General features: G+C 70.0%; 55 protein-coding genes, 2 pseudogenes and 1 riboswitch (2 of these 58 only partly in view). Of the genes and pseudogenes, 44 read left to right on the top strand and 13 right to left on the bottom strand.

Features of this window, described 5'->3' with window-relative positions:
* The 3 genes from G7071_RS03175 to G7071_RS03165 all read left to right on the top strand — a co-directional run.
* Nucleotides 1-110 carry the end of a cobalamin B12-binding domain-containing protein gene (locus G7071_RS03175; protein ID WP_166314826.1) on the top strand. It extends 856 nt beyond the left edge of the window, so 110 of the gene's 966 nt are visible here — the last part of the coding sequence; the start codon falls outside the window, past its left edge; the stop codon is at nt 108-110.
* 48 nt (nt 111-158) lie between these two features.
* Nucleotides 159-1,025, top strand: a complete 867-nt coding sequence (locus G7071_RS03170) for a helix-turn-helix domain-containing protein (protein ID WP_166314824.1) — start codon at nt 159-161, stop codon at nt 1,023-1,025.
* A gap of 106 nt (nt 1,026-1,131) precedes the next feature.
* Nucleotides 1,132-2,337 carry a glycoside hydrolase family 16 protein gene (locus tag G7071_RS03165; protein ID WP_166314823.1) on the top strand — a complete coding sequence of 402 codons (1,206 nt, stop codon included), beginning with the start codon at nt 1,132-1,134 and terminating at the stop codon, nt 2,335-2,337.
* Between the two features lie 91 nt (nt 2,338-2,428).
* Here the strand turns inward: G7071_RS03165 and G7071_RS03160 are convergent, their stop codons facing one another.
* A complete protein-coding gene (locus G7071_RS03160) occupies nt 2,429-3,079 on the bottom strand; it encodes a PxKF domain-containing protein (RefSeq protein ID WP_166314821.1) in 651 nt (216 codons plus the stop codon).
* Nucleotides 3,076-5,442: an HYR domain-containing protein gene (locus G7071_RS03155; protein ID WP_166314818.1), complete on the bottom strand. Its 2,367-nt coding sequence runs from the start codon at nt 5,440-5,442 to the stop codon at nt 3,076-3,078. The genes G7071_RS03160 and G7071_RS03155 overlap by 4 nt, the downstream gene beginning before the upstream one ends.
* Before the next feature lie 185 nt (nt 5,443-5,627).
* On the opposite strand from G7071_RS03155, the gene G7071_RS03150 reads away from it, so the two are divergent.
* Nucleotides 5,628-7,067 carry a sensor histidine kinase gene (locus tag G7071_RS03150; protein WP_166314815.1) on the top strand — a complete coding sequence of 480 codons (1,440 nt, stop codon included), beginning with the start codon at nt 5,628-5,630 and terminating at the stop codon, nt 7,065-7,067.
* A 26-nt stretch (nt 7,068-7,093) separates the two neighbouring features.
* The gene (locus tag G7071_RS03145) at nt 7,094-7,717 is read left to right on the top strand and encodes a response regulator (RefSeq protein ID WP_206062891.1); all 624 of its coding nucleotides are present in this window, start codon (nt 7,094-7,096) and stop codon (nt 7,715-7,717) included.
* Here the strand turns inward: G7071_RS03145 and G7071_RS03140 are convergent.
* The 3 genes from G7071_RS03140 to G7071_RS03130 form a co-directional block, all read right to left on the bottom strand.
* Nucleotides 7,689-8,003 carry a DUF6907 domain-containing protein gene (locus G7071_RS03140; protein WP_166314809.1) on the bottom strand — a complete coding sequence of 105 codons (315 nt, stop codon included), beginning with the start codon at nt 8,001-8,003 and terminating at the stop codon, nt 7,689-7,691. The two genes, G7071_RS03145 and G7071_RS03140, sit on opposite strands and share 29 nt — an antisense overlap.
* 164 nt (nt 8,004-8,167) lie before the next feature.
* Nucleotides 8,168-9,565: an MFS transporter gene (locus G7071_RS03135; RefSeq protein ID WP_166314807.1), complete on the bottom strand. Its 1,398-nt coding sequence runs from the start codon at nt 9,563-9,565 to the stop codon at nt 8,168-8,170.
* Complete coding sequence (locus G7071_RS03130) at nt 9,562-10,887, bottom strand: MFS transporter (RefSeq protein ID WP_166314805.1); 1,326 nt, start codon at nt 10,885-10,887, stop codon at nt 9,562-9,564. Before G7071_RS03130 ends, G7071_RS03135 begins: the two co-directional genes overlap by 4 nt.
* Nucleotides 10,888-11,114: 227 nt before the next feature.
* Between G7071_RS03130 and G7071_RS19920 the strand changes: the two are divergent.
* The 9 genes and pseudogenes from G7071_RS19920 (at nt 11,115) to G7071_RS19560 (ending at nt 21,781) form a co-directional block, all read left to right on the top strand.
* Nucleotides 11,115-14,815, top strand: a pseudogene (locus tag G7071_RS19920) (nitrate reductase subunit alpha).
* A 1-nt stretch (nt 14,816) separates the two neighbouring features.
* Nucleotides 14,817-16,463, top strand: a complete 1,647-nt coding sequence (narH, locus tag G7071_RS03120; protein ID WP_166314803.1) for a nitrate reductase subunit beta — start codon at nt 14,817-14,819, stop codon at nt 16,461-16,463.
* Nucleotide 16,464: 1 nt separating this feature from the next.
* On the top strand, nt 16,465-17,196 hold the full coding sequence (narJ, locus tag G7071_RS03115; RefSeq protein WP_166314801.1) for a nitrate reductase molybdenum cofactor assembly chaperone: 732 nt from the start codon (nt 16,465-16,467) through the stop codon (nt 17,194-17,196).
* Complete coding sequence (narI, locus tag G7071_RS03110; RefSeq protein WP_166314798.1) at nt 17,193-17,918, top strand: respiratory nitrate reductase subunit gamma; 726 nt, start codon at nt 17,193-17,195, stop codon at nt 17,916-17,918. The genes narJ and narI overlap by 4 nt, the downstream gene beginning before the upstream one ends.
* A 129-nt stretch (nt 17,919-18,047) precedes the next feature.
* On the top strand, nt 18,048-19,334 hold the full coding sequence (locus G7071_RS03105) for a PAS domain S-box protein (RefSeq protein ID WP_166314796.1): 1,287 nt from the start codon (nt 18,048-18,050) through the stop codon (nt 19,332-19,334).
* 116 nt (nt 19,335-19,450) lie between these two features.
* Entirely contained in the window at nt 19,451-19,801 is a 351-nt protein-coding gene (locus G7071_RS03100; RefSeq protein ID WP_166314793.1) for an STAS domain-containing protein, read from the top strand.
* Nucleotides 19,802-19,806: 5 nt separating this feature from the next.
* On the top strand, nt 19,807-20,607 hold the full coding sequence (locus G7071_RS03095; RefSeq protein ID WP_166314790.1) for an alpha/beta fold hydrolase: 801 nt from the start codon (nt 19,807-19,809) through the stop codon (nt 20,605-20,607).
* The gene (locus G7071_RS03090; RefSeq protein ID WP_166314787.1) at nt 20,607-21,569 is read left to right on the top strand and encodes a SpoIIE family protein phosphatase; all 963 of its coding nucleotides are present in this window, start codon (nt 20,607-20,609) and stop codon (nt 21,567-21,569) included. Before G7071_RS03095 ends, G7071_RS03090 begins: the two co-directional genes overlap by 1 nt.
* Nucleotides 21,563-21,781 (top strand): SpoIIE family protein phosphatase, encoded by a 219-nt coding sequence (locus G7071_RS19560; RefSeq protein ID WP_281351776.1) that lies wholly within the window; start codon nt 21,563-21,565, stop codon nt 21,779-21,781. Before G7071_RS03090 ends, G7071_RS19560 begins: the two co-directional genes overlap by 7 nt.
* 46 nt (nt 21,782-21,827) lie before the next feature.
* Here the strand turns inward: G7071_RS19560 and G7071_RS03080 are convergent, their stop codons facing one another.
* Together G7071_RS03080 and G7071_RS03075 are read right to left on the bottom strand one after the other, a co-directional pair.
* A complete protein-coding gene (locus G7071_RS03080) occupies nt 21,828-22,172 on the bottom strand; it encodes a TraR/DksA family transcriptional regulator (protein ID WP_166314784.1) in 345 nt (114 codons plus the stop codon).
* Nucleotides 22,173-22,262: 90 nt separating this feature from the next.
* Entirely contained in the window at nt 22,263-22,739 is a 477-nt protein-coding gene (locus G7071_RS03075; protein ID WP_166314781.1) for a DUF4383 domain-containing protein, read from the bottom strand.
* An 86-nt stretch (nt 22,740-22,825) separates the two neighbouring features.
* On the opposite strand from G7071_RS03075, the gene G7071_RS03070 reads away from it, so the two are divergent.
* From G7071_RS03070 to G7071_RS03060, 3 genes are all read left to right on the top strand, one after another.
* Nucleotides 22,826-23,242, top strand: coding sequence for a rhodanese-like domain-containing protein (locus G7071_RS03070; protein WP_166314778.1), 417 nt, complete (start codon nt 22,826-22,828; stop codon nt 23,240-23,242).
* A gap of 81 nt (nt 23,243-23,323) precedes the next feature.
* Entirely contained in the window at nt 23,324-24,025 is a 702-nt protein-coding gene (locus G7071_RS03065; protein WP_166314775.1) for a hypothetical protein, read from the top strand.
* Between the two features lie 47 nt (nt 24,026-24,072).
* Nucleotides 24,073-24,846, top strand: coding sequence for a glycerophosphodiester phosphodiesterase (locus tag G7071_RS03060; RefSeq protein WP_166314772.1), 774 nt, complete (start codon nt 24,073-24,075; stop codon nt 24,844-24,846).
* Here the strand turns inward: G7071_RS03060 and G7071_RS03055 are convergent.
* Nucleotides 24,828-25,559: a DUF6801 domain-containing protein gene (locus tag G7071_RS03055; RefSeq protein ID WP_166314769.1), complete on the bottom strand. Its 732-nt coding sequence runs from the start codon at nt 25,557-25,559 to the stop codon at nt 24,828-24,830. The two genes, G7071_RS03060 and G7071_RS03055, sit on opposite strands and share 19 nt — an antisense overlap.
* A gap of 212 nt (nt 25,560-25,771) precedes the next feature.
* Between G7071_RS03055 and G7071_RS03050 the strand changes: the two genes are divergently transcribed.
* Genes G7071_RS03050 through G7071_RS03040 form a run of 3 tightly spaced genes read left to right on the top strand, consistent with a single transcriptional unit; the run spans nt 25,772 to nt 28,703 of the window.
* Nucleotides 25,772-26,857, top strand: coding sequence for an NAD(P)H-dependent amine dehydrogenase family protein (locus G7071_RS03050; protein ID WP_166314766.1), 1,086 nt, complete (start codon nt 25,772-25,774; stop codon nt 26,855-26,857).
* Entirely contained in the window at nt 26,854-27,660 is an 807-nt protein-coding gene (locus G7071_RS03045; RefSeq protein ID WP_166314763.1) for an SDR family oxidoreductase, read from the top strand. Before G7071_RS03050 ends, G7071_RS03045 begins: the two co-directional genes overlap by 4 nt.
* The gene (locus tag G7071_RS03040; protein WP_206062889.1) at nt 27,657-28,703 is read left to right on the top strand and encodes an MBL fold metallo-hydrolase; all 1,047 of its coding nucleotides are present in this window, start codon (nt 27,657-27,659) and stop codon (nt 28,701-28,703) included. Before G7071_RS03045 ends, G7071_RS03040 begins: the two co-directional genes overlap by 4 nt.
* Here G7071_RS03040 and G7071_RS03035 read toward each other — a convergent pair.
* A complete protein-coding gene (locus G7071_RS03035; protein ID WP_166314759.1) occupies nt 28,700-29,602 on the bottom strand; it encodes an alpha/beta hydrolase in 903 nt (300 codons plus the stop codon). The two genes, G7071_RS03040 and G7071_RS03035, sit on opposite strands and share 4 nt — an antisense overlap.
* A 52-nt stretch (nt 29,603-29,654) precedes the next feature.
* Nucleotides 29,655-29,760: riboswitch (TPP riboswitch) on the top strand.
* Between G7071_RS03035 and G7071_RS03030 the strand changes: the two genes are divergently transcribed.
* From G7071_RS03030 to G7071_RS03010, 5 genes are all read left to right on the top strand, one after another.
* Entirely contained in the window at nt 29,753-30,862 is a 1,110-nt protein-coding gene (locus G7071_RS03030; protein WP_166314756.1) for a thiamine ABC transporter substrate-binding protein, read from the top strand. It overlaps the preceding riboswitch by 8 nt.
* Nucleotides 30,863-30,884: 22 nt before the next feature.
* Nucleotides 30,885-32,516 (top strand): ABC transporter permease, encoded by a 1,632-nt coding sequence (locus G7071_RS03025; protein WP_246210336.1) that lies wholly within the window; start codon nt 30,885-30,887, stop codon nt 32,514-32,516.
* 4 nt (nt 32,517-32,520) lie between these two features.
* A complete protein-coding gene (locus G7071_RS03020; protein ID WP_166314753.1) occupies nt 32,521-33,519 on the top strand; it encodes an ABC transporter ATP-binding protein in 999 nt (332 codons plus the stop codon).
* Nucleotides 33,520-33,551: 32 nt separating this feature from the next.
* Entirely contained in the window at nt 33,552-34,598 is a 1,047-nt protein-coding gene (locus tag G7071_RS03015; protein WP_246210335.1) for a phosphatase PAP2 family protein, read from the top strand.
* Nucleotides 34,599-34,778: 180 nt separating this feature from the next.
* Nucleotides 34,779-36,290: a C40 family peptidase gene (locus tag G7071_RS03010; RefSeq protein WP_166314750.1), complete on the top strand. Its 1,512-nt coding sequence runs from the start codon at nt 34,779-34,781 to the stop codon at nt 36,288-36,290.
* 150 nt (nt 36,291-36,440) lie between these two features.
* On the opposite strand, the gene G7071_RS03005 is transcribed toward G7071_RS03010, so the two are convergent.
* Nucleotides 36,441-37,313, bottom strand: a complete 873-nt coding sequence (locus G7071_RS03005; RefSeq protein ID WP_166314747.1) for a sulfotransferase domain-containing protein — start codon at nt 37,311-37,313, stop codon at nt 36,441-36,443.
* Nucleotides 37,314-37,337: 24 nt separating this feature from the next.
* On the opposite strand from G7071_RS03005, the gene G7071_RS03000 reads away from it, so the two are divergent.
* Both G7071_RS03000 and G7071_RS02995 read left to right on the top strand, forming a co-directional pair.
* Entirely contained in the window at nt 37,338-39,374 is a 2,037-nt protein-coding gene (locus G7071_RS03000; protein WP_166314744.1) for an acyl-CoA dehydrogenase family protein, read from the top strand.
* Nucleotides 39,371-40,042, top strand: a complete 672-nt coding sequence (locus G7071_RS02995) for a class I SAM-dependent methyltransferase (RefSeq protein ID WP_166314741.1) — start codon at nt 39,371-39,373, stop codon at nt 40,040-40,042. The genes G7071_RS03000 and G7071_RS02995 overlap by 4 nt, the downstream gene beginning before the upstream one ends.
* Nucleotides 40,043-40,062: 20 nt before the next feature.
* Here G7071_RS02995 and G7071_RS02990 read toward each other — a convergent pair whose 3' ends face one another.
* Nucleotides 40,063-40,551, bottom strand: coding sequence for an inorganic diphosphatase (locus tag G7071_RS02990; RefSeq protein WP_166320902.1), 489 nt, complete (start codon nt 40,549-40,551; stop codon nt 40,063-40,065).
* Nucleotides 40,552-40,710: 159 nt separating this feature from the next.
* Between G7071_RS02990 and dacB the strand changes: the two genes are divergently transcribed.
* The 13 genes and pseudogenes from dacB (at nt 40,711) to G7071_RS02925 (ending at nt 52,789) form a co-directional block, all read left to right on the top strand.
* Entirely contained in the window at nt 40,711-42,168 is a 1,458-nt protein-coding gene (dacB, locus tag G7071_RS02985; RefSeq protein WP_166314738.1) for a D-alanyl-D-alanine carboxypeptidase/D-alanyl-D-alanine endopeptidase, read from the top strand.
* 18 nt (nt 42,169-42,186) lie between these two features.
* A pseudogene (locus G7071_RS02980) lies at nt 42,187-43,199 on the top strand (zinc-dependent metalloprotease).
* Nucleotides 43,200-43,209: 10 nt separating this feature from the next.
* Nucleotides 43,210-44,190, top strand: coding sequence for a tRNA lysidine(34) synthetase TilS (tilS, locus tag G7071_RS02975; protein WP_166314735.1), 981 nt, complete (start codon nt 43,210-43,212; stop codon nt 44,188-44,190).
* 145 nt (nt 44,191-44,335) lie between these two features.
* Entirely contained in the window at nt 44,336-45,262 is a 927-nt protein-coding gene (locus G7071_RS02970) for a DUF559 domain-containing protein (protein ID WP_166314732.1), read from the top strand.
* Between the two features lie 140 nt (nt 45,263-45,402).
* Entirely contained in the window at nt 45,403-45,954 is a 552-nt protein-coding gene (gene hpt / locus G7071_RS02965) for a hypoxanthine phosphoribosyltransferase (RefSeq protein WP_166314729.1), read from the top strand.
* 151 nt (nt 45,955-46,105) lie between these two features.
* Nucleotides 46,106-48,103, top strand: coding sequence for an ATP-dependent zinc metalloprotease FtsH (ftsH, locus tag G7071_RS02960; protein WP_246210332.1), 1,998 nt, complete (start codon nt 46,106-46,108; stop codon nt 48,101-48,103).
* A 7-nt stretch (nt 48,104-48,110) separates the two neighbouring features.
* Nucleotides 48,111-48,719: a GTP cyclohydrolase I FolE gene (gene folE, locus G7071_RS02955; protein WP_166314723.1), complete on the top strand. Its 609-nt coding sequence runs from the start codon at nt 48,111-48,113 to the stop codon at nt 48,717-48,719.
* Entirely contained in the window at nt 48,716-49,597 is an 882-nt protein-coding gene (gene folP / locus G7071_RS02950; RefSeq protein WP_343043534.1) for a dihydropteroate synthase, read from the top strand. Before folE ends, folP begins: the two co-directional genes overlap by 4 nt.
* 16 nt (nt 49,598-49,613) lie before the next feature.
* The gene (gene folB / locus G7071_RS02945; protein WP_215727632.1) at nt 49,614-49,997 is read left to right on the top strand and encodes a dihydroneopterin aldolase; all 384 of its coding nucleotides are present in this window, start codon (nt 49,614-49,616) and stop codon (nt 49,995-49,997) included.
* Nucleotides 49,994-50,566: a 2-amino-4-hydroxy-6-hydroxymethyldihydropteridine diphosphokinase gene (gene folK, locus G7071_RS02940; RefSeq protein WP_166314720.1), complete on the top strand. Its 573-nt coding sequence runs from the start codon at nt 49,994-49,996 to the stop codon at nt 50,564-50,566. Before folB ends, folK begins: the two co-directional genes overlap by 4 nt.
* Nucleotides 50,563-51,042 carry a DUF3180 domain-containing protein gene (locus G7071_RS02935; protein WP_166314717.1) on the top strand — a complete coding sequence of 160 codons (480 nt, stop codon included), beginning with the start codon at nt 50,563-50,565 and terminating at the stop codon, nt 51,040-51,042. Before folK ends, G7071_RS02935 begins: the two co-directional genes overlap by 4 nt.
* Nucleotides 51,043-51,051: 9 nt before the next feature.
* Complete coding sequence (locus G7071_RS02930) at nt 51,052-51,684, top strand: hypothetical protein (protein WP_166314714.1); 633 nt, start codon at nt 51,052-51,054, stop codon at nt 51,682-51,684.
* Between the two features lie 37 nt (nt 51,685-51,721).
* Nucleotides 51,722-52,789 (top strand): GNAT family N-acetyltransferase, encoded by a 1,068-nt coding sequence (locus G7071_RS02925; RefSeq protein WP_206062887.1) that lies wholly within the window; start codon nt 51,722-51,724, stop codon nt 52,787-52,789.
* A 30-nt stretch (nt 52,790-52,819) separates the two neighbouring features.
* On the opposite strand, the gene G7071_RS02920 is transcribed toward G7071_RS02925, so the two are convergent.
* Nucleotides 52,820-53,842, bottom strand: coding sequence for an ABC transporter ATP-binding protein (locus G7071_RS02920; RefSeq protein ID WP_281351722.1), 1,023 nt, complete (start codon nt 53,840-53,842; stop codon nt 52,820-52,822).
* Between the two features lie 3 nt (nt 53,843-53,845).
* On the opposite strand from G7071_RS02920, the gene G7071_RS02915 reads away from it, so the two are divergent.
* Genes G7071_RS02915 through G7071_RS02905 form a run of 3 tightly spaced genes read left to right on the top strand, consistent with a single transcriptional unit; the run spans nt 53,846 to nt 56,293 of the window.
* A complete protein-coding gene (locus G7071_RS02915; protein ID WP_166314711.1) occupies nt 53,846-54,556 on the top strand; it encodes an ABC transporter permease in 711 nt (236 codons plus the stop codon).
* Nucleotides 54,553-55,281, top strand: a complete 729-nt coding sequence (locus G7071_RS02910; RefSeq protein WP_166314708.1) for an ABC transporter permease — start codon at nt 54,553-54,555, stop codon at nt 55,279-55,281. Before G7071_RS02915 ends, G7071_RS02910 begins: the two co-directional genes overlap by 4 nt.
* Before the next feature lie 55 nt (nt 55,282-55,336).
* Nucleotides 55,337-56,293, top strand: coding sequence for an ABC transporter substrate-binding protein (locus G7071_RS02905; protein WP_166314705.1), 957 nt, complete (start codon nt 55,337-55,339; stop codon nt 56,291-56,293).
* Nucleotides 56,294-56,307: 14 nt separating this feature from the next.
* On the opposite strand, the gene G7071_RS02900 is transcribed toward G7071_RS02905, so the two are convergent.
* Entirely contained in the window at nt 56,308-57,582 is a 1,275-nt protein-coding gene (locus G7071_RS02900; protein WP_246210331.1) for a glycosyltransferase family 2 protein, read from the bottom strand.
* Between G7071_RS02900 and G7071_RS02895 the strand changes: the two genes are divergently transcribed.
* Nucleotides 57,481-57,671, top strand: the beginning of a protein-coding gene (locus tag G7071_RS02895; protein WP_166320898.1) for a sulfotransferase family protein. The gene runs 892 nt beyond the window's last position; 191 of the gene's 1,083 nt are visible here — the first part of the coding sequence; its start codon is at nt 57,481-57,483; the stop codon falls past the right edge of the window. The genes G7071_RS02900 and G7071_RS02895 overlap by 102 nt on opposite strands.

Here is a 57,671-nt window from a genome sequence, read left to right as displayed (position 1 = left end):
CACCGTTCAGGGAGGACCCGCTGCTGTGGCGAGCGGTCGGTGCCGATGGATTCGCCGCTGACGCGCGAAGTGTCGCGGACGTCGCCGTGGCTGGCACGGCGCAGGGCTGAGCACCGGCGTCCGGCGGCAATCCCACCGAACCGCGGACAGGCCGAGCCGTGGCCACCGATGCTTGGCGGGTGCCTCCGGAAACTTCACTGCCTGACCCTGCGGACATCCAGGCCCAGGACCTGGGTCCACGGGTCTGGTGGATGTATGTCGCGCTCGACAGTCCCCGCACCGTCACCGAGCTGGCGGCGGAGTCCGGTCTCGCCGAGTCCTCGGTCAGGGCGCATCTGCGCACCCTCGGCAGGTTCCCTCTCGTCCGGCAGTCGCCGGATGCCGGCCAGCAGGGCACCTACCTGCAGGCGGTCACCCTCTCCGAGGCGCTGCGAGAGCAGGTGGAGGCCAAGGTGGCGAAGGCTGGGATGGCGCTTCCCGCCGCGTCCGCGACCACCCAGTCCTCTCCACGAGTCATGCCGCCGCCGGCGCCGACCTCCGGGTCGGGTGCCAGCCGGTCGGACGCGTCGGCGTCGTCACGACGCACGTGGCTGTGGGTGGCCGCGGTCGCGAGCTGCGTCCTGGGGCTCGTCGTGTTCCTCCAGCTCAGCCAACCTGACGACGACACCGGGACCGAGCGCCCGACCACCGCCGAGACTGCGACCCCGACCCCCTCGGCCAGCACGCCCACCCGACCGCGGAGGCGTCCGTCGCGGACGCCGACGGCCGAGGCGCCTCCGCCGGCGCCCGCCAGCAACACCTCGCTCGACGAGAAGGCAGACAGGCTGGCTGCCATCTACGGCTACACCCTGGCCTCCGACCCACCCGGGACGGGAGCGGGTCTGGCCCAGACCACCTGCAGTCGTGCCGCGGACGGGTGGGACTACGAGGAAGCAGTCGCCGACGACATCTCGGTCGGTGCGCCGGAGTCGGTCGCTGTCGACTGGAACTCGTTCGTCTACGAGGAGTACTGCCCCGCGTACTAGTCAGGGGCGCCCTCGGTGCGGAGAGCCGGCAACCAGGCGGGCGGTGGCGGCGTCGTACTAGGACACGGCGACAGCCGAACACCCCACGTTCGAAACGAGCCCGGACATGCCCCTGCGACGCAGTCTCCTCGGCGGCACCTCGGCGCTGGTGCTGTCCGCGGCGCTGCTGGGCGGGGCGAACCCCGGAGCAGCCGGCGACGACGCAGCCCCAGAGCTCCCCGCCAGCACCTCGCTGGTCACCGACGGCGGCCAGCAGGTCAGGTTGCAGGTGCTGCCCCAGGTCGTGCAGCAGGGTCCGCGGGTCGCCGACCCCGACACGGCCAGGGCGGCCCTCACCGCCACGGTCGAGCCGGTCCGTGTCGGGCGCCGGATCAGGCTCCAGGTGCAGGTCGGCACCGCGTGGACGTCCGTGGCGATCGAACGGCAGGACGCCCGGGGCCGGGTCGAGTTCGCTGCCCCCGCGGCACGCCGGGGACAGCCCCTGACCTACCGGGTCAAGGCCGCGAAGATCGGCGGCCTCGCGGCGGTCGAGAGCGGCACGGTCAGCACGTCGCGGTGGACGACGCCGACCTGGACCGACGAGTTCTCCGGCACAGCCCTTTCTCCCGACTGGAGCTTCCGCGGCCTCGACTACGAGGAGGACAGCCTCCGCCGGTGCTCGAAGGCCGGCGTCGAGGCCGTCCGGGTCGCACGAGGCGCCGTACGCCTCAGCGTCGTCAAGGACCCCGCCCGGACCACGAAGTGCAAGGCGCGCAAGGACGGCAAGGTCGTCGGGAAGTACGCCTACCGCCTCAACGGCCACATCGGCACCCAGGGCGGCTTCGACTTCACGTATGGCGTCGCTGCCGCCCGCATCAAGTTCCACCGCTCGCGTGGTCAGCACGGCGCGTTCTGGATGCAGCCGGTCAGTGGCAACTACCCCGGCAGCCCCGGCCACGAGATCGACATCATCGAGTACTTCGGCGACCACCACCCCCGTGGCGGCCTGACCAGCTTCATCCACCGCTACGAGGACGGCGTCGAGGTACGGCGCGGAGCTCGCGTTGCCAACTTCGGCTCGTTCCTGGCCGGCAGGCGTGACGGCTGGTCGAAGAACTTCCACGTCTTCTCGGTGGAGTGGACGCCCCGGCTGCTGGTCTTCCGCATCGACGGCCGGGAGACCGGCCGGATCCGGGGCGGCATCTCCAGCGTCGCCCAATATCCGATCCTCAGCCTGCTGGCGTCCGACTACGAGATCCCGCACATGCGCGACAGGCAGCTGCCGCAACACATGTATGTCGACTGGATCCGGGTCTGGGAGACCGGCTCCTAGCCACGGCGACACCAGAGAGCCGGGGAGGCAGAGAAGTGGCCCCCGACCTGCGTCGGGGGCCACTCTCACGCAACAGCCGTCGTGACTGCGGCTATTTCAGCGAGATGTTCACCGTGCGGTTCGCGCCGTCGCCCAGGTCGACCCGGAGCTGGTAGGTCCCGCCGCTCAGTGTCTTCGTGCTGAGGTTGAAGACGTACTGCCCGCTCGTGGCGTCGTAGCGGAACAGGTTGCCGGTGGTGGCGCTCGAGGTCGAGATGGCCTCGAGGACGGTCCCGGTGGCGCCCGATCCGATCCGCTGCAGGTAGAGATGGGCGGAGAGGTGGCTGATCCCTGCACTCGCGCCGGTCAGCTGGAACTTCGTCGGGACGGTGCTGCCGAGCTTGAACAGCGAGCTGCCGTCGGCGTTGACCGGCTGGAGGACGTTCGACCAGGCTGCCGTGACCGTGACGGTGAAGCTCTCGGTGCCGATGTTGCCGGCCTCGTCCTCGGCCGTGCAGGTGACCGTGGTCGGGCCGAGCGGGAACGTGCTCCCCGAGGCCCTGTCACAGCCGGCCGCAACGGTGCCGCTCACCGTGTCGGTGGCCGTGGGTGGGGTGTAGGTCACCGCTGCGCCGTTGGCCGACGTGGCGGTCGCCGTCCTGGAGCTCGACACGGTCAGGCTCGGCGCCGTGGTGTCCTCCACCGTGACGGCGAAGGTGTTGTCCCCCAGGTTGCCGGCGCTGTCCCTGACCGAGCACGTCACCTCGGTGGTCCCGAGGGGAAGAGTGCCTCGGAGGGCCGGTCGCAGGTCGCGGTCAACGGCCCGTCCACGTCATCGGACGCCGTGACGCCGATGTAGCTGACGCGCGCGCCCCCCGGACCGGTCGCCTCGGCTGTGATGTCGGCCGGGACGACGACGGTCGGCTTGGTCTGGTCCTGCACCTCGATCGTGAAGGTTGCTGCGCCTTGGTTGCCGGCTCCGTCCGTTGCAGTGCAGGTGACGTTCGTGCTGCCGAGGCGGAAGGTGCTGCCCGAGGCGGGCGTGCAGGTCACGGGGAGACTCCCGCTGACGCTGTCGCTGGCGCTCCCTCCGGTGTAGACGACGTTGCTCGCCCCGGTGGACGACGTGTTCCCGACGACCAGGTTGGCAGGAGCCTGCACCTCAGGAGGTGTGGTGTCGACGACCCTGACCGTGAACGAGTTGGTTCCCCTGTTGCCGGCGGCATCGGTCGCCGTGCAGGTCACCGTCGTGGAGCCCAGGCCGAAGACCGTGTCCGAGGCCTGGGAGCAGGTCGGGTTCAGCGGGCCGTCGACGATGTCCTCGGCGCTGACGTCGCCATACGCGACACGCGCGCCGGTGGGACCGGTCGCCTCGGCGCCCGTGTCGTCGGGGACCCGGACGGTCGGAGCCGTGGTGTCGCGCACCGTCACGGTGAAGCTGTTGGTGCGGGTGTTGTCGGCCGCGTCGGTCGCTGAACAGATCACCGTCGTGGTGCCGAGGGCGAAGGTGGACCCGGAGACCGGCTCGCAGGTGGTGCTCACCGGACCGTCGACGGCATCCTCGGCGGAGGCGCTGAACGAGACGCGTGCTCCCGCTGCTGAGGTGGCTTCCTCGGTGATGGGCTCGGGCACCGTGATCGTCGGGGCCGTCGTGTCCTCGACGGTGACGGTGAAGGAGCTGTCGCCGACGTTGCCGGCCGCATCCTCGGCCGAGCAGGTCACCTCGGTCTCGCCGAGGGGGAACGCCGTCCCGGACGCCTTGTCGCAGGTCGCGTCGACAGGTCCGTCGACGTCGTCGTGCCCAGTCGCGGCGTCATAGGTCACGAGGGCGCCATCGGGCCCGGTCGCCTCGACCGTCACGTTGGCGGGAACCGTGACGATCGGCTTCGTGACGTCCTGGACCTCGACGCTGAAGGTGGCTGTGCCGGTGTTGCCGGCCCGGTCGGTCGCCGTGCAGGTCACGGGCGTGCTGCCCAGGGAGAACCTGGTTCCGGACGCCGGCGTGCAGGTCGCCGGGACGGTGCCGTCGACCAGGTCGATCGCCGTCGCCTCTTCATAGCTGACGGTCGCAGCGTCGTTGCCGACCGTGATGTTGGCGGGTGGCGTGACCACGGGGCCGAGGGTGTCGGTGACCACCACGTCGATCGGGGCGCTCACGCCGGTGTTGCCCGCCTTGTCGGTCGCCGAGCAGGTCAGCGTGGTGGTGCCGACCGGGAAGCCGTCGCCTGGGGCGTGGACGGTGCCGTCCGCGCTGCGACAGGTGACGGGGCGGGTTCCGTCCACCGCGTCGTAGGCGCTGGTGGCGAAGGTGACGTTCGTCAGCCTGCCGCTGGCCTCCGTGGGGGAGGGAGCGTCCGCAGTGACCAGCGGCCGGGTGGTGTCCACGATGCTGTAGGTGGCCGACGCGGTGGCGGTGAGACCCTGGGCGTCGCTGTAGGTGCAGCTCGCAGTCTGGCTCCCGAGCCCCTCAGCGGCCCGTGGGCCGGTGATGGCGCCCAGGCTTGCGTCGAAGGCGCTGTTGCCGTCCTCCTTGTCGGTCACCGAGCACCCGGCGACCGGGACGTTGCCGAACTCGTAGGGCGAGCCGCCCGTGACTCGCGTGACGGACACCGCCGGAGCAGTGTTGACCACCGCAGGCTTGGTCACCGTCAGCGTGAAGGTCGCGCCGCTCGTGGTGTACGTGCCGCCACCGGCGTCGGTCACCGACACCGAGATCGTGTAGGAGCCGGGCGTGCTGGAGGAGAAGGCGAAGGACTGGGTCGTCCCGCATCCCGTGAACTGCCGGGTAGCGGGAGATACCGTCACTACTGCTGGCTTGATCACCGTCAGGGTCGCGGGTGTGTCGTCACCGGGGTTGCAGCTGTTCTGCGTGTCCCCGTCCTTGTTGCTGTTCTCGTTCTGGATGCTGTAGCCGATCGTCGTCGTGGTCTCCCCGGCGATGACCGTCGGGCTACCGCCCGCAACCACCGTGTTGGACACGATGTCGGCGTGCGCGGCGGTCGGCATCGCCAGGACCGCGAGTGCGCCTGCCGTGCCGAGCGCAAGCGCCCGCCGTGACTGCCTCCAGGTCCGGGACACTGCGACCGGACCGATCGTCGTGCTCGAACAGTTCCTCAACAACCCCATGACGTGCCCCTCAGCCCCAATGTCGGCCGACCCCCGTGGGCCGGCCCTACCAACAGGGTTGGTCCCGTCGTCGCGCAGCGGTAGTGGTGTGGGCGTTCAGCCACCTAAACGCTGCGTTCAAACCCCTAAACGCCGTTACGACCTCGACCCGTGCAGTTTCAACTATCCGTACCTAGACTGCGGCAATGACGCCCGAGTCGGGCCTGAGACGTTCCGAGGTGACTCCGCGCCCGGGGGAGCCCCCGGTATGGCGCGTGACGCTGGCTGGGTGGGCCGTGGGGCTGGCCGTCACCCTCGCCATCGTGGCGATTCCCTCCTTCGTGTTCGGGTTCCGCAGCCCCTCGCTGCACCTGGTCCTGGACACGGTCGACGCCTGCGTGGCGCTGCTGGTGGCCTACCTCCTTCACGGCCGATACGTGCGGAGGGGCCGGTTGCAGGACCTCCTTCTCTCCCAGGCCCTGGTGCTGCTGGCGATCGCCGGGCTGGGGCTCAGCTATGTCGCGGACCTCGTCGGCGACTCGTCGCCCGGCACCTTGGACGTGTGGTTGCCGCTGGCCGTCCGCGTCGTCGGCGCCGTGCTGGTGGTCGCGAGTGCGTTCACGGGCGGACGGATCCACCGAGTGCCCCTGCTGCAGAGATGGCCGGCGATCCCTGCCGTCGTGGCGGTCGGGCTGGTGACGGTCGTCGTGACGGGGCTGGGGGATCGGCTTCCGGTCGCCCTCGACATCACCCAGCTGCCGTCCTCCGCGCATCGCCCGCTCCTCGAGGGTCACGTCCTGCTGCTCACCGCTCAGGCCTGCACGGCGCTCTGCTTCCTGGCCGCATCCATCGCCTTCACCGCCCAGGCGGCGCGCCACCACGACGAGCTGCTCATGTGGCTCGGGCCCGCGTGTGCCCTGGCGGGCTTCGCGAGGGTCAACTACGTCTTGTTCCCCTCGATCTACACCGATTGGCTCTACACCGGCGACGTGCTCCGCACCAGCTCCTACCTCCTCCTGCTGGTCGGAGCACTCCGGGAGATGCGGCAGTACTGGTCGAGCCACGCCCAGGTGGCGGTGCTCGCCGACCGCCACCGGCTCGCCCGTGAGCTCCATGACGGGGTCATCCAGGAGCTCACCTTCATCCGCGGGGAGGGCCGGGCGATCCCCGCGGACATCCCTCAGGGGACCTTGATCGTCGACGCGTGCGACCGCGCCCTCGACGAGGCGAGGTCTGCCGTCCAGGCACTCGCTCATGCGGGCGACGACCCGTTGAGCCTGACGCTGCACCGCGGGGCCCGGCAGGTGGCGGACCGCTATCAGGTGAGGATGGAGGTCGAGCTCGACGACTCGGTGACGGCCGACTTCGAGCAGAGGCACGCCTTGCTGCGCATCGCACGGGAGGCGGTGTCCAACGCGGCGCGTCATGGCAGGGCCGCGTGCATCACGCTGCAGCTCGCACAACGAGACGGGCGACGACGCCTGGTCATCACCGACGACGGGCAGGGCTTCGACGTCGAGGCCGCTGTGGGAGGCGCCACGGGCTACGGCCTGATCAGCATGCGTGACCGCGCCCGGGGTCTCCCCGGCGAGGTCAGGGTCGAGTCGTCACCCGGTGCCGGAAGCATCGTTGAAGTCACATGGTAGGCCTCGAGAACTGCGTCCGGGTCGTCATGGCTGACGACCACGCACGCATGCGGGCGCGCATCCGGGCGGCCCTCGAGGCCGACGGCTGCGAGGTCTGTGGTGAGGGTGCGACAGCGGACGAGGCGATCGAGCTGGCGACGCAGCACCGCCCGGACGTGGCCCTGCTCGACATCCACATGCCGGGCAGTGGGATCCACGCGGCGAAGGTGATCAGTCGTGACCTGCCACAGACAGCGGTCGTGATGCTGACCCAGTCAGGCGACGACGAGGACCTGTTCGACTCGCTGCGAGCCGGGGCGTCCGGATATCTGCTGAAGGACGCCGACCCCGCGTCCCTTCCCGGTGCCCTGCGCGGTGTGCTGGCCGGGGAGGCCGCGATGTCGCCGAGCCTCGTCACCAGGGTCCTTCGCGAGTTCCAGGGGCCGAGGAGCCGGTTCGTCCTGAGACGGTCGTCGGCTGCGACCAAGCTCAGCGAGCGGGAGTTCGAGGTGATGGAGCTCCTGGGCCAGGGCAAGTCGACCGAGGAGGTCGCCCGTCACCTGTTCGTCTCGCCGACGACCGTGCGGGTCCACGTCTCTGCAGTCCTGCGAAAGCTGCGGGTCCGTGATCGTGAGAGCGCGTTCAAGTTGCTGCGGGGCGACGGCGACTGAGGCCACCATCGCTGCCAGCCATCGCGAGCAACGAGGTCGCAAGAGCCCCGGTCTCGGCCAGGGTGAGCTCACAGCCACCGATGAGGACATAGGGGCCGTCCTCGATGCCGGTGTCGGGCTGCACGGACATGCACAACCGGGCCATCATCCCGTCGGCGACCACGACGGGTTCGCCGGTGTGGAGCCAGTCCTCCTCGCCCAGGCGCACGCCGTGCTCGACGACGCACCAGGCCGGGCATGCGGGCGAGACGTCGTGCGAGTCCTCCCAGGACGCGAACCGGGTCACGTGACGACCTCCGCATCTCCGCCGGTGCTGCAGCGACCCCCGGCCCCGACGCCGGGGAGGCCCGGACCCGAGTGTCCGAAGCTGATGGAACGACTCTAGGCGCCGCCGGACGGAGAGGGCTGGAATCTTGCGTTCAATTCCCTAAACGCCCGGCGGGCCCCACGTCAGCTGGGCTTCGGCGCCCCCTTGCGCGCATAGCGCATCCACGTGATGACCACGCACATCACGGCCCAGACGATGCCGATGGAGAAGAACAGTGTCGGCCCCAGGGTGGTCACGCCGACGCCGAAGAAGAACGGCCCGAAGGCGGCGATCGCCGCGGTCCAGCCGATCACCCCGCCGGCCTGTCGCCGCTCGAAGATCATCGGCATCTGCTTGAACGTCGACGCGTTGCCGATCCCGGCGAAGAGGAAGATCGCGAGCATCCCCCACAGGAACTGGTCGAACCCGCGGTCGAGGGAGGCCGCCGAGCTGGTGTCCGGGGTGAGGGCCGGGATCGTGACGGCGATGGAGACGATCAGGCCGAGACCGGAGACGAGCGTCCAGATCGCGCCACCGGTGCGGTCGGTGATCGGAGCGAACAGCACGCGAGCCCCCGCTCCCACCAGCGGACCGAGGAAGACGAACTTGACCACGTCAGGCACCGCATAGTCGTCCACGAGGACCTGCGCCTCCGCGCCGGTGCCGGAGACGATGTCGGCGTTGCCGACGCCGTACAAGTTGGCCATCAGCAGGCCGAACTGCGCGGCCAGCCCTGCGAAGGTGCCGAAGGTCATGATGTAGAGCAGCGTCATCAGCCAGGTGTCCCTGTTGGCGAAGATGTCGAACTGCTGGCGGATGTTCGCCGTGACCGGCACCGACTTGAGCATCGTCCAGGCGAGCACCGACGCGAGCACCATCAGCGGGATCCAGATGAACGCGGCGTTCTGGTACCAGACGTCCTGCGCCGGCTTGCCCGGCATCGAGATCGTCTGGGTGCTGCCGAAGAACGCGAGCGCCGAGAAGCCGATGAAGTATGGCGTCAGCAGCTGCACCGCGGAGACACCGAAGTTGCCCAGGCCAGCCTGCAGTCCGAGCGCCGTGCCCTGCTTGGACTTGGGGAAGAAGTAGGACGTGCTCGGCATGAATCCCGAGAACGCGCCACCACCGATGCCGGCCAGGAACGCCAGCACCATCAGCTCCCAGTAGGGCGCGGTGGGCTCCTGGACCCGCACACCCCAGCCGAGCGTCGAGAAGATCAGCAGCAGCGAGGTGACGGTGACCATCTTGCGGGTGCCCATGATGGGTGGCAGGACCATCCAGACGAGCCGGAACAGACCCGCGGACAGGCCCGGCATCGCGGCCATCCAGTAGAGCTGGTTGTTGCTGAAGGAATAGCCGAGCGGGTTGAGCTTGGGGATCAGTGCGCTCGGGAGGAACCAGGCCACGAAGGCCAGGAACAGCGCGAACGTCGTGACCCACAAGGTCCTCCACGCCAGCGGCTTGTCCCAGGTCTCGGCGTTCTCGGGATCCCAGGACTCCAGCCATTCGCCACCGGTGCGTGGCTTGCTCTCGGTCTTCATGCAAGGGCCTCCTCAGGCTCGGGTCGGGTCGGGCTCTCCATGTGCCTGGCCAGGTCGGGGGACTCGTCGTGCAGCATCTGCACGACCGTCCAGTGCATCCATGCTGCGCAGGTCGCGGTCAGGATGAACAGCACGAAGAAGGTGCTGGACGGGAAGCCCGACCAAGCCTTGGTGTAGGCGAACAACGGCGGCAGGAAGAATCCGCCGAGGCCACCGAGCATCCCGACGAGGCCACCGACGGCGCCGACGTTCTTCGGGAAGTACTCCGGGATGTGCTTGAAGACCGCGGCCTTGCCGACGCCCATCGCACACCCGAGGGCGAAGACGACGACGGCGAACGGGACCAGGCCCAGGTTGTAGGCCAGGTGCTGGGTCTCGCTGCCGTCGGCGTGGCTGATGACGATGTGGCCGTTGGGCATCATCAGCAGGCCGGTCGTGAGCAGCATCGCCGCGAACGTCCAATACATCACCCGGCGCGCCCCGAAGCGGTCGGAGAGGTGACCACCGAAGGGCCGCAGCAGCGACGCGGGGAAGATGTAGGTCGCCGTGAGCAGCGCCGCGGTCTGCAGCGACACCTGGAAGTTGTCGATGTAGTAGGTCGGCAACCACGCCGCGAGTGCGACGTAGGCACCGAAGACGGCGACGTAGTAGAGGCTGAAGCGCCATACGCGGACCTGGCGCAGCGGCTTGACCTGTTCCCGGAGCGGCTGCCCCGTGCCGGGGGCCTGGTCCTGGCTGGGAGTGCCGAACCACACCAGGGCGGCCATCACGAGCAGCAGGACCGCGTAGACGACCGGGACGAGACGCCAGCCGCCCTCGACGAAGCCGAAGTAGGTGACACCGGCGGTGCCGGCGATCAGCGGCGGGCCGATGAACTTGGTGACCGAGGCGCCGACGTTGCCCGCACCGAAGAGGCCCAGCGCGAACCCCTGGCGCTCACGCGGCTGCCACGTCGAGTTCCACGCGATGCCGGAGGAGAAGGAGTTGCCGGCGAAGCCGACGAGGAAGGCCAGCACGATGAGCATCGCGTAGGAGTCGACGCGGGAGACAAGGTAGGCCGGGATGGCCGTCGCCACCAGCAGGAAGGTCATCACCTTCCGGCCACCGATCCGGTCGGTGATCATGCCGGTGGGCAGGCGCCACAACGACCCGTTGAGCGCGGCCGCTGCGATCACCCACGACAGCTGGACCTCGGTGAGACCGAACTCCTCCTGGATCGGCTTGCCCAGGATGCCGAACATCAGCCACACCGCGAACAACAGTGTGAAGGCGATCGTGGAGAGCCACAGCACGCGGTTGCGGCCGTCGGTCGACTGGTTCATCTGGTTCTCGCTCCTGGGTCGTGGGACGCCTGCGGTCCTTGCCGGATCCTCGCGAAAATTACGACCCGCCGACACCCTTCACAGCATCGGAGGGACCAAAGTCCCGAAGGGTCGGGACCTTGTCCTGCAAGAGTGGAGGCACAGTGGATCGTGGCGCGATGCTCCCCTACTGTCGGCGTTGGGGACTCAAGTCCACGTCGTCCCCACCCGCGACCCGGAGGCCACGTATGAGTCTGGAAAACCCGCTGTCGACCGCACTGATCGGCACGCGCAGGTTCTTCACCAAGGCCGAGGTCAGCGATGACCTCCGCACCCTCCACAAGGAGGGCGGCCGCGAGGGCGACGTCTTCTATCGCGACCGCTGGGCCCACGACAAGGTCGTCCGCAGCACCCACGGTGTCAACTGCACCGGCTCGTGCTCGTGGAAGGTCTACGTCAAGGACGGGATCATCACCTGGGAGGCGCAACAGACCGACTATCCCAGCGCCGGTGCCGACCGTCCCGAGTACGAGCCGCGCGGCTGCCCGCGCGGGGCCGCCTTCTCCTGGTACACCTACAGCCCCACCCGCGTCCGCTACCCCTACGTCCGCGGCGTGCTGCTGGAGATGTTCCGCGCCGCCAAGCAGAAGTACGGCGACCCGGTCGTCGCGTGGGGCTCCATCGTCCAGGACGAGGAGCAGGCGCTCGCCTACAAGAAGGCCCGCGGCAAGGGCGGCCTCGTCCGCGCGTCGTGGGACGAGGTCTCCGAGATCGTCGCCGCCGCCCACGTCTACACCGTCAAGCGCTGGGGGCCGGACCGGATCGCCGGCTTCTCGCCGATCCCGGCCATGTCGCCGGTCTCGTATGCCTCGGGTGCGCGCTTCCTCGAGCTCATCGGCGCACCCATGCTGTCGTTCTACGACTGGTATGCCGACCTGCCCAACGCGTCGCCGCAGATGTTCGGCGACCAGACCGACGTCCCCGAGTCGGGCGACTGGTGGGACGCCGGCTACCTCATCATGTGGGGCTCCAACGTCCCGATGACGCGCACCCCGGACGCGCACTGGATGACCGAGGCCCGCTACCGCGGCCAGAAGGTGATCGCCGTGGCACCGGACTATGCGGAGAGCGTGAAGTTCGCCGACGAGTGGGTCACGACCGCACCGGGCACCGACGGCGCTCTCGCGATGGCGATGGGGCACGTGATCCTCAAGGAGCACTTCGCCGACCAGCAGACACCGTTCTTCGCCGACTACAACAAGCAGTACACCGACCTGCCCTACCTCATCTGCCTCGACGAGGCCCAGGACGCTGACGGCGCGACGGTCTTCCGGCCGGGCAAGTTCCTCGTGGCCGGCGACATCGACCACACCGAGGGTGGCAGCGAGAACGCCATGTGGAAGCCGGCCGTCATCGACGCCGGCACCGGTGAGGTCCGCATCCCCAAGGGCGCCATCGGCCACCGCTTCGGCGACGAGGGCCTGGGCCAGTGGAACCTCGAGATGGGTGACATCGACCCGGCCCTGACGATGTATGACGGCGTCCGCGAGTCGGTGGAGGTCGAGCTTCCGCGCTTCGACGAGCCCGACGGCAAGGTGCGGTTCCAGCGTCGGGGCGTGCCGGTGGCTCGCGTCGGCGACCGCCTGGTCACCACCGTCCTCGACCTGCTCCTCGCGCAGTACGGCGTCGCCCGCGACGGCCTGCCCGGCGAGTGGCCGAAGGACTACGACGACCCGTCGCTGCCCGCGACCCCGGCGTGGCAGGAGCAGCACACCGGCGTCCCGGCCGCCCAGGTGACGCGCCTGGCGCGGGAGTGGGCGCAGAACGCCATCGACACCGAAGGTCGCGGGATGATCCTGATGGGGGCAGGGATCAACCACTGGTTCCACTCCGACCAGATCTATCGCGCGATCCTCCTGCTGACCACGATCTGCGGGACGCAGGGCCGCAACGGCGGGGGCTGGGCCCACTACGTCGGGCAGGAGAAGATCCGTCCGATCATGGGCTTCCAGCACATGGCCTTCGCCCTGGACTGGCAGCGTCCACCGCGGCACATGAACCAGACGGCCTACTGGTACGTCAACACCTCCCAGTACCGCTACGACACCTTCAGTGCCGACGACCTCGACGCCGGCACCGGCATCTTCAAGGGCAAGAGCGTCATGGACCTGCTCTCCCAGTCGGTGCGCCTGGGGTGGTCGCCGTCCTACCCGACCTTCGACCGCAGCAGCCTGGTCCTGGCCGACGAGGCCGACGCAGCAGGCATGGAGGCCCCGGCCTACGTCGCCCAGCAGCTCAAGGAGGGCTCGCTCAAGTTCGCGGTCGAGAACCCCGAGGCGGAGGAGAACCATCCGCGGGTGCTGTCGTTGTGGCGCTCCAACCTGCTGGGCTCCAGCGCGAAGGGCAACGAATACTTCCTTCGCCACCTGCTCGGCACCGACAGCGCCGCCACGGCCAAGGAGGCCCCGAGGACCAGCGGCCGCAGTCGGTCGTGTGGGCCGACAAGGCCGCCGAGGGTCGCCTCGACCTGTTGATGACGATCGACTTCCGGATGACGAGCAGCACGATCTTCAGCGACGTCGTGCTCCCGGCCGCGACGTGGTACGAGAAGCACGACCTCTCGACCACCGACATGCACCCCTTCATCCACTCTTTCAACCCCGCCATCGCCCCGCCGTGGCAGACCAAGTCGGACTGGGACGCGTGGAAGGTGATCGCGAAGCGGTTCAGCGAGCTCGCCGCCGAGCACCTCGGGACCCGCAAGGACGTCATCGCCAAGCCCCTGTGGCACGACACCCCCGAGGCGATGGCCACCGAGCACGGCGTGGTCAAGGACTGGCGGCTCGGTGCCGACCACCCGGACGGCTGCGACCCGATCCCCGGCAAGACGATGCCGGTGATCGCGGTCGCGGAGCGGGACTACGCCGCGATCTACGAGAAGATGACGACGATCGGCCCGCTGCTGGAGAAGGTCGGCATGCTCACCAAGGGCGTCTCCTACGACGTCAAGCGTGAGGTCGAGATCCTGCGCCAGCGCAACGGCGTCCAGCACGGCGGGGCGGGCGACGGCCAGCCCAAGATCGAGACCGACGTGCAGATGGCCGACGCGATGCTGCACCTCGCCGGCGTCTCCAACGGCCACCTGGCCACGCAGGGCTTCCGGTTCCTGGAGAAGCGCACCGGCACCAAGCTGGCCGACCTGGCCGCCGAGCACGAGGGCAAGCAGATCACCTTCGCCGACACCCAGGTCGCGCCGGTGCCGGTGATCACTTCGCCGGAGTGGTCGGGCTCGGAGTCGGGTGGCCGGCGCTACTCCCCGTTCACCATCAACATCGAACGCCACAAGCCCTTCCACACCCTCACCGGGCGCCAGCACTTCTATGTCGACCACGACTGGTTCCTCGGGATGGGCGAGATGCTGCCTGTCTACCGACCACCGCTGAACATGACCGAGCTCTTCGGTGAGGCGCCGATCGGTGAGGAGAACGAGCTGGGCGTGTCCGTGCGCTACCTCACCCCGCACAACAAGTGGTCCATCCACTCCGAATACCAGGACAACCTGTTCATGCTCTCGCTCTCGCGCGGCGGGCAGTCGGTGTGGGTCTCGGACCGCGACGCGGCCAAGGTCGGCATCAAGGACAACGACTGGATCGAGATGGTCAACCGCAACGGCGTGGTCGCTGCCAGGGCGATCGTCAGCCACCGGATGCCGGAGGGCACGGTCTACATGCACCACGCACAGGACCGGCTCATCGACGTACCCCTGACCGAGCGTGACCGCAAGCGTGGCGGGATCCACAACAGCCTGACGCGGATCCTGATGAAGCCCAACCACATCGTCGGCGGCTATGCCCAGCTGGCCTACTTCTTCAACTACATCGGGCCGATCGGCAACAACCGTGACGAAGTGACGATGATCCGCAAGCGGACTGCGAAGGTGGAGTACTGACATGCGAGTGATGGCACAGATGGCCATGGTCATGAACCTGGACAAGTGCATCGGGTGTCACACCTGCTCGGTCACCTGCAAGCAGGCGTGGACCAATCGGGCCGGCACCGAGTACGTCTGGTTCAACAACGTCGAGACCCGCCCCGGGCTGGGCTATCCGCGGACCTACGAGGACCAGGACAAGTGGGAGGGGGGCTGGGTCCGCAAGGCCAACGGCCGGCTCGAGCTCAAGGCCGGTGGGCGGATCAAGAAGCTGCTGAGCATCTTCTCCAACCCCAAGCTGCCCTCGATCAACGACTACTACGAGCCGTGGACCTACGACTACGAGACGTTGACCAACTCGCCCCAGACCGACACCTTCCCGGTGGCGCGTCCCAAGAGCCTGATCTCGGGCAAGGACATGAACGTCGAGTGGTCGGCCAACTGGGACGACGACCTCGGTGGCTCGATGGAGCACGCGTCGCGCGACGTGATGCTCAAGGGCATCGAGGACAAGGTCAAGTTCGAGTTCGAGCAGACCTTCATGTTCTACCTCCCGCGGATCTGCGAGCACTGCCTCAACCCGTCGTGCGCCGCCTCGTGCCCCTCGGGCGCGATCTACAAGCGCGAGGAGGACGGCATCGTCCTGGTCGACCAGGACCGCTGCCGCGGCTGGCGCATGTGCGTCTCGGGCTGCCCCTACAAGAAGGTCTACTTCAACCACAAGACCGGCAAGGCCGAGAAGTGCACGTTCTGCTATCCGCGCATCGAGGTCGGCATCCCGACCGTATGCGCGGAGACCTGCGTCGGACGGCTGCGCTACATCGGCCTGATGCTCTATGACGCGGACAAGGTGCTCGAGGCGGCGTCGGTCGAGAACGACCACGACCTCTACGAGGCCCAGCGTTCGGTCTTCCTCGACCCTCGCGACCCGGAGATCGAGCGGGCCGCTCTCGACGCCGGTATCGCGCCCGACTGGATCGAGGCGGCCAAGAAGTCGCCGGTGCTGAAGCTCATCACCGACTACAAGGTCGCGCTGCCGCTCCACCCGGAATACCGCACCATGCCGATGGTCTGGTACATCCCGCCGCTGTCGCCCGTGGTCGACGTCGTCAAGGAGACCGGAGAGGACGCCGAGGACCAGCGCAACCTCTTCGCCGCCATCGACACCCTCCGGATCCCGGTGGAGTACCTGGCCAACCTCTTCACCGCCGGCGACCCCGTCCCGGTCGACATGGTGCTCAAGAAGCTCGCCGCCATGCGCTCCTACATGCGCGACATCAACCTCGGCCGCGACCCCGACGAGTCCATCGCCGAGGCGGTGGGGATGACGGGGGAGGAGATCTACGAGATGTTCCGGCTCCTCGCCATCGCCAAGTACGAGGACCGCTACGTCATCCCTTCTGCCCACGCCGAGCAGGCACACTCGTTGGAGGAGCTGGCCACCGAATGCGCGGTCGGCGACTACGGCGGGGGGCAGCAGGACCTCTTCGGCGAGGGCTCCGGCTATCCCACCCCGGTGGCGGTGGAGAACTTCCGGATGCTGCAGGACCGCCAGACGTCGGACACCCTCGCCACTCCCGAGGACAAGACGTCGCGCGTCAACCTCCTCAACTGGGACGGCAAGGGCACGCCCGAGGGCCTGTTCCCGTCGCGGAAGGACGACTGAGGTGGCGCGCTGGCGGCGCAGCGAGCGGGAGAGGGCCTCTGCGGGCCACCGCATCGACGTCTCGCAGCGACAGCGGATCTGGGCTGTGTGCTCGGCGCTCCTCGACTACCCGACCCCCGAGCTGGTCGACTCCCTCGACGACCTCGAGGCGCTGGTGGCCGACAACAAGCACCTCGCCTCGGTGTTCGCGCACTTCCGCAGCCACGACGTGCAGACCCTCCAGCAGGAATACGTCGCGACGTTCGACCACACCCGCAAGTGCGCCCTCTACCTCACCTACTTCGCCTTCGGTGACACGCGCCGGCGAGGCGTCGCGCTGGTCCAGTTCAAGCAGGCCTACCGCGAGGGCGGGGTGGAGTGGGACGAGACCGAGGGCGAGCTGCCCGACCACCTGTGCGCCGTCCTGCAGTTCGGTGCGACCGTCGATGCCGACATCGCCTGGAAGCTGCTGACCGACCACCGGGCGGGAGTCGAGATGCTGCGCCTGGCCCTGTCGGGATGGCGCAACGACGACGGGACCACGGGATCGCCGTGGGCAGGCGCGATGCTGGCCCTCTGCGAGACCCTGCCCGAGCTCAAGGGCGAGGAGGTTGACGCCGTACGCCGTCTCGTCGAACAGGGACCGGCGGCCGAAGAGGTCGGGCTCGACGGCTATGGCACCGACCCCGCCCTCGCGCCAGGACAACCGGCCATCATCGCGCCCGCAACCATCCCCGTAGGAGCCCCAAGATGAATGTCTTTCTGTGGGTCATCGTCCCCTATCTGTGCCTGGCGACCTTCGTCGTCGGACACGTGTGGCGCTACCGCTACGACAAGTTCGGCTGGACGACGCGCTCCTCGCAGCTCTACGAGGACCGGATGCTGCGCCTGGGCTCCCCGCTCTTCCACTTCGGCATGCTGGGAGTGGTGGGTGGCCACGTCATCGGCCTCCTCGTGCCGGAGTCGTGGACCGAGGCGGTGGGCATCACCGACGAGATGTATCACCTCGTCGCGATGGTCGGCGGCCTGATCGCTGGGCTGATGGCTCTGGTGGGCATGGTGATCCTGATCTATCGGCGACGCACCGTCGGCCCGGTGTTCTCCGCGACCACCCCGATGGACAAGGTGATGTATGTCTTCCTGGGCCTGGCGATCGTGCTGGGCATGTGGAACACGGTGCTCGGCGCGACCGGGCTCGAGCACTACAACTACCGCGAGGGCGTCTCGGTCTGGTATCGATCCTTCCTCGCCTTCCAGCCCCAGCCCGAGATGATGGCGGAGTCGCCGATCGGCTTCCAGCTGCACGCGCTGGTCGCCTTCGGACTCTTCGCGCTCTGGCCGTTCACCCGGCTGGTCCACGTCTTCTCGGCGCCCGTCGGCTATCTCACCCGGCCCTACATCGTCTATCGCTCACGAGACGACCAGGCGCTCGGCAGTGCCCGTGCGCGACGCGGTTGGGACCGGGTGGGTTCCTAGATCCGGTCGGGCGTCGGGCCCGCCGCGTGGCAGATGTGTGGACCTGAGGGTGCTTCGCTCCGGGCGGTGATCGAGATAGCGTGACGGCCATCGCGTTCCGCAGGCCAGCGGAAGCCAGACGGACGGCAGGTGAGCGTGACCGGAATCGCGAGCGCCGAGTGTTCCCTGCCTCCCGCTCCTGTCGCCGTGGGTCGCGCTCGTCGTGCGGTGCGTGAGGCGTTGCAGGAGGCGGGCGGCATGCAGCTGCTCGATGCCGCAGAGCTCGTCGTGTCCGAGCTGGTCACCAACGCGCTCGTCCACGCCGGGACACCGGTGAGCCTGCGGATCGTCGCAGAGCCGACGGCCCTCCGCGTCGAGGTGCACGACGGCAGCTCGCACCTGCCGGTGCGTCGCAGGTGGGCGGACACGGCAGGCACCGGACGTGGGCTGCTGATCGTCGAGGACTACTGCGACCGCTGGGGCTCGACGCCGACCCTGGCGGGCAAGGTGGTGTGGTTCGAGATCGGCCACCTCCCCGACCGGGCCGACCCGACCCTGCCCTCGCCGACCGATGACGAGGTCGTCGTCCCCGTCAGGCTCCTCGCGGTGCCGCTGCTGATGCAGTGGGCCTGGCAGGAGCACGCGTCGTCGCTCCTGCGCGAGTTCCTCCTCTACGCCCTCGAGGACGACGCCAGCGCTCTCGCCCAGCACGCAGCTGCCAGCGCCGCCCTCAGCCTGCTGCACGAGCAGCTCCCGGTGCCATACCTCCCGACCGCGCCCGACGTCCTGATGGCCAGCCTGATCGAGCCCGACGTCACGGCCCCGGAGGTGTGCCTGCAGATCCCGGCCTCCTCCGTCGGGCACTTCGAGGTCCTCGACGATCTCTTGAGCCGCGCCGTCGCCGCCGCTCGCGAAGGACGACTGCTGGGTGCGCCGACCCAGCCAGAGATCGTCGAGATGCGCGGATGGCTGTGCGGGGAAGTCGCCAGGCAGGCGCGCCGACTCGAGCCGGTCTCGTGGGTCGCCGGCACCGACCTGCACGTCCCCGGCAAGGTGCCTGCCGGTTGGCAGGGGCTCCAGCGCGAGCTGCGCGACTCACCGCTTGCCGTCGTGGCGACCGACGACTCCGGCATCATCGTCGCTGTCAGCGGCCCGGCCCTCGAGCTGATGGGATATGGCGAGCCCACCGACCTCGTCGGCCGCCGGGTCCTCGTCCTGATTCCCGAGCGCTACCACCAGGCCCACATCGCCGGCACCACGCTGCACGCCACCAACGGTCGTGACGCGCTGCTCGGCCAGGAGGTCAGGGTGCCGATGGTCCGCTCGGACGGCGTCGAGATCTCGGTGGACATGCGGGTGGAGTCCGGTCGTCACGGGACGGGCCCGGCCTTCTTCGCCGCACACCTGCGGGTGGTGGGCTCCACCCCGAAGGGGTAGAGCCATGAGCCGAGATCGCCCCACGCGGGGCTTGTGCCCGTACGCTTCCGACGTGCCCTCCCGCTTGACCCGCCCGATCGGCGGCGCCCCGAGTCCCGAGCGAAGGCTGGCATGCCGTGGAGCTTGACATCGAGACCCGGGTCGAGCACGGCTACACGCTCGTCAAGCCGCACGGCGAGATCGACCTCAGCACCGTCGAGGAGTTCCGCGAGGTCCTCAACGAGCTCATCATCCAGGGGCGGGTGCACGTGCTGGTCGACCTCGACGCCACGACGTTCATCGACTCCCTCGGTTTCGGTGCCCTGGTGGGCGCGCGGCGCAAGGCGCACGCCCTGCGCGGTTCGTTCGGCATCGTCTGCTCCAACGACCGGATCCTCCGGTTGTTCAAGGTGACCGGCCTGGAGAGGGTCTTCTCGATCACCGACTCCGCGAGCTCCCAGCCCGCCCTGCCAGCTGTCGGCCGGTGACCTGCGTGGACGTCATCAGTGCGCACAACGTGGTGACCACGGGCGTGGCAGACGGGCCGGTCCTGCTGTTCGCCCACGGGTTCGGCTGCGACCAGAACATGTGGCGCCACGTCGCTCCCCACTTCGAGGACACGCACCGCGTGATCCGGTTCGACCACGTCGGTGCCGGGGGTGCGCAGGCGCCGTACGACCCCGACCGCCATGCCTCGTTGTCAGGCTATGCCGACGACGTCGTCCGCATCTGCACCGAGCTCGACCTGCGCGACGCGGTCTTCGTGGGGCACTCCGTGTCGGCGATGATCGGCGTCCTGGCACAGGTCCGCGTGCCGGAGCGCCTCTCGGCCCTGGCCCTGGTGGGGCCCTCCCCGCGCTACATCGACGACGACGGCTACACCGGTGGCTTCACCCGCGAGGACATCGACGACATGCTGTCCGCGCTGGCGAGCAACTACCTCGGCTGGTCCAGCGCGATGGCGCCCGTCATCGTGGGCAACCCCGACCGGCCCGAGCTGGGCGACGAGCTGACCGAGAGCTTCTGCCGCGCCGACCCCGACATCGCCGAGCGTTTCGCCCGGACCACCTTCTTGTCCGACAACCGTGCCGACCTGCCCCGGGTGACCGCTCCCACCTTGGTGATGCAGTCGCGCGACGACGTGATCGCGCCGATGGTGGTCGGCGAGTTCGTCGCCGACCAGATCCCCGACAGCACGCTGGTCGTGCTCGAGACCAGCGGTCACTGTCCCAACCTGAGTGATCCCGACCAGGTCATCAAGGCGCTCGAGGCCTTCCTGCCGCAGGTGCGATAGTGGCGACGCTCGCGGCGGCGGAGGCGTTCCAGGCCGCGCTGCTGGACGACGACCCCGCTGCGCTCTATGACAAGGCACCGTGCGGCTATCTGTCCACCGCTCCGGACGGGACCATCTCCAAGGTCAACACCACGTTCCTGACCTGGACCGGCTACACCATTGCCGACCTGGTCGGGAAGCGGCGACTCGTCGACCTGTTGACGCCGGGCGGCCGGATCTATCACGAGACGCACCTCTCGCCGATCCTGCACGGCACGTCCCAGGCCAAGGAGATCGCGCTGGAGATGGTGCGGGCCGACGGCGGCCGGATGCCGGTGCTGGTCAACGCCGTCCTCGACCGCACTGCCGCCGGAGACCCCAGGATCGTTCGATATGCACTCTTCGACGCCACCGAGCGGCGCCGCTACGAGCAGGAGCTGCTGAAGGCCAAGCAACGCGCGGAGGAGTCCGAGCGCCACGCGGTGCGGCTCGCCAAGACCCTTCAGCAGACCTTGATCCCGCCCACGTCGCCATACATCCCCGACCTCGAGGTCGCGAGCGCCTATCGGCCCGCCGGCGTGGGGGACGAGGTCGGCGGCGACTTCTATGACGTCTTCCAGGTCGGCGAGGGCGACTGGGTGGTCGCCCTGGGCGACGTGGCCGGCAAGGGCGTCGAGGCAGCAGTCGTCACGGCGTTGGTCCGGCACTCGATCCGCGCTCTCGCCGTGGCCGAGCCGTCCCCGCAGGCGCTCCTCTTCCGGCTCAACGCCATCCTGCTCGCGAGTGAGCCCGACAGGTTCTGCACCGCCGTGGTGATCCGGCTGCGCCAGCGCGGCTCGTCGTGGGAGGTGACCGTCAGTGCCGGTGGACACCCGCTGCCGCTGCTCCTGCGTCCCGGTCGCCCCCTGAGTCGGTCGGTCGGTCGGGCACGTTCGTCGGTGCCTTCGAGGAGGCGTGGTTCGCCGACACCACGGTCCTGCTGACGCCGGGAGACTCGTTGTTCCTGCACACGGACGGGGTGACCGAGGCCCGCCGTGACGGTGAGTTCTTCGGCGACGAGCGACTCCTCCAGGCACTCGCCGCGCCCGGCACGCCCGCCAGCCTGATCGTCGGCCTGCTCGAGCAGGTCCTGGACTTCCAGCGCCAGGTGCCCCGCGACGACATCGCGCTGCTGGTGGTCCGCGTCCCCGAGTGAGGCTGGTCGCCCCTGCGAACAGCGCCCGAGCCGCTCGACGTGCTGCTCACGAACCGCTGACGGGGCACCGCACGCACGACGTGGCGATGGGCCGGGCCAGCAGGCGCTCCTCCGGGATCTGTCCTCCGCAGCGCTCGCACACGCCATACGTCCCGGCATCGACGCGCGCCTGTGCCTGGTCGATCTCGGCGAGGTGGAGACGCGCCTGCCGCACCAGCGCCCCGATCTGGGAGCGCTCGAAGGCGATGGTGGCCCCCTCCGGGTCGTGCTCGTCGTCGGCGTTGGTGTCGAGCGAGGCCGCGACGACCGCGTCGTAGTCACCGGTCAGCGAGGCCAGCTGCACCAGCACTCGCCGCCGCTCGGCCGCGAGGCGCTCTCGTGCGCTGTTCATCGGGCCATGCTGCCAGTGCGGGCCCGGCGCAGACGAACGAGAGCCCCTCACCGCTGCAGGTGAGGGGCCCTCGTCGAGGTGCGGGAGTCGTCACACGGTGTGGCGGTGACCCGTCGTGTGCGCGTCGTCGTGGTTGCGGTCGCGGTCGAGGGTCAGGCCGAGCGCGAGCATGGCCACGCCGAGCACGAGGTGCAGCCAGTTGTCCGCCTGGTCGAGGGGGACGAAGTTGGCCTGGTCGTGGCGGTCGACCAGCAGGCCGTAGACGAAGAGGAGGAGATAGATGACGCCGCCACCGATGAGGTAGTTGCGAGCGCCGCCCCACGTCTTGGCCATCACGAAGCCGGCGACGGCGAACAGGAGGTGCACGATGTTGTGCAGGATGGAGACGGCGAAGAGGCCGAGGAGCTGTGCGCCCGACTCGTGTCCGGCGAACTCCATCTGGTCGTAGTTGGTCGTGATCCCGGGGATGAAGCCGAGGACGCCGACCAGCGCGAAGGCGGCCGCAACAGCGAGCGCGGCCTTCTGCATGGTGGAGGTCGTCTTGCCGGAGGTTGCTGATGTGTTCATGCGGAGCCCGTACCCACCCCTGCGATCCGGCATGCGCCGGCTTCCAACCGCCGCGTAGAGCCGGCGAGGGTGGGTACGTTCGAACCATGACGACGCAGGACGGGTCCGCGATCAGCCGTCTCCTGGCGGAGGTCCGTTGCGACCTCGTCCGGGTCGACCCGCATGAACTGGCTTCCGCACGAGCTGCGGGTGCCCTGGTCGTCGACATCCGACCGACCGAGCAGCGAGACCGTGACGGCGAGCTGCCTGGCGCGGTGGTGATCGACCGCAACGTCCTCGAGTGGCGCCTCGATTCGTCGTCTCCTGATCGCCTGCGAGCGGCCGACGACCCCCAGCGGCGCATCGTGGTCGTGTGTCACGAGGGCTACAGCTCCAGCCTCGCTGCGCACCTGTTGCAGCGTCTCGGTCGCTCCAACGCGACCGACCTGCGTGGAGGTTTCCAGGCGTGGGCGGCCTTCCACAGGGCTGCTACGGCTAGCCAACAAAGCGTCCGCGTGCGCTGACTTCAGGCAGACTGGAGTCCTGACTGCGCCCACGGCCGACTCGGACGTCGTGGTGCAGCGGACCAGTGGGAGGGGAGTCACGTGACCGAGGCAAGCACCGGGTCGCCCGCAGAGGCCGCGCGACGACGGTTCGCCATCGCTGCCGACGGAACGGTCAGCGGTTGCGAGGAGTCCTGGGGGAAGCTCGGCGCGTCCCTTCGCTATGCGTGCCGGATGGCCGCCCAGCTGGACGAGGTCATCGGGGTCGGGCGGTTGGAGTGGCTGACGACGCTCAGCAGCACCTCGGTCCGGGCCCGCGTCGGCCAGAGCCTCGAGGGGTTGGTCACGGTGACCGCCGAGGTCGAGCGCCGCAGCTCACCCATCCACCCCGTCCCGCAGGCGAAGCAGGACATGAGCGCGCAGCGGGCGCTCAACAGCAGCCTCCGGCTGGTGCACGGTGGGCTGGTCGCCGACTGGTGCGCCGCTATCACCGAGGACCAGCGGGTGATCGGTGCCCACCTCCCCGAGCACGGCAAGACCTTCGATGACGCGACCACGGTCCTGACCCAGGTCGGGGTGCGCGCCCTGGCCATCGTCGGCGCCCTGCACGAGTCCTATCGCGAGACCGCTGTCATGCTCGACTTCCGGCAGGGCTCGCTGCTCATCTTCGACTGCGACGGGCTCGTCATCTTCGCCTTCGCCGACAAGTTCGACAGCCTGGCCGCAACCCAGGTGATCGGGCGCGTGCGCTCCCGACTCGCGGGCCAGGACCTCTCACTCGTCTGGACCTACGGCACCTGGTGACGGTGGGCCTTCGCCCCTGAGCTCTCCCAGCAGGCATGATGGCGCCCGTGTTCGTACGCCGAGTGCTGGCCCTGACGTTGCTGCTGACCCTGACCCTGGCGGCGGCGCCGGCCGTCGCCTCCCCCGACTTCACCCTCACCGCCCACCGGGGCGCGCCGAGCAAGCAGCTCGGTGAGAACACGCTGCCCGCCTTCGGGCGCGCTCTCGCCGACGGTGCCACGGCGATCGAGACCGACCTTCGTCGCACCAAGGACGACAAGCTCGTCGTCCTGCACGACAGCGGCGTCGGGCGCACCACCAACTGCAGCGGGCCCATCGGTTCGTGGACCCTGCGCGAGCTGTCGCGCAAGTGTCGTGAGCACACCACCCGCCAGCCTGTCCTGACTGCCAAGGAGCTGCTGGGCTGGGCGGAGAGGTCGGGGGCCTCCTTGATGCTGGAGCTCAAGGGCAGCAACTGGTCGATCGGTCAGATCAGGGCCGCGGTGGACCTGGTCAAGGAGTCGGACGTCTTCGACCAGGTCGCCATCTCGTCCCTGCGCCTCGGTGTGCTCGAGCGGGTCAACCGTCTCGCACCCAGGCTCGACACGCAGCTGATCGTCAGCGGCTGGCACAAGGTGCGCGCCAGCCTCGGGAAGGTGGAGGGCTACAACGTGCCTGCTTCCAGCCTGACCAGGAACAGGGTGCGGCGCCTGCAGCGCAAGGGGATCGTGGTCGTCGGCGGGCAGGCCGACTCGGCCGGGCAGTGGCAGACCCTTGCCCGTCTGGAGGTCGACGGTGTCGTGACGCCGTCCATACGCCGCTATCAGGACTGGGCGCGCTGACGGACCCCGAACGCAGCCGAGCCCCGGCGTTGGCCGGGGCTCGACTGGTGGTGCCGCAGGGGCTGGGTCGTCCGATCAGGCGACGACGTTGAAGTTCGCGAGCGTGTAGTCGACGCCCGCCTTCTTGGCGAGCGTGGAGGTGTAGGTGGAGCCGTTGGGGCTCCCGTCCGCGTTGTGCCCGAGCAGGGTGGAGCTGGGTGCGCCCATCGTGATGACCACGGGTCCCAGTGCGTTGTTGGCCGGGACCGAGAGCGCGCCGCCGGCGCCGCTGGCCGAGGTGACCAGGGGCAGGCCAGCCGCGGGAACGGGGTGAGCGGGATCGTGAGGTTGGACGGCGACGAGATGGTGATCGCACCCGTGAGCTCGGAGACCGACGTCGACGTTCCACTGACCTGGTCGGCGTTGCCGAGGAACAGCGACCGCAGGGTCGGCGCGAGGTTGGCGGGGATGGTGACCTTGGAGTTGGTCTGGATCGGCTTGAGGGTGGCACCGACGGGTGCCGTCAGGGGCACGTCGATGGCCGTCACCTCGACGAGGATGTCGATCGTCCCGAGGGCCGTGTAGATGAAGGACTTGGTGATGTCCTGGTAGGTGGGCTGGCTTCCGCCCGGCGAGCTGGCGAAGGCAGGGGCCGCCGAGATGACCGAGATGGCCGGCACGGACCAGGCCGCCGTACGAACCACTGTGCGTCGTGTGGGGACGTGCTGAACCATGGAATCTCCCTCAAGATCATGTGAAGTGAGCCCGGTCGTCACTGCTAGTGCAGTGCCGTTTCCCTCCCGGCTCGGATGGCGAACGCCAGTCGTAAACTAGAGTTACTACACCCGTTTGGGTAACCCCAGGCCCTCATCTGTTCCCGCTCGTTGGGGCACTAGGTGACCTCCTGTTACTTTCTCAAAACTGAAACGTGTTCTAGTCTGCGGGGATGAACTCAGCTGCTCGCGTCGTCGTCTGGTCCACCGGAACCGTGGGTCGCCACGCCATCGCCGGGATCGATCGCCACCCCGGCCTCGAGCTCGTCGGCGTGTGGGTCTCCAGCGCCGACAAGGACGGGCAGGACGTGGGTCGGCTGGCGGGGCTCGATCGCGACCTGGGCGTGCTGGCCACCACCGATCGCGACGCCCTGCTGGCCCTCGAGCCCGACTGCATCGTGCACTGCGCGATGACCGACGACCGGGTCTTCGAGGCCATCGAGGACCTGATCGCCTTCCTCGAGGCGGGGGTCAACGTCGTCAGCAGCGGGCCGGTCATCCTGCTGCACCCCAGCCCCGCCCTGCCGACCGAGTTCTGGGAGCGCATCGAGGCGGCCGGCGCCAAGGGTGGAGCGAGCCTCCACGTCAACGGCATCGACCCGGGCTGGGCCAACGACGTGCTCGCGCTGCAGCTGACCAGCCTGAGCCAGCGCATCGACGAGGTGCGGGTGATGGAGATCGCCGACTACTCCACCTACTACCAGCCCGTCGTCATGCGCGACATCTTCGGCTTCGGCCAGCCGCTCGACGCGGAGGTCATGCTGTGGCAGCCGGGCGTGCTCTCGATGGCCTGGGGGCCGGTGGTGCACCAGCTCGCCGCCGGTCTCGGTGTGACCCTCGACGAGCCGCTCGTCGAGAAGGTCGATCGCCGCCCGGCCGAGTCCGACATCGAGACGGTGAGTGTCGACATCGCGGCCGGCACCACGGCGGCGGTGCGGTTCGAGGTCATCGGGACCGTCGACGGGGTGCCGAGGATCGTGCTCGAGCACGTCACCCGCACCCATCCAGACCAGGTCCCCGAGTGGCCCAGGCCGACCCAGGGTGACGGCTGCTACCGGGTGGTGGTGAGCGGCGAGCCGATGATGCAGGTCGACTTCACCCACCACGGAGAGCACGGCGACCACAACGTGAGCGGCATGATCGTGACCGCGCAGCGGCTGGTCAACGCCGTCACCGCGGTCGTCGACGCCGAGCCCGGCCTCGTGACGGCGCTGGACCTGCCGCTGGTGACCGGCCGCGGGCTGGTGAGCCTCGCGTGAGCATCCTGGACCGCTTCACCCTCACCGACCACGTCGCCATCGTCACCGGCGCCGGTCGCGGCCTCGGGGCGGCGACCGCAGTGGCCCTCGCACAGGCCGGCGCCGACGTGGTGATCTCGGCCCGCAGCGCCGACCAGCTGGAGGAGGTCGCCGGGCGGGTGCGCGACGCCGGGCGGCGGGCGCTAGCCATACCTGCTGACCTGTCCGACACCGACGCCGCAGCGGCCCTGGCCCAGGCGGCCGTGGACGAGTTCGGCCGTCTCGACACGGTGGTCAACAACGTCGGCGGCGCGATGCCCAAGGAGTTCCTCAAGACCAACGTGGCGGCGCTCGAGGATGCCTTCCGGTTCAACGTCAGCACCGCCCACGCGCTGACCCGGGCCGCGCTGCCGCACCTGCTGACCGGCGACGGCCAGAAGTCGGTCGTGACGATCTCCTCGATGCTCGGAAGATCCGCAGGTCGCGGATATGTCGCCTACGGCACCGCCAAGGCAGCGCTGGCCCACTGGACGCGGCTGACCGCCGCCGACCTCGCGCCGCGCATCCGGGTCAACGGGATCTTCGTCGGCTCGATCATGACCAGCGCGCTCGACGTGGTCGCCGAGCTGCCAGAGCTGCGCGAGCAGCTGGAGAGCCAGACCCCGCTGGGACGCATCGGCGAGCCCGACGACATCGCCGCGGCCGTCCTCTATCTCGCCTCGCCCGCCGGGGCCTATCTCACCGGCAAGATGCTCGAGGTCGACGGCGGGATCCAGCAGCCAAACCTCGACCTCGGCTTCCCCGACCTAGGCTCCACGGTGTGACCTCGACCGCAACGGCCATCTCGCCCGACTCCGGGACCCACTGGACCGACCCCGGCGCCTGGCCGGTCGCCCCGGGCGTGCACCGGATCCCGCTGCCACTGCCGATGGACGGGCTGCGGGCCGTCAACGTCTATGCCATCGAGGCCGACGACGGGCTCACGCTGATCGACGGGGGCTGGGCGATCGAGGCCAGCCGCACCCTGCTCGAGAAGTCGTTGTGCGACATCGGCTTCGACGTCCGCGACATCCGTCGCTTCCTGGTCACCCACGTGCACCGCGACCACTACACGCAGGCGGTGACCGTGCGTCGCGAGTTCGGCTCCCACGTGTCGCTCGGTCTCGGCGACAAGCCCACCCTCGACCTCATCCACGCCGCCGACCGGATCGGCGAGGACCCCCACGTCGCGGTGTTCGTCGCCGCCGGTGCGCCCGACATCGCCCGGGAGTGGGGGGAGTTCACGAGGAACTCGACGCCCGACCTCACGCTGTGGGACTACCCGGACACCTGGCTGGAGTCCGACCTGGCCCTGACCGTCGGCAGCCGCACGATCGACGCCGTCCACACTCCCGGCCACACGCAGGGCCACTACGTCTTCGCCGACCGCCCGGGCGGGCTGCTCTTCGCAGGCGACCACGTCCTGCCGACGATCACTCCGTCGATCGGGTTCGAGCCGGCGCTCGCCGACCAACCCCTCGGTGACTTCATGGCCTCGCTCACCAAGGTGCGGGGCCTGCCCGACCTGACGCTGCTGCCCGCGCACGGTCCGGTCGCGCCGTCCTCGCACGCCCGGGTGGACGAGCTCCTGGCGCACCACGAGGTGCGGCTCGGGCTCTGCGCCGCAGCCCTCGGAGGCGGGTCCCGATCGGCGCACGAGGTCGCGAGCGAGCTGCCGTGGACCCGGCACGAACACGCCTTGAAGGACCTTGACGTGTTCAACGCCGCGCTCGCCACCCTCGAGACGCGCGCTCACCTCGAGCTGCTCGTGGCCCGCGGCGACGTGAGCCGGGCTGCGATCGACGGCGTCGAGGTCTATTCCACCTAGGACCGGAGGAACGCCTCCACCTGCCGCATCGCCCGACCCGCCTCCGGCACGAAGGGGAGGAGGCCATAGACGTGGAGCAGGTCCGGCTCCTCGATGCTGGTCAGGTCCCACCCGGCCTCGCTCGCCCGGCGCGCGAGCAACCGGCAACCGGGCGCCAGCAGGTCCCGCGTGCCGTAGAGCTGGAGGGCCTTGGGGAGGTCGTGCAGGTCGGCGAGCCCCGGCGAGACCTCCGGGCGGCCGAGGTCGTCCGAGGAGCCGGCCCACCACTCGGCATACACCGACGTCTTGGAGAGGAACAGCCACGGGTCGACCGCGTCGAACTGCGCGGTCTCGGGGGTGCTGGTCGTCAGGTCCACCCAGGGCGCGTGCATCACCAGGTGGGTGGCCGGAGTGCAGCCGCGCTCGCGCATCGAGATCGCCAGCGCCAACGCCAGCCCGCCACCGGCAGAGTCGCCGGCCAGCACGACCCCGCCGGGTTCGTCGGACAACCGCGCGGCCTGGTCGACGAGTGCGTCGTGACTGTGGCGCCAGGTGTGCTCGGGGGCCAGGGGATAGTCGGGGAGGACGACCCGGGCGTTCAGCCGGTCTGCCAGCCGGGCGACGTAGCGGACGTGGAACGGGTCGATGCCCGCCATGTAGCCGCCGCCGTGGGTGTAGTAGATCGTCCGGGTCGGACGGCGGTGGCGACGCGTGAGGACATAGGACGGGAAGCCGATGTCCTCGACGACGACGCTGAAGCGGCGGGAGAACAGCGGGACTGCCCGGATGGGAAGCGTGCGCGGCATGCGGCGGTGCCATGCCTCGACCCTGGCTCGCTCGAGGTCCGCTGAATCGAGCTCGCTGGCTCCGCGGAGCCGTGGCAGGGCGGTGGCGACAAGGGCGTGACGTCGACTGGGCACGGCTGCAACCTATCCGCGCGCCGGCACCACCCGCCTCCGGCGTAGTCTTGGCACCACAAGACAGGGGAGCACGCAAGTGCTGAGAGTGCGGTCCGTCCGCAGACCCTCCGAACCTGATCCGGCTAGCACCGGCGATAGGGAGTCACACCGATGTTCCGTCTGCCTCTGCGCGCGTCCGCGCTCCTCACTGCCCTTCTCGTCGTCACCGGATGCAGCACGCTGGGCGACGGTGGGGACGACTCGGCCACCGAGCCGTCGGCCGGCGCCACCTCGGGTGAGGTCGGTGGCAAGGTCGTCCTGGTCACCCACTCGTCGTTCAACCTGCCCAAGAAGCTCGTCACCGCCTTCGAGGCCGAGTCGGGGATCGACCTCGTCACGCGGGCCGCTGGTGACGGCGGCACCCTCGCAGCCAAGCTGTCGCTGACGAAGGGCAACCCGACCGGTGACCTCGCCTTCGGTGTCGACAACACCTTCGCCTCGCGGACCCTGGACGAGGGCGTCTTCGCCGCCTATCAGCCCGCCCTGCCCGAGGGCGCCGACGAGTTCGCGCTCGACGAGGGCTCGGACCGGCTCACCCCCATCGACGTCGGTCACGTGTGCGTCAACGTCGACACCACCTGGTTCGCCGAGGCGGGCATCGAGCCGCCGGCCCGGCTCGCCGACCTCGCCGAGTCGAGGTACAAGGACCTGATGGTCGTGCCCGGCGCCTCCACGAGCTCGCCCGGCATGGCCTTCTTGCTGAGCACCGTCGCGGAGTTCGGCGACGACGCGGAAGCCACCGACGGGGTCGACTGGCGCTACTACTGGAAGAGCCTGCTCGACAACGGCCTCAAGGTGGTCGACGGCTGGACCGACGCCTACTACGGCGACTTCACCCAGGGCGGCGGCAAGGGCGAGCGGCCGATCGTCGTCTCCTACGACTCCTCGCCCGCGTTCACCGTCGCGAAGGGCGGCGACGAGTCGACGACGGCTGCGCTCCTCGACACCTGCTTCCGTCAGGTCGAATACGCCGGTGTCCTCGAGGGCGCCGACAACCCGGAGGGTGCGAAGGCAGTCGTCGACTGGTTGCTGACCGACGAGGTGCAGGGGGCCCTGCCGACGGCGATGTATGTCTTCCCGGTCAGCGACTCGGTGGACGTGCCCGAGGACTGGTCGCGCTTCGCCGTCCAGCCGACGGCACCCCTGACGGTGTCGCCGTCCGACATCGCCGCCAACCGTGAGCAGTGGCTGACCGACTGGACCGACATCATCAGCAGGTGACCTGGCTCATGAGGACCTCGCTGTGAGGCGCTGGCTGACCCTCGCCCTGGTGGCGGCAGGGCCGGTCGCCGTGGTCTGCGTGTTCTTCGTGCTGCCCGTGTCCGGCATGGTCGCCCGTGGCTTCTGGCCGGGCGGCACCTTCGACCCCGGCGGGGTCCTGGAGGTGCTCACCCGTCCCCGCGTCGCGCGCGTGGCGTGGTTCACCGTGTGGTCCTCGGCCGTCGGTACGGCGGTCGCCGTGATCCTCGGTCTGCCCGCCGCCTTCGTCCTGCACCGGCTGGCGGTGCCCGGTCGGCGCGTGCTCCGGGCCGCGATGCTGGTCCCCTTCGTGCTGCCGACGGTCGTCGTGGGTGTCGCGTTCCGGCTGCTGCTCGGGGAGGGCGGGCCCTTGGGCTTCCTCGACCTCGACGGCACCCCGGCGGCCATCGTGGCGGGGCTCGTGTTCTTCAACGTGGCGGTGGTGATCCGTGCGGTCGGGGCTGCGTGGGAGTCGCTCGATCCCCGGCCGGCGGAGGCTGCCGCAGCCCTCGGGGCGAGCCCGAGCCAGGTCTGGTGGACGGTCACGCTCCCGACCCTGCGCCCGGCGATCGTGTCGGCTGCGAGCGTGGTGTTCCTGTTCTGCTCGACCGCCTTCGGTGTCGTGCTGATCCTCGGCGGCGTGCGCCATGCCACGATCGAGACCGAGATCTACCTCCTGACCACGACCCTGTTCGACCTGCAGGCCGCAGCAGCCCTCTCGGTCCTGCAGATGGTCGTCGTGGTGGTCCTGCTCGGTGTCGCTGCCCGGCTCCGCTCGACACCTGACGCGGCGTCCCAGCGCTCCGCCGCCCGGCCGCGGCGGCCCCGGGTGAGCGACGCCCCGGCGCTGGTCGCCACGGGGGTGGTGATCACCCTCGTGGCGGTGCCGATCGTCACGCTGGTGGTCGGGTCGATGCGCACCGACGAGGGCTGGTCGCTGGCCAACTACCGCGCGCTCGGCGTCGGCGGCACCGACGTCCTCCCCGTCCCTGTCACCGGGGCGCTCGTGACCTCGGTGCGGACCGCCGTCGACGCCACCTGGATGGCGCTCGCCATGGGGCTGGCCGTCGCGCTGCTCGTCACCCGCAGGTCCCACAGCCGCGGCGAACGCCGCGTCCGGTCGGTGCTCGACGGCATCTTCATGCTGCCTCTCGGGGTGAGCGCCGTGACCCTCGGCTTCGGGTTCCTCATCACCCTGGACCGTCCGCCCGTCGACCTGCGCGACTCGGCGCTCCTGGTGCCGATCGCCCAGGCGCTGGTGGCGCTGCCACTCGTCGTACGCACCCTGGTGCCGGTCCTGGCCGCGATCGACGACCGTCAGCGCCAGGCCGCGGCCTCGCTCGGGGCCTCTCCGTGGCGGACCCTGCTGAGCATCGACCTGTTGGTGGTGTGGAAGCCGCTCCTCGCCGCGAGCGGCTTCGCGTTCGCGGCCTCCCTCGGCGAGTTCGGCGCCACCTCGTTCCTCGCGCGCGACGACAACCCCACAGTCCCGGTGGTGATCTTCCGGTTGCTGGGTCACCCGGGAGACCTGAACTACGGGATGGCGCTCGCTGCCTCGGTCATCCTTGCCACCACGACGGCGCTGGTGATGATGGCGGTCGAGCGCCTTCGTGTCCCGAGCGCAGGAGCACTGTGAGCACATGCTGACCCTCACCGACGTCTCCGTCGACTACGACGGCACCCCAGCGGTGGTCGACGTCTCCCTGACGGTCCCCGACGGCTCGGTCCTGGCCGTCCTCGGGCCGTCCGGCTGCGGCAAGTCCACGCTCCTGCGCGCGGTCGCCGGCCTCGAACCGGTGCGCAGCGGCACGATCGCCTTCGACGGCCAATCCCTGGAGCGGGTCCCGACGCACAAGCGGGGCTTCGCGCTGATGTTCCAGGACGGCCAGCTCTTCGACCACATGAGCGTCGGGCGCAACGTGGGCTATGCGTTGCGGCTGCGCCGGCGCCCCAGCGCGGGACGGATCGAGGAGCTGCTCACCCTCGTCGGCCTCGAAGGATTCGCCGAGCGCTCGCCGACGACCCTGAGCGGCGGGGAGCGTCAGCGGGTCGCCCTGGCCCGCGCGCTCGCGGTCGAGCCCCGACTGATGCTCCTCGACGAACCGTTGTCCGCGCTCGACACCGGCCTGCGCGAGCGGCTGGCGGCCGACCTGCGCGACGTCCTGCATGCCGCCGGCACCACCGCCCTGATGGTCACCCACGACCACGAGGAGGCCTTTGCCGTCGCCGATCGGCTCGCCGTGATGCGGGCGGGCAGGGTCGTCCAGTCGGGTCCGATCAGCGAGGTGTGGGCCGCGCCGCGCGACGCGGAGACCGCGCTGGGGCTCGGCTACGCCAGGGTGCTCATCGGCCCTCCGGCCCGCGCGCTGCTGGCAGCAGCCCCGCCGGCGATCGTCGTCGACGAGGTGGTCGAGGCCGTCGCCGTACGCCGATCCGCGCTCGTCGTGGCCGAGGACGGTCCGTTGGTGGGTATCGTCGAGTCGGCGCGGGCCACTCCGGAGCTGCTGCGGCTGGTGGTCGACGCGGGTGAGATCGGTCTCGTCGACGCCGTGGCGGATCGCGACAGCCACTGGGGACCGGGGGAGCGGGTGCGCCTGCGGGTCGATCCGAGTCGTGTCGCCGTGCTTCCACGAATCTGACCGTCGCTCGGCGGCTGCCTACACTGACCCGCGTGTATCGCCCGGCCTACGCGCTCCTCATCGGAGTCGCCGCACTCACCGGTCTGCTCGCGGTCGTCGCCGCCCTCGTGCTGGACCGGAGGCTCGTCGACCCCGAAGGATTCCTGGGCCCGTCCTGGCTGAGGCTCCCGCTCCTGGTGCTGGGTGCCTTCCTGCTCGACATGCTGCCGCGAACGCTGTGGGTCTCGCGCCTCAACCCCAAGCTCATGCCCGGCATCGTCCGCGACCGGGTGCGCGACCACTGGACCCGGGAGCGGTTGGTCCTCGTGGTGTCCGGGCTCGTGTGCTTCTACATCACCTATGTCAGCTATCGGAACCTCAAGTCCTTCCTGCCGTTCGTGCTGGGGGAGGAGAAGTACGACCGCGAGCTGCACCTCATGGACCGGGTGCTCTTCCTCGGCAACGATCCCGCGACCGTGCTGCACACCGTCTTCGGCACCGGCTGGAGCGCGCACGCGCTCTCGTCCATCTATCTCTGGTTCCTGCCTCTGGTGCCGCTGGCGCTGGCGGCCTGGCTGGTGTGGTCGCGCAACATCACCTTCGGCTACTGGTTCGCGACGTCCCAGTGCCTGGCGTGGTCGCTGGGCACGGCGTCCTACTACGCGCTCCCGACCCTGGGTCCCGGCTTCGCCTACGCCCACCTCTACGGCGACCTCCCGACCACGGGGTCCGGTGCGTTGATGGACTCGCTCTACTACGCCCGCAAGGGCGTCCTGCGTGACGGCGTGGAGGGCGCGGTGCAGTCGGTGGCCGGGTTCGCGAGCCTCCACGTGGCGATCACCCTGCTCGTGGCACTGATGGTGCAATACACGCTGCGCAACCGGATCGTGCACTGGATCTTCTGGATCAACTTCGTGATCACGGTGATCGCGACCCTCTACTTCGGCTGGCACTACGTGGCCGACGACATCGCCGGGGTGGCGATCGCGCTCGTCTCCTTCTGGCTGGGTGGCCTGGCCAGCGGCCAGAAGTTCGACCGCGGGGGGCTGGCCTCCCACCCGACCTCGACCACGTCGCGGGTGCCCGTCGACGCGGACTGACCCGCCCGGTCACGGCGATTTCGAGAACTACATTGTTGTAGTTCGCAAGTCGACACGCCGAGCGATCACGAGTTTCTTGTGAATTTTGTTCCCTTTGTGACTCCTGAGCACTAACGTGCCTGATGAGTCACGGGTGAAAGGGAAGTCACCCGTGGCTGTCTACTGCCAAGGGGAAACACCGTGCTCGCACCGTCCGCGCTCCACCTTCGTCGTACGCCGATGCGCTGGCTCGCGGCCACCACGTTGAGCCTGACCCTCGTGGCCGGAGCGGTCTCCGCTGCCGCTGCCGACGACGACGCGGCCCGGGGGCTCCCCTCCGCCGAGGACGTCGCCAACGCCGAGGCCGCCGCGCAGGGCGCGCGCCGCAGCGTGGCCAGCGTGCAAGCCGAGCTCCTGCTGGCCAACGAGCGGCTGCGGTCCTCGGCTGTCTCGGCCGCCCAGGCGGCCGAGGCCTTCAACGGCGCCCGGTGGGCTGCCGACGAGGCGCGCGCGGCTGCCCTGGCCGCCGGCGACGCCGCGCGAGCAGCGCGTCGCGACCTGGAGACCAGCCGATCGGCATACGCCGAGACCCTGATCGAGAGCTATCAGCTCAGCCCCGAGCTCCAAGGGTTCGCGGCAGTCGTCGAGGCTGACGGCATCGAGCGGGTCCTGACCACGACGGCGACCATGCAGGTCACCGAGGAGGTCATGGACAGCAAGCAGGACGCCTTCAGCGCCTCCTCCTTGCTGGCCGCCTCGGCGGACCAGCGTGCGGAGGACGCCCTGGCGCGTGCGGAGGAGCTCGAGGCGAACGCCGCCGCCGCCCGCAACACCGCGGCAGCAGCGGAGGCCTCGGCCGGCAGCGAGGCGGCAGCGATCGCAGCGACCAAGACCACCCTGATCGAGGAGCTGGCGCAGCTGCAGGGCATCAGCTATGAGCTCGCCGAGAAGCGCCAGAGCGCGCTGGAGCAGAGGGCGGCGCAGGCTGCCGCTGAGGCGGCGGCCAAGGAGGCCGCGGACGCCGCGGCGGCCGAGGCTGCGGCCGCGGAGGCTGCTGCGGCGGAGGTTGCGGCCGCCGCGGCTGCTGCGGCGGAGGCTGCTGCACCTGTGACCCAGGCGCCGACGCCCGCGCCGACGAAGACGAAGACGGCCAAGCCGACCCCCACGCCCGCCCCGGCACCGGTCGCGACCGCGACGCCGACCCCGGTCACGCCGACACCCGTCGCGACGCCGACGCCGACCGGTACCGCCAGCCCCAAGCCCACTGCGACTCCGACACCGACGCCGACGCCGACTTCGACCCCGACCGTCGCCCCGCCCCCGCCTCCCACCACGGCTCCTGCGGTCACGGGTGACACCAGCGCGGTCGTGGCCTTCGCGCGGGCCCAGATCGGCGACCCCTACAAGTGGGGCGCCGCGGGCCCGAACGCCTGGGACTGTTCCGGGCTGACCGCGGGCGCGTGGGCGGCCGGCGGCAAGTCGCTGCCGCACTACTCGGTCGCGCAGTACACCGGCTCGACCGCGATCGCCGCCGCGGCCCTGGCGCCAGGGGACCTCGTCTTCTGGGGCTCCAGCTCGAAGGCGACCTCGATCTACCACGTCGCGCTCTACATCGGCGGGGGCCAGATCATCCATGCCCCCCGCACCGGTCGACCGGTCGTGCAGGAGTCGATGTACTCCTGGATCGCTCCGAACTTCTACGCCCGTCCCTGAGGTCGACCCGGCACATCATCTGCCGGGTCAGTCCTTCCCTCGGTCGGTCTTGCCGAGCGCCGACGAGCTGGCGGCGCACGACAGGCAGATCGCCGCTTGATCCGTCGTCCGCCGCCACTTGAAGTGGGGCGTCCACGCACGGTCCGGAGGTCAGAGCGGGGTGACCTTCTGGGCCATCTTCGCGGCCAGCTCGTCGGGGTCCAGGGTGCCGTCGAGGATGCGAGTCGTCGGCCACTGGGAGGTGTCGAGGCCCGAGAGCCGGTCGAAGACGGCCAGGTCGTCGGCATACAGCGCCGCGAGCGAAGCGAGGTCGGCGCCCGTGGGTGCGGTGCCGGTCACCAGCTCGGCCCCTGCATAGCGGTTGCGCAGCGGAGGGTGCCGGTCGAAGCGGGGCAGGCCGAGGTGGTCGGTGGCCCGGTCGACCGAGGGGTTGAACGAGGCCAGCATCGCCCGGAACTCCAGCAGCAGCCACTGCTCGCGCGGGAACACCGCGAACCCGCGCTCGAGCTGGGCGCCGTAGTAGCCGCGGGCGATGCCGGACATGTGCTTGTAGCGCATGGGCTTCACGTCGCTCGGCACCGACGTCGGCAGCGAGGTCGGCCGGAACTCGGTGATGAACCCCGGCCAGTCCGGCCAGTCCGGGTGTCGGGTGCGCAGCATCGTCCAGTGCGAGAAGAGCCGCTCGAGCGGGTCACGGAAGACGGCGATCAGCGGGAGGTCGGGCTGGTAGGCCCGCATCCGCTCCAGGGCGTTGGGCCAGAAGAGATAGACGGGCGTCGAGTCGCCGACCATCGTGTGCACGCGGGCGCGCCGGGGAGCGGTGTAGTCGCGCTCGTAGTCGGGATGCGCCCAGTCGTATTCCTCGTTGTTGAAGAAGTGGGCTTCCTTGCGGGGCGGCCGACACACGAGGCGGTGCTGGCTCAGCGTCCCGGACAGCGTCGAGGTGCCGCTCTTCTGGACTCCGACGATCGAGAAGTTGTAGGGCATCCGTCCGAGATCGCTCTCGGGCTCGGGACGATTCACGCGCGCGACGCTACCTTGTCTGGCATGACCACCAGTGACGCTGTCGACAAGCGCCCCGACGACCAGGTGACCGACGCCGGAGCCGAGCAGCCGGCCGAGCCACCGCAGGCCGAGCCGACCCCCGCCAAGCCCGGCTACGTCCAGCCTGCGATCGACGTCACGGCCCTGACCGAGCTGCTCGACGGCAAATATGCCGAGGTGCGGAATCTGGTGCGCCAGAACATGGTCGAGGAGAAGCAGATCCTCCTCGACGAGGAGACGATGAGCACCGACGACTTCCGCGACCGGGTGCGCGACGTGGTGGTCAAGATGGCGAGCACCGGACAGACGGGCATGGGGTTCCCGACCGAGTACGGCGGTGGCGGCGACATCGGCGGTTCGGTCGCCGCCTTCGAGACCCTCGCCTACGGAGACCTCAGTGTCCTCGTCAAGGTCGGCGTGCAGTTCGGCCTCTTCGGCGGGGCGATCCTCCAGCTCGGCACCAAGGCCCACCATGACGCCTACCTGCACGACCTGATCACCGGGAAGCTGATGGGTTGCTTCGCCATGACCGAGACGGGTCACGGGTCCAACGTCCAGGCGTTGGGCACCACGGCGACGTACGACGCAGCGACCGGGGAGTTCGTGATCACGACCCCGGACGACGCGAGCCGCAAGGACTACATCGGCAACGCCGCCGCACACGCCGACGTCGCCGTCGTCTTCGCCCAGCTCGACATCGACGGGGAGGGGCGTGGCGTGCACGCCTTCGTGGTCCCGCTGCGCGCGGACGGCGAGGTGCTGCCGGGGGTCCGGATCGAGGACTGCGGACCCAAGATGGGGCTCAACGGCGTCGACAACGGCCGCATCTGGTTCGACGGCGTGCGGATCCCGCGCGCCAACCTGCTCAACCAGTTCGCCGACGTCACCGAGGACGGGGCCTACGAGAGCACCATCGACAACGCCAACCGCCGCTTCTTCACGATGCTCGGGACGCTCGTCCAGGGCCGGGTCTGCGTGGGCGGCGCCGGGATCAACGCAGCCAAGGTCGCGCTGGTCATCGCGACGAGATATGCGAACGTGCGACGGCAGTTCGAGGCGACGAGCGAGGACCAGGAGGAGCTGCTCCTCGACTACGGCATGCACCAGCGCCGCCTCCTGCCGCGGATCGCGCGCACCTACGCCCTGCACTTCGCCCAGGAACACGTCGCTGCGGCGCTCCACGACGTCTTCAGCGGCCTGACGACCGACGAGCAGGACCGTCGCCAGCTCGAGGCGCGCGCAGCCGGCACCAAGGTGCTCGGCACCTGGCACGCCACCGACACCATCCAGGAGTGCCGGGAGGCCTGTGGCGGTGCGGGCTATCTCAGCGCCAACCGGTTCGCCGCGCTGAAGGCCGACACGGACGTGTTCACCACCTTCGAGGGCGACAACCACGTCCTGCTGCAGCTCGTGGCCAAGGGGTTGCTGACCGACTACTCCAGCGAGTTCGAGGACATGGACCAGTTCGGCATGGTCAAGTTCGTCGCCGGCCTGGCGGTCGGGACCGTGCTCGAGAGGACCAGCGCCCACAAGCTGTTCCAGGCGATCAAGGACGTCCTGCCGGGTGGGGACCAGTGGGACCAGGAGGCCGGGCTCCTCGATCCCGCCTACCAGCAGGCGATGCTGCGCTTCCGTGAGGAGCACATGCTGGCCGGGGTCGCGCGTCGCCTCAAGCGCGGGATCGACAGCGGGATGAACCCGGGCGAGGTGTTCTCGCGGGTGCAGGACCACGTCATCGGCGCCGCTCGCGCCCACGTCGAGCGGATGGTGCTCGACTCCTTCATCGATAAGGTCAGTGCGTTGCCCGACGGCGACCTGAAGGTGGCACTCAACCTGCTGTGCGACCTCCACGCGCTGTCCACCATCGAGGCCGACCGGGCGTGGTTCATGGAGCACGGCCGCCTGAGCAGCGCCCGCTCGAAGGCCATCAGCCGCGAGATCAACGACCTGTGCCGCAAGATCCGCCCGCTCGCAGGCGACTTCGTCGATGCCTGGGGCGTCCCGGTCGAGATGCTGCGCTCGGAGGAGCTGATCGGGTGAGGGTCCCGGGCCTGGGTGGGTGGAGCGAGGACCCGCTGTGGTCCTACGTCTATCCCTGGCTCGTGGGTCACGACCGCGTGGGCGGGCTCGCGTGGCGAGCGGGACTCGGCAGCGACCTGGGTCTGCTTCACGAGACAGCCGCCGAGATCGGGACCCTGCCGGCCGGGTCGCGCGTCCTCGACATCCCGTCCGGGTCCGGCGTCGCGCTTCGCGGCCTGCGCCCCGGCCAGGGCATCGCGTTGTTCGCTGCCGACATCTCCGCGACCATGCTCGAGCGGACGATGGCGACGGCCCGCGAGCTGGGCGTCGCCGACCAGGTCACGCCGGTCGTGGCGGACGTCGGCGCGCTGCCGTGGGCGGACGACTCCTTCGACCTCGTCATCTCGCTGACCGGCCTGCACTGCTTCCCCGACCCGCGGCGGGCGGTCGAGGAGATGGTGCGGGTCCTCAGGCCGGGTGGTGTCCTGAGCGGCAGCTCCCTCTTCACCGACACCGGTCCGCGCTACGTGCCCGTGCAGGTGGTCGGCCGCGCTGCCGGGATCCTCGGACCGATGTCGACCACGGCGCAGTGTCGCGACTGGCTCACCGCTGCCGGCGCTGTCGACGTCCAGCTGACCCTCAGCGGTGGCGTGGGCTACTTCCGGGCCGTGGGCGCCAGCACGGACTGACCGAGCAGGTCAGGCCACGATCAGTGGTGACCGTTCTTCGCACGCTCGAAGGAGGCCTTGACCTCGGCCTCGGCCTCGGCGCGGCCGACCCAGTTGGCGCCCTCGACGGACTTGCCGGGCTCGAGGTCCTTGTAGACCTCGAAGAAGTGCTGGATCTCGAGACGGTCGAACTTCGAGACGTCGTTGATGTCCTGCAGGTGGGCCAGGCGCGGGTCGTGGGACGGGACGCACAGCACCTTGTCGTCACCGCCGGCCTCGTCGGTCATCCGGAACATGCCGATGGCGCGGCACTCGATCAGGCAGCCCGGGAAGGTCGGGGCCTGCAGGAGCACGAGGGCGTCGAGGGGGTCGCCGTCCTGGCCGAGGGTGTTCTCGATGTATCCGTAGTCCTCGGGGTAGGCCGTCGAGGTGAAGAGCATCCGGTCGAGTCGCAGCCGGCCGGTCTCGTGGTCGACCTCGTACTTGTTGCGGGACCCCTTGGGGATCTCGATGAGCACGTCGAAGAGCATCGTGTGCTCGGTGGGACGGACGTCCTCGTCGCTGATCTCGTCGCGGACGTCGTCGGCTACCTGCTCGTCGGGCACTGTTCTCTCCTGGGGTCTGCCGGATGTTCGCCGTCAGTGTCGCGCACAATGGCCCCCAGAGCCAAAGCAGCGAGGGGATTTCGAGTGGGACGTGATCGACGCCACCCCGTCGGCGCGGCGTGGGCGACGCGATGGCTGCCCGTGCTGCTGGTCCTGGCCCTCCTCGGCTCGGGCGTCGCGGCCCACCGCTACGACTGGGGTCCGCGCTACCTCGGTTGGTATGGCGACGACATCACCACCGACCCGGCCGCGGTCGCTCCTCCTGCCGGCCTGGAGCTGCCTGCCTGGTCCCCGCCGGCGGCTGCGACCCCCGTGACCGACCCGCCGCTTGTCGACGCCACGGCCATCCAGACCGCGCTGGAGCAGGGCCTGCGCAACAAGACGCTCGGCAAGCACGTCGTGGCCGGGGTCGGTGACCTGTCCGGCGACGGACCCGTGTGGACCCACGACGACGGTCAGTTCCTGCCCGCCTCGACCACGAAGCTGGTGACCGCCGCTGCCGCCCTCGCGGCTCTCGGGCCCGAGACGCGGTTCACCACCAGCGTCGTCCAGGGCGACCGACCGCGCGAGGTGGTGCTGGTGGGGGGCGGGGACCCCTATCTCGCGAGCAGGCCCGCGACGCCCGAGGAGCAGGCCACCGTCTATCCCGACCGCGCCGACGTCGTCACGCTGGCCCGTCAGGCGGCGGCCCGGCTGCCGGGGCGCAAGCCCGTGCGGGTCGTCTATGACGACTCGCTGTTCACCGGACCGACCGACAACCCGAAGTGGCGGGTCGACTACGTCCGCGACGACATCGTCTCCCCGATCACCGCGCTCTGGGTCGACCGGGGCGCGTCGCCGACGGGCTACGGACGCAGCGACGACCCCTCTCTCACGGCTGCCGCGACCTTTGCCGCCGCGCTGGAGCAGGCGGGCGTGAGGGTCAGGGGCGAGCCGGTCAGGGGCACGGCCGGAGCCGGCGCCGTCGACCTCGCGAGCGTGGAGAGCGCCCCCCTCGCCCAGATCGTCGAGCGGCTCCTGGACGTCAGCGACAACGAGACCGCCGAGGTGCTGGCCCACCACGTCGGACTCGCGGTCAGCGGCGACGGGTCGTTCGCGGGCGGCTCGACCGGCGTGCTGTCGGCGCTGCAGTCCCTGGGGGTCGAGACGGGGGCCGACGTCGTCCACGACGGCTCGGGCCTCTCGCGGTCCAACCGGCTCTCCCCGGCGACCCTGATCCAGGTGCTGCAGGTCGCGGCGCGCCCCGATCATCCGGACCTGAGGACGGTGCTCACCGGTCTGCCGGTGGCCGGCTTCACCGGATCGCTCGCGGGCCGGTTCGCCGAGTCCGACGCCACAGCACTCGGCGACGTACGAGCCAAGACGGGCACCCTCAGTGGTGTGAGCTCGCTGGCCGGTGTCGTCGCGGGACGCGACGGGACCGAGATGGTCTTCGTGCTGGCGGTCGACAAGACCGGCAAGGCACGCGAGGTCGACGTCGAGGCCGCCCTCGACGACCTGGCCGCCGATCTCGCAGCCTGCGTCTGTGGAGCCGTGGCCTAGGGTCGCTGCATGAGTGGAATGGTCGATTGGGACCTCGCGGTCAACATCGCCGCCAAGATGGCTGGCGACGGTCCCGCAGTCCCTGCGGCCACCGCTGCAGCCGCGGTCGCGGAGCTGCGCGCCGGCGCTGCCCGGTCGACCGGGCTGGTCCGTGACTTCACCGGCCTCGACGCCCCGACGACACCGCGCCGGTGCTGGTCGTCGACCGCCGGGGCTGGGTCCAGGCCAACGCCGACGGCTTCGCCAAGATCCTGGAACCGCTCATCGAGAAGCTGATGGCCAAGAAGGGCCCGGGCGGCGCGCTCACCCAGCTCGTCGGCTCGCGCGTGACGGGAGCCGAGGTCGGGCTGCTCCTCGGCTTCCTCGGCACCAAGGTGCTGGGCCAGTTCGACCCCTTCCACGACCCGTCCGGCCGCCTGCTCCTGGTCGCCCCCAACATCGTCCAGGTCGAGCGCGAGCTCGGCGCCGACCCGTCCGACTTCCGCCTGTGGGTGTGTCTGCACGAGGAGACCCACCGCGTGCAGTTCACCGCGGTGCCGTGGATGCGCGACCACCTCCAGTCCGAGATGCTCGCCCTGACCGAGACCATCGAGCCCACCCGGCTGGCCGAGGACGCGGTGCGGCGCATCGCCGAGGCCGTGCGCGGCGACGGTGCCAACCTGCTCGAGGCGATGAGCACCCCCGAGCAGCGCGAGGTGCTCGACCGGGTCACGGGCGTGATGTCCCTGCTCGAAGGACATGCCGACGTCGTCATGGACGGGGTCGGGCCCAGCGTGATCGGGTCGGTGGCGCAGATCCGCACCTCCTTCAACGAGCGCCGCAAGGGCATCGGCACCCTCGACCGCATCCTGCGCCGGCTGCTCGGCCTCGACGCCAAGATGGCGCAATACCGCGACGGGGCTGCCTTCGTGAACCATGTCGTCGACAAGGCGGGCATGGAGGAGTTCAACGCCGTCTGGGCCTCGCCGGACAACCTCCCCTCCAAGGCCGAGATCGGCGACCCCGACTCCTGGATCACACGCGTCCTGTGAGCGGCCGGCGATGAGCCTGCATCCCTCGCTCGCGGTCGTGCGCCGAGGGGTGCGACGCGTGCTCGACCCGCTCGACCCCGGGGCGGTCGTCGCGGTCGCGTGCAGCGGTGGGGCTGACTCGCTGGCGTTGTTGTCGGCCACGATCTTCGAGGGGCACAAGCGTGCGTTGCACGTGGTCGGCGTGACCGTGGACCACGGGCTGCAGGAGGGGTCGGCCGCCCACGCCGCGCGGGTCGTCGAGCAGATGGCCGCGATGGGCGCCGACGAGACGTTCACGGCGACGGTCAGCGTGTCCGCCGCCGGGCTCGGACCCGAGGCGGCGGCCCGGCAGGCCCGCTATGCGGTGCTCGAGGAGGTCTCCGAGCGGCTGTCCGCCCTGGTGCTCCTGGGACACACCCTCGACGACCAGGCGGAGACGGTCCTGCTGGGCCTGGCCCGGGGCTCGGGAGGCCGCTCGCTGGCCGGGATGCGGCGCGAGTTCGACGGCTTCGCACGCCCGCTCCTCGACGTACGCCGTGACGACACGCTGACCGCCTGCCAGGTCGAGGGCCTCCAGGTGTGGGACGACCCGCACAACGCCGATCCGGGGTTCACCCGCGTCCGGGTCCGCAGCACCGTCCTGCCCATGCTCGAGGACGAGCTCGGTCCCGGGGTGGCCCAGACCCTGGCGCGGACCGCCGACCAGCTCCGCGACGACATGGGGCTGCTCGACGAGCTGGCCGACGAGGTGCTCGCCCGGGTGGCCACGCCGCACGGGCTGTCGGTGCCCCTGCTGGCCGCGCAGCACCCGGCCCTGCGTCGCCGCGTCGTGCGCCTCGCCGCGCTGGCGGCCGGTGCGCCGGCCGGCGAGCTGTTCCACGAGCACGTGCTGGCCGTCGACGGCCTCCTGACCGACTGGCGCGGACAGAAGTGGATCCACCTGCCCGGGCACCTTCGCGCCGTACGCCGAGATGCGCTGCTGGTCTTCGAGCGCCAGACGCCTGACGCCTGAACTTCCACGCAGACGCGTCGAAGTTCGTCCCTTGACCCGCCACTGGGCCCGCACTTCCACGCACCGGCGTGGACCTTCATCGCCCGCGGGGGAGAAGGCCTGTGGAGGAACGTCCGGACCGCGCTGGAGCGGGCAACCTCGAGGCATGGATCTGGACACTCGACGACCCTTCCCGCGGTGGCGCGGACTGCGCGCAGGCATCCCTCGGGCCACCTTGGACGGCCCCGGCTACCGGCGGCTGCTGCACGGAGTGCTGGTGGACAGCGACGTCGCCGTGACCCCGACGATCCGCGCACAGGCCGCGCTGGTGTGCTTCTTCGCCCACGCGTTCGCGAGCCACTCCAGCGTGGCACGCATGTGGGGCGTCCCGGTTCCACCGCTTCCCGGGGAGCACGTCACGGTGCCGACGGTGGGCGAGCGGCTGCGCCGGCAAGGCGTCACGGTGCACGTCCGTCCCGGGGCCGTGCCGGTGAGCATCGACGGCGTGCTGGTCTCATCGCTGCCCGACCTGTTCGTCGAGCTGGCAGAGCTCCTGCCGCTGGTCGAGCTGGTGGTCGTCGGCGACTGGATGGTGCGACGCAAGGGGGTGACGCCCGCCCGCCTCGTCCGGGCAGCGAGCGGAGCCCCAGGGGTCGCCGGCCGGTTGGCGCGTCAGGCCGCGGCCCATGTCCGCAAGGACGTGGACTCGCCCATGGAGTCGCGCCTGCGCATGCTGCTGGTCCTCGCCGGCATTCCGGAGCCGACGGTCAACCTCACCATCCGCGACGTCGACGGCCAGCCAGTGCGCCGTTTCGACCTGTCCTGGCCCGGCGCGAGGGTGATCGTCGAGTACGACGGCCGACACCACGTCGAGAGGGTCGAGCAGTGGGAGGCCGACCTGACCCGCCGTGACGCGATCGACGACACCGGCTGGCGGATCCTGGTCGTCGTGGCTTCGGGCGTCTACAAGGATCCGGCTCGCACGGTGGGTCGTGTGCACTCCGTGCTGCGCGCGCGTGGCCTGCCGGGCTTGCCGCTCCGCCCTCGCGAGGACTGGCGAGCCCACTTCCCCGGACAGGCCGACTACCTGTGAACCTCCACGCACCTGCGTGGAACTTCGCCACCGACAGGTTGCTCCGCCCCGCATTTCCACCCACGTGCGTGGATCTTCATCGGCGTACTCGCACCGGGTTCCTGACCACCGCACCCGGGTCTGCGCCTAGGCTGCTCGCCATGGATTCAGCCCACCTGGAGAACGACCTCGTCAACGTGCTGTTCACCCAGGAGCAGATCCAGGAACGCCTGGGCGAGATGGCCCAGCAGATCGCCGCCGACTACGAGGGCAAGGACCTGCTGATGGTCGGCGTCCTCCGCGGCGCGGTGATGGTGATGGCCGACCTGTCCCGGGCGCTGCCCCGGCACTGCGAGATGGACTGGATGGCGATCAGCTCCTACGGCTCCGGCACCAAGTCGAGCGGCGTGGTGCGCATCCTCAAGGACCTCGACACCGACATCACCGGGCGGCACGTCCTGATCGTCGACGAGATCATCGACACCGGGCTGACCCTGAGCTGGCTGGTCAACAGCCTCGGCAGCCGGGGCCCGGCCAGCGTCGAGATCGCGACCCTGCTGCGCAAGCCGGAGGCGCTGAGCATGCCGGTCGAGCCGAAATATGTCGGCTGGGACATCCCCAACGAGTTCGTGGTCGGCTACGGCCTCGACTACCACGAGAAGTACCGCAACCTGAGGGACATCGGCACCCTCGCCCCCCACGTCTACTCCTGAATGGGGCGACGCTTCACCCCGCCTGAAACAATGGTGGTGACAACGGGCACCGTCGCGACGAGATAGCGTCTCGACAACTCCTGATCACCTCCGGCGAAAGTTGCAAGTGAAGCGCATATTCAAGGGACCATGGCTGTGGATGGTGCTGGCCATGATCGGCGTCCTCCTGGCTATCCAGTACCTCGCGCCCAACGGCGGCTTCGACGAGGTCAAGACCTCTGAGCTGAGCGAGTGGGTCGACGAGGGCAAGGTCAAGGAGATCACCTTCATCGACGGTGAGCAGGAGATCCAGGCGACCCTGGACGAGGGCACCCGCGAAGGCAGCGACAAGGTCACCACCCACTACATCAAGGGTCAGCAGGTCGCCCTGCTCAACGCCGTGCAGGAGCAGCTCGACGAGGGCACGATCGAGGAGGCCAACTCCGAGAACCCCCAGCCCGGGATCCTCAGCTCGCTGCTGATCACCCTGCTGCCCTTCGCCCTGATCGTGCTGCTGTTCATCTTCTTGATGAACCAGGCCCAGGGCGGCGGCCGCGGGGTCATGCAGTTCGCCAAGAGCAAGGCCAAGCTCATCACCAAGGACATGCCGAAGACGACGTTCGCCGACGTCGCGGGCTGTGAAGAGGCGATCGAGGAGCTCGGCGAGATCAAGGAGTTCCTCTCCGAGCCCGCTCGCTTCCAGGCGGTCGGGGCCAAGATCCCCAAGGGCGTCCTGCTCTACGGCCAGCCCGGCACCGGCAAGACCCTCCTGGCCCGCGCCGTCGCCGGCGAGGCCGGGGTGCCCTTCTACTCGATCTCCGGCTCCGACTTCGTCGAGATGTTCGTCGGTGTCGGCGCCAGCCGCGTCCGCGACCTGTTCGAGCAGGCGAAGGAGAACGCCCCCGCCATCGTCTTCATCGACGAGATCGACGCTGTCGGTCGCCACCGCGGCGCCGGGATGGGCGGCGGCCACGACGAGCGCGAGCAGACGCTCAACCAGCTGCTCGTCGAGATGGACGGCTTCGACGTGCGAGGTGGCGTCATCCTGATCGCGGCCACCAACCGACCCGACGTCCTCGACCCGGCGCTGCTGCGCCCGGGCCGCTTCGACCGCCAGATCCAGGTCGACGCCCCCGACCTCAACGGTCGCCACCAGATCCTCAAGGTCCACTCCCGGGGCAAGCCGATCGCGGCCGACATCGACCTGCTGAGCGTCGCGCGGCGGACCCCCGGCTTCACCGGGGCCGACCTCGCCAACGTCCTCAACGAGGCAGCTCTCCTGACTGCGCGCCAGAACGCCAAGCTCATCACCGACGAGAACCTCGACGAGGCGATCGACCGTGTGATCGCGGGTCCGCAGCGGCGAACCCGCCTGATGAACGAGAAGGAGAAGCTGATCACCGCCTATCACGAGGGCGGCCACGCCCTCGTCGCGGCGGCGCTCCCGGGGACCGACCCGGTGCACAAGGTCACGATCCTCCCGCGAGGGCGCGCCCTGGGCTACACGATGGTGCTGCCCGACGAGGACAGATACAGCCAGACCCGCAGCGAGATGCTCGACAAGCTCGCCTACATGCTCGGCGGGATGGCGGCCGAGGCGCTGATCTTCCACGACGTGACCAGCGGTGCCGGCAACGACATCGAGAAGGCGACCAACCTCGCCCGCGCGATGGTCACGCAGTACGGCATGAGCGACCGCCTCGGCGCGATCAAGCTCGGCGACAACAACTCCGAGCCGTTCCTGGGCCGCGACATGGGCCACCAGCGCAACTACTCCGAGGAAGTGGCCGCGATCATCGACGAGGAGGTCAAGAAGCTGCTCTCCACCGCCCACCAGGAGGCCTTCGACCTCCTCGAGAACAACCGCGACGTCCTCGACGCGCTGGTCCTCGAGCTGCTCGACAAGGAGACGCTGGACAAGGCCGAGATCGCCGAGATCTTCAAGCCGCTGCGGCTGCACCCCGACCGACCCGCCTGGACCGGCTCCGACGCACGCACGCCCAGCTCGATCCCCCCGGTCGAGATCCCCCAGGAGATCCGCGACCGGGCCGCCGCAGGCGCGCTCACCCAAGGCTCGGAGGGCGGCGTCATCCTCACCCCGCCAGGCGCCGGGGGCGACACCCACGGCGACACGGTCGGGGCCCCCGACGCGCCGACGCCGTCGGGCTGAGGCGCACATGACCGACCCGATCAGCCTGCCGGAGCGCACCATCCCCGTCTTCGACCACGAGCGGGCGCAGGCGGCGGTGCGCGAGCTGCTGGCCGCCATCGGGGAGGACCCCGACCGGGAGGGGCTGCGGGACACCCCGGCCCGGGTGGCCCGCGCCTACGAAGAGCTCACCTCCGGCCTGCGGCAGCGGCCCGACGACGTCCTCACCACGACCTTCGACATCGGTCACGACGAGATGGTCCTGGTGCGCGACATAGAGCTGTGGTCGATGTGCGAGCACCACCTGGTGCCGTTCACGGGCGTGGCCCACGTCGGCTACATCCCCGCTGACACCGGCAAGATCACCGGCCTGTCCAAGCTCGCTCGGCTCGTGGACGTCTATGCCAAGCGGCCGCAGGTGCAGGAGCGGCTCACCACGCAGGTCGCCGACGCGCTGATGGGGATCCTCGAGGCGCGCGGCGTGATCGTGGTGATCGAGGCAGAGCACCTCTGCATGACCATGCGTGGGGTGAAGAAGGCCGGAGCACGCACGATCACCTCGGCGGTCCGCGGCACCATGCTGACCGACCAGGCCACCCGCGCCGAGGCGATGGCGCTGATCAACTCGAGACGATGACTCGTCCCCTCGTGATGGGGATCGTCAACGTCACCCCCGACTCCTTCTCCGACGGCGGGTTGTTCGCCGACACCGAGCGCGCGCTGGCGCACGCGCGGCAGCTGCTCGCCGACGGTGCGGACATCCTCGACATCGGTGGCGAGTCGACCCGGCCTGGTGCGACCAGGCCGCTGGTCAGCGAGGAGCTCGACCGGGTCGTGCCGGTGATCTCCCGGCTCGCGTCCGAGGGGGCGGTCGTCTCGGTCGACACCATGCGGGCCGCGGTGGCCGCGGCGGCGCTCGACGCGGGGGCGACGATCGTCAACGACGTCTCCGGCGGGCTGGCCGACCCGGAGATCCTCGACGTGGTCGCGGCCAGCGCAGCGACGTACGTCGCGATGCACTGGCGTGCGCACGCAGAGTCGATGACGGCGTTCACCGACTACGCGCCATACGGCGTCGTCGAGGGCGTGTGCCGTGAGCTGACCCAACGGCTCGACGCGCTCGCCGCCGCTGGGGTCGACCTCGACCGGGTCTACCTCGACCCGGGGCTGGGCTTCGCCAAGACTGCCGAGCAGAACTGGCAGCTGCTCGCCGGGCTCTCGACGCTGGACGCGCTCGGGCGCCCTCTGCTCGTGGGCGCGAGCCGCAAGTCGTTCCTCGGGCGGGTGCTCGAGGATGACCGGGGCCCTCGTCCCGTGGGGGAGCGGGAGTTCGCCCACGCTGCCCTCGTGGCGCTGCTCGCCGACCGGGGGTGGCCTGCCTCCGGGTCCACGACGTGCGGGCGACCCGCGACGCGCTGGCCGTGGTCGATGCGCTGGCGGCGGCCGACTCGCCCCGGGCGGAGGGGCGCGGTGCCGGATCGGAGGGGGTCGCTGACGGTGCGGGCAGCGGGATAGGACAGGCTGGTCGACCGTGACCGGCCTGCCCATCGACGAGCTCAGCATCCTGGGCGTGGAGTGCTTCGCCCACCACGGTGTCTTCGACTTCGAGCGCCGCGAGGGCCAGACCTTCGTGGTCGACCTCGTGCTCGGGCTCGACACCGCCCCGGCAGCCGCCTCGGACGATCTCGCAGACACGGTGGACTACGGCAGCCTCGTCGCACAGGTCAAGGCCGCCGTCGAGTCCGACCCGGTGGACCTGATCGAGACCGTCGCCCAACGGATCGCAGATGTGTGCCTGGGCGAGCGTCGTGTTCAATGGGTCCGCGTCACCATCCACAAGCCCGATGCACCGATTGACGCGACATTTCGGGATGTCGCGCTGACGATCACCAGGAACGCGAGGCCAGCCCCATGACTGAGACCCCCAACCCCAACATCGTGGATGCGGACTCCCTGACCGGCGAGATGCATCCCATCCGGCGCGTCGTCGTCGCTCTCGGGTCCAACCTCGGGGAGCGGATGACTGCGTTGCAGGGGGCGGTCGACGCGCTCGCGGACACCCCCGACTTCTTCGTCACCGGCATCTCGCCGGTCTATGAGACCGAGCCCGTCGACTCGCCCGTCGACGGCGCGCGCAAGTTCCTCAACGCGGTCGTGCTGGCCGACACGACGCTGCCGGCCGCGCGCCTGATGGAGCGGGCGCTGGCGGTCGAGGACGCCTTCGACCGTGAGCGCAGCGACGTCCGAAACGCGCCCCGCACTCTCGACGTCGACCTGATCGTCGTCGGCGATCGCCGGGCGAACGAGGAGTTCCTGCAGCTGCCCCACCCGCGCGCCCACGAGCGCGCCTTCGTGCTCGCGCCCTGGCACGACCTCGAGCCCGACGCCGTCATCCCCGACCGCGGCCCGATCGCCGACCTGCTGGCCGCGCTCGACGCGTCCGGCGTCACCAAGCGCGACGACCTGGTGCTCGAGACCCAGTGACGCAAGGCCCACCCGAGCCGCAGGGGCGCCTGCGCCCCACCTCGGGTGCGTCGCTCGCGATCGCGGGCGTGGTCGGGCTCCTCGGCGGCTGGTTGGTGCGGCCGGTGATGGTGCGCCTCGGCGCGACTGTTCCGTTGGTCTCCTGGACCCAGGTGCTGGTCCTTGTCTTCGTCGCCGCCTTCCTGGCGTATGTCGCGTGGCACACCTGGCAGACGATCCAGGTCCACCGACGCAGGCTCGAGGGAGACCGGGCCGTCAACCGGCTCGTCCTGGCCCGCGCCTGCGCGCTGGTGGGTGCGCTGGTCGCCGGCGGATATGTCGGCCACGGCATCAGCTGGCTCGGGTCGGCCTCCGAGCTGGCCGACGAGCGGCTGGTCCGCTGCGCCGTCGCCGCGGTGGCCGGGATCGCTGTCATGAGCATCTCCCTGCTGCTCGAGCGCGCGTGTCGCGTCCCGTCATCGGGGTCGGACCCCTAGCCTGACCCCATGTCTTCTCCTGAGCCCCAGCAGTCACACGCGCCCCGTTCGGCGGCGCGTCGTCGCCAGCGGAGCACGCGCCTGAGCGTCGCTGTCGCACTGCTCGTCCTGGCTGCGCTGCTCATCGGCGCAGCCGCGGTCGCCGGCACCGTGCTGATGCTCACCCTCGCCGGCGTCGGGGCGGTGCTGCTCGGTGCGGCTGCTACCAGGATCACCCACTCCGAGCTCGCTGCCGCCCGGGTGGAAGCCGGACGGGACCGCGCCGTCCAGGCGGCTGCCTATGCCACGATCACCGAGCGCCGGACGAGCGAGAACATGCGCTTCGCCCTCGACATGCAGCGCAAGATCGCGGAGCGCGAGGAGATCATCGCCGGCTTCGAGCTCGCGCTGAACACGGCTCAGCGTCAGCTCAGCGAACAGACCCGCAAGTTCAACCTCGAGGCCCGCCGCGCCGACCTGGCCGAGGACAACTCGCGCGAGGCAGCCGACGCCGCCGCCCGTCTGGAGGCATCACTCGGCCAGTCGGAGGAGCGCGCCGCGGAGGCCATCGTGCGCGTGGCCGAGCTCGAGGCAGAGCTCGACGTCCTCAAGGCAGAGCTGGCGCTGTGGCAGGTGACTGCGTCCAAGCGCAACACCGCCTGAGCGGTCGCCCCACCCTCGTACGGCACAATCACTCGGTGTGATCCCCGAGGAGAACCGGTTCGAGAGCGATCCAGCCGAGGCCTTGCCCGAGGATCCCGGATTGCCCGAGGGCTGGTCGGCACAGGCGCCCGACGGCGGGGACGGGCCGACCGTCGCGCGCCTGACCGATCTGCTCCGCCGGCACGAGCGCGCCGGGCGGGGCTGGGCCACCGGCTCCGAGGAGGACATCCTCGTCGAGGTCCAGGGCCTCGAGATGCGCGAGAACATCGTCGTCCGGGACGAGAGCGACGCCATCCGTGCGTGGGCGAGCGTGCACGACCGTGCCGAGGGCCGGATGCTCCTCGTCCACATCGTCGACCGCGAGCTGCCGACCGACGTCGCGACCGCGTGCTCCGACGTCCTGTTCGAGTGGGCTCACGCCCAGGCTGAGCGGGTGGGCGCCGAACGCCGGCTGAGTGTGCAGCAGATCGACACGGGTGCCTTCCGCGACGACGAGCGCCAGCACGTCTGGCTGGAGGCGGCAGGATTCGAACGCGTGCGCACCTGGTGGCAGATGAGCCGATCGGTGACCGCCGAGGAGGCAGAGCTCGTCCCCGACCCCGCTCGCTGGGAACAGGACGGCGTCGTCTTCCGCCTCGTCGAGCGCCAGGGCGACGGCATGCCCGACGAGGGCGACCTGCGAGCCGTCCACGACGTCCTGGAGGGGGCGTTCACAGATCACTTCAACCACGCCGAGGAGACGTTCCACGAGTTCCTCCACCGGTTGCGGGAGGACCCTGGCCACCGCTGGGACCACTGGTGGCTGGCCGAGGTCGACGGCGAGGCAGCGGGTGCGCTGGTCGGCACCGTCAGCGAGTCGACCAAGGGCCCCGACGGTTCCTACGTCGCCTACCTCGGCGTCCTGGAGTCCGCGCGTGGCCGCGGCGTCGCCAAGGGACTGCTCAACACGATCATCGCCGACGCGGCCGTCAGCGGGCGTGACCGCGTCGGCCTCGAGGTCGACGCCGACTCCCCGACGGGCGCAGACGGGTTGTACGTCGCGATGGGCTGGGGCACGAAATATGTGACCGAGTCCTGGCACAAGGACGTGCCTGTCAGCGGGTGATCCGGCGGGCGGTGACTCCGACGGTCCTCCTCAGCGCAGCGACTCCCGCAGCGCCCGGTGGATCCCGTTGGGCGTGAGGACGCCCACGAACCGGGCGCCCTGCTTCACGCCGATCATCGGCTTGTCCTCGCGCAGCATGGTCGCGAGTGCCTCCTCCAAGGAGGAGTCGAGGTCGATGGCGGCCCCGAGCTGACCCCCGCTGACGCCGTCGAGGGGTTCGAGGTGCTCCTCGCGCAGCGGGGTCACGGTGAGCCGGCGCAACCCGCGCGTCGATCCCACGAAGTCGGCCACGAAGTCGTCGGCCGGGTGGGCGAGCAGCTCCATCGGGGTGGCGAACTGCGCCAGCCGGCCACCGGTCGCGAAGACCGCCACCCGCTCGCCCATCCGCACGGCCTCGTCGATGTCGTGGGTGACGAGCACGACCGTCTTGCCCAGGTCGCGCTGCAGCCGCAGGAACTCGTCCTGCAGGCGGGTGCGCACGACCGGGTCGACGGCCCCGAACGGCTCGTCCATCAGCAGGACCGGCGGGTCGGCCGCCAGCGCCCGGGCAACTCCCACGCGCTGGCGCTGCCCACCGGAGAGCTGGTGGGGGTAGCGGTCGGCATACAGGTCGGGATCGAGCCCGACGGTCTCGAGCAGCTCGCGGGCGCGGGACCGCGCGGTGGTCTTGGACTCGCCGTACAGCAGCGGGACCGTCATCACGTTGTTGATGACCTTCTGGTGGGGGAACAGCCCCACCTGCTGGATGACGTAGCCGATGCCGCGCCGCAGCTCATGGGGATCGGCCTCGGTGACGTCGGTGCCGTCGAGGATGATCCGGCCAGTGGTCGGCTCGATCAGCCGGTTGATCATCTTCAAGGTGGTGGACTTGCCGCAGCCCGACGGCCCCACCAGGCAGACGATCTCGCCGCGGCGGACGTCGAGGTCGAGCTCATGGACGGCGACCGTGCCGTCGTCGTAGGTCTTGCCGACCCCGTGCAGCCTGATCATCGGCTGGTCCTGACCAGGTGAAGAGGGTGCGGTGGATCCGTCGCCCGAGGCGGTAGCGTCCATGCGGTGACCCTACTCGCGAGCGCTGTCCCCGCAGCGGACCCGAGCTGTTACAGCCGCACGGTCAACGAGTGGTGGTGTGAGGCCTACGTCAGCGACTACCGCCAAGAGCTCGTCGACGCGACGACCCAGCACCTGCTCATCACCGTCGCCGCGATCGGCCTGAGCATCGTGATCGCGTTCCCGCTGGCGCTGCTCGCCCGCAGGGTACGGCGGTTGGAGTCGGCCATCCTCGGCGTCTCCACGGCGCTCTACACCGTGCCGTCGCTGGCGCTCTTCCCGCTGCTCGTGCCGTTCACGGGCATCTCGGCCACCACGGTCGTGATCGGGTTGGCGCTGTACGCGCTGACGATCCTGGTCCGCAGCATCCTCGACGGCCTGCGCTCGGTCCCGGACGAGGTCCGCGAGTCCGCCCGCGGCCTGGGATATGCCCCGGCGGGTCAGCTGCTGCGGATCGAGCTCCCGCTCGCCCTGCCGGTGATGCTGGCCGGCCTGAGGGTCGCCACGGTCTCGACGGTCGCGCTCACCACGGTGGGGGCGCTGGTCGCCAACGGTGGCCTGGGCAACCTCATCGCCGACGGGGTCCGGACCGACTTCAAGGCCGAGCTGCTCGCGGCCTGCCTGCTGTGCGTCGCGATCGCGGTGCTCCTCGACCTGGCCATCGTGGGGCTCCAACGCCTGACGACTCCCTGGACCAGGACGGGGGTCGCGGCATGAGGATCTTCGCTGACATGTGGGCCTATCTCGCCGACCCGGCCAGCTGGACGGGGCGAGGTGGGATCCTCGACCTGCTCGTGCAGCAGCTGCTCCTCACCGGCGCCGCGCTGGCGCTGGCGATCGTGATCGGGCTGCCCGTCGCGCTGTGGCTCGGCCACCTGGGCCGCGGCGGCTTCCTGGCCATCAACATCTCCAACATCGGCCGCGCGATCCCGACCTTCGCCCTCCTCGCCCTCCTCGTCACCGCCGAGTGGCCGGGCGTCTCGACGTTCGGCCCGTTCGGGCGTGCGGGCATCGCCACCCTGCTGGCGCTCACCCTGTTCGCGCTGCCGCCGATCATCACCAACTCCTATGTCGCCGTGCGCGAGGTCGAGGGCGACCTCAAGGAGTCGGCCCGGGGCATGGGGATGACGTCGTGGCAGCAGTTCCGTCTCGTCGAGCTGCCCCTGGCCATGCCGTTGGTCGCGGCCGGCATCCGGCTGGCACTCGTGCAGGTGTGGGCGACCGCCACCATCGCCGCGCTGGTGGCCGGCCCGGGCCTGGGACGGATCATCACCGACGGATTCGCGACCAGCCAGTACGGCAAGGGACTGGCGGGCGCCGTGATCGTCGCGGCGGTGGCGATGGTGCTTGAGGTGCTCGCAGCGTGGGCCCAGCGTGCGGCCGACCCGATCCCTCGTCAGACTGATCAGCAGCAGCCAGACCTCCTGCCCATGACGACATGAGCCGGGACCGGACACGCGTGGTCATCGAGACCACGGGACACAGAAGGTGGAAGACATGAAGCTAGGACGATGGGCCGCCAGCGCGCTGGCGATCAGCACCGTGATGCTCGGCGCCTCGTGCGCCGGTGACGACCTCGCCAAGGACGGCGGAGACGGCGCGGAGAGCACCGGCGGTGGCGACAAGGGGTCGGTCAAGATCTCCGGGCAGGACTTCGGGGAGGTGCAGATCGTCGCGGCGATGTATGAGCAGCTCCTCGACGCCGAGGGCTACGACGCGACGGTCCAGCTCGTCGGCACGCGCGACGTCTACATGAAGGACGGCCAGTTCCCCGGTTCGATCCAGCTGGTGCCCGAATACGTCGGTGGCATCGTCGACTTCCTCAACACCACGGTCAACGGTGCGGACGCCGAGCCGCTCACGACGCCGGACGCCGAGGAGTCGATCGAGGCCGCGTCGTCGCTGCTGGAGGACAAGGGCATCACGCTTCTTGAGCCGTCCGCGGCGATCGACACCAACGCGTTCTTCGTCACCCAGGAGTTCTCGCAAGACGAGGGCGTCACCAAGCTCTCCGACCTCGAGGGCCAGCAGGTCGTCGTGGCCGCCGCCGAGGACTGCGCCGACCGCACCGACTGTGGCGCCGGGCTGACCAAGGACTACGGCATCGACGTCACCGAGTTCCTGCCGCTGGGCTTCGCCTCGCCGGCCGTCTTCAAGTCCGTGAAGGACGGTGAGGCGCAGCTCGGCCTGACGTCGACGACCGACGGGACGCTGGAGTCGCAGGGCATGGTGCTGCTGGAGGACGACAAGCAGATCCAGCCGGCCCAGAACCTCATCCCGGCCGCCTCCACCGAGTGGCTCGCCGACAACCCCAACGTCGAGACCATCCTCAACGACCTGATGGCCGCCCTCACGACGGAGAACCTCACCGAGCTCAACGGCAAGATCTCGGTCGATCGGCAGAAGCCCGAGGACATCGCGACCGAGTTCTTGGAGGCCGAGGGCCTGCTCTGACCCCGCTGATCTCTTCAGCGCACCTCGTGGGGGCGCAGGCGCAGCGCGGCAGGGTCGACCGTCGACAGGTCGAGCACGGAGCTCGGTATGTCGATGTGTCGGCCCTGGCCGCTGCCCACCTGTGGCGCCGGGGAGCCGAGCGAGGCGACCCACGTCATCAGGGCTGACGCGTCCTCGCGGCGGTCCTGCTCGACCAGCCACCCGCCGATCCGGTGGACCGGAGGGAGCCCGGAGTGGATGAGCGAGCGCTGTCCCCAGAACTCCCGGACCCCGCAGCGGAGCAGCTCCCACCACTCGTCGGGGGCGCCGGGGATCTCGAGGAAGTAGCGCCACATGTCGCCCGCGAGGACCCGGTCGACGAAGACTGCCTCGACCTCGGCGTCCCCGCCCGAGCGGACCTCCTCGAGCGACAGGCGCTTGGTCGCCCAGCGGTCCGCGAGGTCGGCGACGGACGCCCGCTGCTGGGTGATGGAGGAGCCGTCGTCGCGGATGCGCCAGTGATAGACGATCGACGGCACCACGTCGAAGGTCCCGGCCATGAACGCCCGGGTGGTCGCCGGTTGGTCCTCGTAGCGGACGCCCTCGGGCCACGACAGCCCGACGCTGTCCCAGAACGTCCGGCGGAAGACCTTGTTCCAGGCGAAGACGTCGCCGAGCAGCTCGGGGCGGTCGGCGATCCTCAGCCCCCGGCCCGGCGCATGCAGCCGCCGCATCCACCGGGGCTCCAGGAGGTCGCCCTTCTCCCAGCGCGCGATCGAGCCGGTCACGAAGTCCGACCCCGACTCGAGCAGCGGCGCCATCAGCGAGGACAGCGCATCGCGCGGCAGGACGTCGTCGGAGTCGAGGAAGGCGAGGAACTCACCCTCGGCCTGCGTCGCTCCGATGTTGCGCGCCGAACCCAGCCCGCCGTTGGCGACGTGCACGACCCGGAAGCGGCGGTCCTTGTCGGCATACGCCTCGGCGATCTCGCCCGACCGGTCGGGCGACCCGTCGTCGACGACGACCGCCTGCCAGCGCTGCCAGGTCTGGGCGAGCAGCGAGTCGAGGCAGGCGGGAGGTAGTCCTCGACGCCGTAGGCGGGGACGACCACCGAGACCAGGGGTCCGCGCCGCTGCCGCAGGAACCCCATGGCACGAGACCCTAGTAGGCTCCCCGCCGTGACTGCACAGGCGCGCGCGATCGACGAGATGAACCCCGACGGCGTCCCGCGCAAGGTGCTCTTCGTGGCGGGGGCCGGACGCAGCGGGACCTCGACGATGGCCGGCATCGCCAGCAGGCTCGGGATGCACGTGCCGCTGCCCGAGGTGCCACCCGACTCGTCCAACCCGCGTGGCTTCTCCGAGCCCCAGTGGGTCGTCGACCTGCACGACCGCCTGCT

Origin of the sequence: Nocardioides piscis (assembly GCF_011300215.1) — a bacterium.
Lineage (GTDB): Bacteria > Actinomycetota > Actinomycetes > Propionibacteriales > Nocardioidaceae > Nocardioides > Nocardioides piscis.
Note: the sequence above shows the minus strand (reverse complement) of the source record. Positions and strands in the feature narration are given on the sequence as shown.

Bases quoted from the DNA above. Each gene is read 5' to 3' on its own strand.
- G7071_RS03165 (WP_166314823.1), top strand. From the start codon at position 1,132: ATGCCCCTGCGACGCAGTCTCCTCGGCGGCACCTCGGCGCTGGTGCTG.
- G7071_RS03155 (WP_166314818.1), bottom strand. From the start codon at position 5,442: ATGGGGTTGTTGAGGAACTGTTCGAGCACGACGATCGGTCCGGTCGCA.
- G7071_RS03150 (WP_166314815.1), top strand. From the start codon at position 5,628: ATGACGCCCGAGTCGGGCCTGAGACGTTCCGAGGTGACTCCGCGCCCG.
- G7071_RS03145 (WP_206062891.1), top strand. From the start codon at position 7,094: ATGGCTGACGACCACGCACGCATGCGGGCGCGCATCCGGGCGGCCCTC.
- G7071_RS03135 (WP_166314807.1), bottom strand. From the start codon at position 9,565: ATGAAGACCGAGAGCAAGCCACGCACCGGTGGCGAATGGCTGGAGTCC.
- G7071_RS03130 (WP_166314805.1), bottom strand. From the start codon at position 10,887: ATGAACCAGTCGACCGACGGCCGCAACCGCGTGCTGTGGCTCTCCACG.
- narH (WP_166314803.1), top strand. From the start codon at position 14,817: ATGCGAGTGATGGCACAGATGGCCATGGTCATGAACCTGGACAAGTGC.
- narI (WP_166314798.1), top strand. From the start codon at position 17,193: ATGAATGTCTTTCTGTGGGTCATCGTCCCCTATCTGTGCCTGGCGACC.
- G7071_RS03080 (WP_166314784.1), bottom strand. From the start codon at position 22,172: ATGAACAGCGCACGAGAGCGCCTCGCGGCCGAGCGGCGGCGAGTGCTG.
- G7071_RS03075 (WP_166314781.1), bottom strand. From the start codon at position 22,739: ATGAACACATCAGCAACCTCCGGCAAGACGACCTCCACCATGCAGAAG.
- G7071_RS03070 (WP_166314778.1), top strand. From the start codon at position 22,826: ATGACGACGCAGGACGGGTCCGCGATCAGCCGTCTCCTGGCGGAGGTC.
- G7071_RS03055 (WP_166314769.1), bottom strand. From the start codon at position 25,559: ATGGTTCAGCACGTCCCCACACGACGCACAGTGGTTCGTACGGCGGCC.
- G7071_RS03050 (WP_166314766.1), top strand. From the start codon at position 25,772: ATGAACTCAGCTGCTCGCGTCGTCGTCTGGTCCACCGGAACCGTGGGT.
- G7071_RS03030 (WP_166314756.1), top strand. From the start codon at position 29,753: ATGTTCCGTCTGCCTCTGCGCGCGTCCGCGCTCCTCACTGCCCTTCTC.
- G7071_RS03020 (WP_166314753.1), top strand. From the start codon at position 32,521: ATGCTGACCCTCACCGACGTCTCCGTCGACTACGACGGCACCCCAGCG.
- G7071_RS03000 (WP_166314744.1), top strand. From the start codon at position 37,338: ATGACCACCAGTGACGCTGTCGACAAGCGCCCCGACGACCAGGTGACC.
- G7071_RS02990 (WP_166320902.1), bottom strand. From the start codon at position 40,551: ATGCTCTTCGACGTGCTCATCGAGATCCCCAAGGGGTCCCGCAACAAG.
- tilS (WP_166314735.1), top strand. From the start codon at position 43,210: ATGAGCCTGCATCCCTCGCTCGCGGTCGTGCGCCGAGGGGTGCGACGC.
- G7071_RS02970 (WP_166314732.1), top strand. From the start codon at position 44,336: ATGGATCTGGACACTCGACGACCCTTCCCGCGGTGGCGCGGACTGCGC.
- hpt (WP_166314729.1), top strand. From the start codon at position 45,403: ATGGATTCAGCCCACCTGGAGAACGACCTCGTCAACGTGCTGTTCACC.
- ftsH (WP_246210332.1), top strand. From the start codon at position 46,106: ATGATCGGCGTCCTCCTGGCTATCCAGTACCTCGCGCCCAACGGCGGC.
- folE (WP_166314723.1), top strand. From the start codon at position 48,111: ATGACCGACCCGATCAGCCTGCCGGAGCGCACCATCCCCGTCTTCGAC.
- folP (WP_343043534.1), top strand. From the start codon at position 48,716: ATGACTCGTCCCCTCGTGATGGGGATCGTCAACGTCACCCCCGACTCC.
- folK (WP_166314720.1), top strand. From the start codon at position 49,994: ATGACTGAGACCCCCAACCCCAACATCGTGGATGCGGACTCCCTGACC.
- G7071_RS02930 (WP_166314714.1), top strand. From the start codon at position 51,052: ATGTCTTCTCCTGAGCCCCAGCAGTCACACGCGCCCCGTTCGGCGGCG.
- G7071_RS02920 (WP_281351722.1), bottom strand. From the start codon at position 53,842: ATGGACGCTACCGCCTCGGGCGACGGATCCACCGCACCCTCTTCACCT.
- G7071_RS02910 (WP_166314708.1), top strand. From the start codon at position 54,553: ATGAGGATCTTCGCTGACATGTGGGCCTATCTCGCCGACCCGGCCAGC.
- G7071_RS02905 (WP_166314705.1), top strand. From the start codon at position 55,337: ATGAAGCTAGGACGATGGGCCGCCAGCGCGCTGGCGATCAGCACCGTG.